The following is a 57,671-nucleotide window of genomic DNA, read 5'->3' on the forward strand; positions in this document are numbered from 1 at the left end:
CAGCTCGCTCGGCGCCATGGCGCAGTCGAATGTCGAACAGCCCCCCGAATGCGCACCACCTCCCGAAGACCGCTGCACCGCCGCGCATCTGGGCGAGCGAGTGGCGCGGCTGGCTGAACGCATGAGCCACTCACCGGTTTGATTCACCCCATCCCTCGCTAAGGAGACATCGCATGAGTACATTCACGACCCGAGACGGCACCGAGATTTATTACAAGGACTGGGGCACCGGTCAGCCTATTGTCTTCAGCCACGGCTGGCCGTTGAACGCCGACAGCTGGGAATCGCAAATGATCTTCCTGGCCTCCAAAGGCTACCGGGTGATCGCCCATGATCGCCGCGGTCATGGCCGCTCCAGCCAACCATGGACCGGCAACGACATGGACACCTACGCCGATGACCTGGCGCAGTTGATCGAGTTACTGGATCTGCAAAACGTCGTGCTGTTCGGCTTCTCCACCGGCGGCGGCGAAGTGGCGCGTTACATTGGTCGTCATGGCACCGGGCGCGTGGCCAAGGCCGGGCTGATTTCTTCGGTGCCGCCACTGATGCTCAAGACGGAAGCCAACCCCGGGGGCCTGCCGATCGAAGTGTTTGACGGCATTCGCGAGGCGTCCCTGGCCGACCGTTCGCAGCTTTACATCAACCTCGCAAGCGGTCCGTTCTTCGGCTTCAATAAACCGGACGCCCAGTCATCTCAGGGCATGATCGACTGGTTCTGGATGCAAGGCATGACCTCCGGCCACAAGAACGCTTATGACTGCATCAAGGCGTTCTCCGAAACCGACTTCACCGAAGACCTGAAGAAGTTCGATATACCGACGCTGGTGGTGCATGGCGATGCTGACCAGGTGGTGCCGATCGAAGCGGCGGGCATTGCCTCTGCAAAACTGGTGAAAGGATCTACGTTGAAGATCTACCCCGGCGCTCCCCATGGCTTGACGGATACCCACAAGGATCAGCTCAACGCTGATCTGTTGGCATTTTTGAAGAACTAGACCCCCCTCGATCCTTTGCCATGGAAACTCTGTAGCAGCTGTCGAGCCCCAGCGAGGCTGCGTTCGGCTGCGTAGCCGTCGTGAAACCTGATGACGCGGTTTACCTGAAACACTGCGTTGGCCGATTTTACGACTGCTGCGCAGCCGAACGCAGCCTCGCAGGTTCGACAGCTGCTACAGAGCCGAACGCAGAGCTGCTACGAAGCTTGCGGTGTCGCCTTTATTGCGGGTGAAGTTGAGCGGTGTAGGCGGGGCGTTGGGGCAGGGCGCGCACAATCTTGCAACGCCACGCAAACGGAGTGATGCCTTCATTGCGAGTGAAGATGTGGCAGAAATGCGCCTGATCGCAGAAACCGCATTCGAGGCTGATTTGCGTCAGCGTCAGGTCAGTGCTCTGGATCAATTGCTTGGCGCGGGCGATGCGCTGGTGGCGAATCCAGTCTTGCGGCGAGAGCCCTGTGCTGCACTTGAACGCGCGGGAGAAATGACTGCGCGAAAGGGCGCAGGCGCGGGCCAGTTCCGTCACTTCAACGGTTTCGCCGAGGCGTTCGAGGATCAGTTGCTTGGCCAGGCTTTCGCGCCAAGGCGTCAGGCCGCCGGTGGTTTTTTTGAGGGGGTCAGTGGTCGTCGCGCGAGCGACATTTTGCTGGGAATGGGCCATGACCAATATCCAAGTCGATGAGCTTCATTCTTGGACGCAGGGCTCTGGCCGGCGAGTTAAACGTTGTTAATTTCGTTGGTGCGCGGTGATGAACAACCACCGTGACTCAGCACATGGCTGCAATTTCCATGGGCGTGTCCCGTGCAGAATCGACGTCATACGGCGGTGTTGTGCGTGGCCGCTTTTCTGACTCGAACAAGGATGAAGGCATGAAACATTCTCTGGTTTGCGCGCTGGGGCTCGCGGTAGCGCTGGCGTCCGGCATTTCCTCGGCCGAGGCGCCGGTGCAAGTCGGCACACAAGCGCCGGGCTATTTCCGCCTGGCGGTGGGCGATTACGAGGTGACGGCGCTGTTCGATGGCTACAACGACTTGTCGCCGAAACTGCTCAAGGGCCTGACCCAAAATCAGATCCGAGCGCTGCTGGCCCGTCGCTCGATTGAAACACCGGGCGTGCAGACCGCGTTCAACGCCTTTTTGATCAACACTGGCAAGCAGTTGATCCTCGTCGATACCGGCGCCGGCCAGTGCATTGGTGCTACAGCCGGGATGCTGTCAGACAATATGAAAGCCGCCGGTTATGAGCCTGCGCAGGTCGATACGATTTTGTTGACCCACCTGCATTTGGACCATGTCTGCGGACTGGTCGATGGCCAACAGAAACCGATTTTCGCCAACGCCACGGTTTTTGCTGCGAAGGCAGAAGCCGACTACTGGCTTGATCCCCAGGCCCTCGCCAAGGCGCCCGAGGGTGCCAGGCCGTACTTCAAAATTGCCCAGGACTCAACCGCGCCCTACGTCGCAGCGGGTCGCTTCAAGACGTTCGATGCCGGTCAGTCGCCCATGCCAGGTGTGGTCAATGCGGAACTGGAAACCGGGCACACGCCGGGCAGCACCACTTACCGCTTCACCTCGCAGGGGCAGAGCATTCTGTTCATGGGCGACCTGGTGCATAACCTCGCGGTGCAGTTCGAACATCCTGAGGTGTCGATCGGTTTTGACGTCAACAGTCAGCAGGCGATCAAGAGTCGTGCCAAGGTGTTCAGCGATGCCGCGGCGAGCAAGACCTGGGTGACGGCGGCGCACTTGCCGTTCCCCGGCATCGGCCACATCGCCGCCGAGGGCAAGCATTTCCAGTGGGTGCCGGTTGAGTACGGTCCTTACAAACGTGCGGCCAACGTGCCGCTGATCGAGTAAAGTCCCCGGCTGAACACACAAGGAAACCGTGCCTATGAACCGTAACGATCTGCGCCGCGTCGACATGAACCTGTTAGTGATTTTCGAAGCGTTGATGTTCGAAAAGAACCTTACCCGTGTTGCTGAAAAACTGTTCATGGGGCAGCCGGCGGTGAGTGCGGCGCTGGGGCGGTTGCGGGATCTGTTCGACGATCCGCTGCTGTTGCGCAATGGCCGCGGGATGGAGCCGACGGCGCGGGCACTGGCGATCCTCAAGGAGCTGCAACCGGCGATGGATGTGATTTCCGGGGCGGTGAGCCGAGCTAAAGAATTCGATCCCGCTTCAAGCTGCGACGTGTTCCGCATTGGCCTGTCGGACGACGCCGAGTTCGGCTTGTTTCCGCCGTTGTTGAGCCAGCTTCGGGAAGAGGCACCGGGGATCATCGTGGTCGTGCGGCGGGCGAATTATTTGCTGATGCCTGCGTTGCTGGCGTCCGGGGAGATTTCGGTGGGGGTGAGTTACACCACGGATTTGCCGGCCAACGCCAAGCGCAAGACGTTGCGGGATATTCCATGCAAGGTGCTGCGCGGTGACAAACGGCCGGGGACGCTTTCGCTGGATGAATACTGTGAACGACCCCATGCGATGGTGTCGTTTTCGGGGGATTTGAGCGGCAACATTGATCTTGATCTGGCGAAGATCGGACGAAGTCGGCGGGTGGTGTTGGGCGTTCCGCAGTTCAGTGGGTTGCGGGCGTTGCTGGCCGGGACCGAGATGATCGCTACCGTGCCTGATTACGCCGCGTGCGCGTTGGTCGAGGGGTGTGCGTTGCGGGCCGAAGACCCGCCGTTTCCGATTGAAGCGGCGCAGCTTTCGATGGCCTGGAGCGGGGTGCATGACAACGATCCGGCGGAGCGATGGTTGCGGTTGCGGATCAGTGAGTTCATGTCGAGGCCTTTGCCGATTTCTGCTTGAACGTGGTGGCCTTCGGGCCGACCAGGTTCTTGTTGGCCGAGTACATATCCATTCCTGCGGTAACGGCGGCTGGCGGTTTCGCCCTTACGGCGACTCCCTTTGGCAAACGCCCCAAAGGAAGCAAAGGTCTCGCCCCGAGCGTCCGGCCCCTCGCTTAGGCTCGGCGTTCCTTCGCTCCGGTATCCATCCGGGGACACTGCCCTCCGGTCTGCTTCGCGACGACCTACATGCAGCGTGTTCGACTGCGTCGAACGGCGCTGCGCGCCACTCCCCGGATGAACACCTCCACTCAGCCTGCCGAAGGGGCGGGTGGATCAAGATCAGGAGCTGCAGGCGAGCTAACGCTCGGCCTGATGAGTGGTGAGAAGCGGGTGTACACCCATCCCCTGTAGGAGCTGTCGAGTGTAACGAGGCTGCGATCTTTTGATCTTGATCCAGGCTCATACGCAAAAAGAGCACACACATCCAATTTTTCCCGCCCCTGCACCGGCACTATCGAAGAACGTCCCGGCACATTGCTGCCGGTAGTTTTTCTTTTGTGCAGGTAGCCCATGAATGCTTCGCGGTGGGATCAACGCGCCCAGGATTTCGGGCTGTTTTTTTTGCGGGTCAGCGGTGGCTTGTTTCTGCTGTGGGTGCACGGTTTGCCGAAACTGCTTAACTACAGCACTCAACTGCAAACCATCGAAGACCCGTTTCACCTGGGTGCGAACGTCACGCTGATGCTGGCGATTTTCGCCGAGGTGCTGTGTCCGTTACTGATCGTCGCCGGGGTGTTTGTGCGTTTGGCGTGCCTGCCGATTTTGTGTGTGCTGCTGATCGCGCTGTTGATTGTGCATCCGCAATGGAGCCTCGATGAAGGGCAGTTCGGCTGGCTGCTGATGATGTTGTTCACCAGCCTACTTATCGCCGGGCCGGGACGGCTGGCGCTCAATGTCCGTTTCCCTGGAGTTTTGCGTTATGCCTGAATCCAATCGTTTCGAAGAAGTCGTGACACTGGTTATCAAGCACAGGGTCAAGGCGGGGTTTGAAGTGCCCTACGAAGCCTGGTTGCGCAACATTGTCAGCATTGCCGGGCAGCAGGAAGGGCACTTGGGCGTCGATGTGATTCGCGGCAAGAGTGCCGGTCTTGACCTGTACACCTGCGTGCTGCGCTTCTGCTCGACCGAATCGATGCAGCGCTGGCTCGATTCGCCGCAACGACTGGCGCTGGTCAACGAAGCCACGCCGATGCTCGCTGACGGCGACCAGACCGAGGTCAATCCGGTCAACGAATTCTGGTTCGCGCCACAAGCCGACGCCGCTTCGCCGCCACCGCCGCGCTGGAAGCAGGCCGTGGTGACGTTGCTGGTGATTTTGCCGCACACCTTGCTGGTGCCGCTGATCTGGGGGCCGCTGCTGCAGCTCAATACCTTCCTGTCCAATTACGTGGTCGCGACGTTCCTGATCACGCTGACCATCGTCCTTTCGGTGGTGTACCTGTTCATGCCGATGGCGACGCGGTTGTTCGCGCCCTGGCTGTCCTCTTCCACTCAGCCCAAGGAAACGCGATGAACGCCGATCTGATTTTATTCAATGGTCAATTTCATACCGTTGACCGTGAAAACCCACGCGCCAGCGCTGTAGCGATCAGCGATGGTCGCTTTGTCGCAGTCGGCACTGACGCTGATGCCATGGCCCTGCGCGGTTCGGGCACACAGGTCATCGATCTCAAGGGGCGCTGCGTCATTCCCGGCCTCAACGACTCGCACTTGCACCTGATCCGTGGTGGCCTCAACTACAACCTCGAACTGCGCTGGGAAGGCGTGCCGTCGTTGGCGGATGCGTTGCGCATGCTCAAGGATCAGGCTGACCGCACGCCGACGCCGCAATGGGTGCGTGTGGTCGGTGGCTGGAACGAATTCCAGTTCGCTGAAAAACGCATGCCGACCCTCGAAGAACTCAATCAGGCTGCGCCGGATACACCGGTATTTGTCCTGCATTTGTACGACCGCGCCTTGCTCAACCGTGCCGCGTTGCGTGTGGCCGGTTACACCCGCAACACGCCGAACCCGCCGGGTGGCGAGATTGTGCGCGATGCCAACGGAGAACCGACCGGCATGCTGGTTGCCCGGCCCAACGCGATGATCCTCTACTCGACCCTGGCGAAGGGGCCGAAGTTGCCGCTGGAGTATCAGGTCAACTCCACCCGCCAATTCATGCGCGAGCTCAACCGTCTCGGCCTGACCAGCGCCATCGATGCCGGCGGCGGTTTCCAGAATTATCCGGACGATTATCAGGTGATCGAGCAGTTGGCCAAGGACCAGCAACTGACCGTTCGCATCGCCTACAACCTGTTCACCCAGAAGCCCAAGGAAGAGCTGACCGATTTCAAAAACTGGACCAGCAGCGTGACCCTGCATCAGGGCGACGATTACCTGCGGCACAACGGCGCCGGGGAAATGCTGGTGTTTTCAGCGGCGGATTTCGAGGATTTCCTTGAGCCGCGTCCGGACTTGCCGCAAACCATGGAAGACGAGCTGGAGCCGGTGGTGCGCCACTTGGTCGAGCAGCGCTGGCCGTTCCGTTTGCACGCCACGTACAACGAATCCATCAGCCGCATGCTCGACGTGTTCGAGAAGGTCAATCGCGACATTCCGTTCAACGGATTGCCGTGGTTTTTCGACCATGCCGAAACCATTACACCGCAGAACATTGAGCGGGTGAGGGCGCTGGGTGGCGGTATCGCGATTCAGGATCGCATGGCATTCCAGGGCGAATATTTCGTTGAGCGTTACGGCGCCAAAGCCGCGGAAGCGACCCCGCCGATCAAACGCATGCTGGCCGAAGGGGTGCCGGTCGGCGCCGGCACCGATGCCACGCGAGTGTCCAGCTACAACCCCTGGACTTCGCTGTACTGGATGGTCAGCGGTCGCACGGTCGGTGGCCTGGAACTGCATGCCGAGGGCTTGTCTCGTCAAACCGCGCTGGAGTTGTTTACCCACGGCAGTGCCTGGTTCTCTTCCGAGCAGGGCAAGAAAGGCATGATCAAGGTCGGCCAACTGGCTGACGTCGCCGCCTTGAGCGCGGATTTTTTCAGCGTCGACGAAGAAGCGATCAAGTGGATCGAGTCGGTGTTGACCGTGGTCGGCGGCAAGGTGGTGTACGCCGCCGGTGATTTCGAAAAACTCGGGCCGGCCAGCGTACCGGTGCTGCCGGACTGGTCGCCGGTGGTGAAAGTGCCGGGGCACTGGCGTCCGACCTCACCGATGCAGGCGCAGGTTCACCATTGCAGCGGGCCGTGCGGCGTGCATTCCCATAGCCATGAAAAGGCGCGGTTGTCGAATGCGCCGGTCAGCGATTTCGCGGGTTTCTGGGGCGCATTTGGCTGCTCGTGCTTCGCGTTCTGACGATCAAAAAAGCGCCGACCCGTCACGTCGGCGCCGTATGTAACACCTACCCACCGAGGAGTTTCACATGAGCAACGTTCCGTACAAACGCCTGAACAAAGATGACGCCGTTGTCCTGTTGGTCGACCACCAGACAGGCCTGATCTCGCTGGTTCAGGATTTCTCGCCGAACGAATTCAAGAACAACGTGCTGGCCCTGGGCGATGTGGCCAAGTTCTTCAAGCTGCCGACCATCCTCACGACCAGCTTCGAAAACGGCCCGAACGGCCCGATGGTTCCTGAGTTGAAAGAGCAATTCCCAGACGCGCCGTATATCCCGCGTCCAGGCCAGATCAACGCCTGGGATAACGAAGATTTCGTCAAAGCCGTTAAAGCCACTGGCCGTAAGCAACTGATCATCGCCGGTGTCGTCACCGACGTTTGCGTGACGTTCCCGACGCTGTCGGCGCTGGCTGAAGGGTTTGAAGTGTTCGTGGTGACCGATGCCTCGGGTACTTTCAACGAAACCGTGCAACAAGCAGCCTGGGCGCGCATGGCGGCGGCCGGTGCTCAACTGGTGAATTGGTTCTCGGTGGCCTGCGAGCTGCAGGGCGACTGGCGCAACGACATGGAAGGCCTGGCGAACCTGCTGTCGCCGCGCATTCCGAACTACCGCAATTTGATGAACAGCTACTCGGTGCTGACGTCGAAGTAAGCCCGGCGATCCGTAAAAATGCCCGCGACTGCGCGGGCATTTTTGTGTCTGGCGAATAAGCTTTTTTTGTAGCAGCTGTCGAGCCCCAGCGAGGCTGCGCAGCCGAACGCAGCCTCGCTGGGGCTCGACAGCTGCTACAAGGGCAAGCGGCTTCGCCACGGTGTCTAAAAAAGCAAAAAGCGGCTATAAAATGCTTGGCTGTCAACCAAGGCGTGACAATGAACCCGTTCGAAGATATGCGTATTTTTTGCCAGGTCATGGATTCCGGCAGCTTCACCGCGGCGGCCGATCAATTGGGCCTGTCCAAGCAGTTCGTCAGCCGGCGGTTGATGCAACTCGAAGAGCGTCTGGGGGTGCGGCTGCTCAATCGCTCCACGCGGCGACTGGACGTCACGCCACTGGGGCAGAGTTATTACGAGTCAGCCTTGCGCCTGCTGGGCGAAGTCGAGCAAGTGGAGCAGGGCATCGCCGGCCAGACCACCGAGCCCCGCGGCACTATTCGTATCAGCGCGCCATTGTCGTTTGCGGTGGCGCATTTGGGCTGTTTGCTGCCGGTGTTTTTGCAACGTTATCGCGACGTCACGGTGGAGGTCGACCTCAGTGACCGGCCGGTGGATTTACTCAGTGAGGGGTATGACCTGGCGCTGCGCATCGGCATTCTGGAGGACTCGACGCTGATCGCTCGACGCATCGCTTCCATCCAGCGGGTGTACTGCGCCAGCCCGGCTTACCTGGCCGCGCGCGGCACGCCGCTCAAACCCGAAGACTTGCACACGCATGACTGCCTGCCTTACGGCCATGGTCGTCAGGTGCAATGGCGATTCGAAGGGCAGGGCAAGCCGATGGTGGTCAATGTCACCGGGCGGATGCGGGTCAACAATGGTGAACTGCTCAGGGATGCGGCGATTGCCGGTATGGGGATTACTTACTTGCCGACCTTCATAGTCGGTTCGGCGTTGAAGGACGGCAGGCTGGTGCCGGTGTTGGACGGGTTTCGTCCGCAGCCGCTGACGTTGTCGGCGGTCTATCCGCAGCACCGTCAAGCATCGCGACCGGTGCAGGCGTTGATCGAGTTTTTGCGTGAGCGGCTGGATCAGGCTGAGGACGTGTTGTAGAGCATGAGCACGTGCGAGCCTGCTCGCGATGGCGGAGTGTCAGTCGACATCATGTTGAATGACAGATTGCTATCGCGAGCAGGCTCGCTCCCACAGGGGGGGTGTGTTGTTTGGGCATCAGTGGATGTCAGGACCTTTTGTCATCGCCTGGCTCGCCACCCACATGCACACCATGGTCGTCACCCGGTTCACCGCCGACATGTACGCCGTGGTCGTCACCGATTTCACCCGCGCGATGCACGCCGTGATCGTCGCCGATTTCACCAGCGCGATGCACGCCGCGATTGTGGCCAACTTCACCGGCGCGATGCACGCCGTGATCGTCGCCGATTTCACCAGCGCGATGAACCCCGCGATTGTGGCCGACTTCGCCCGCTTGATGAACGCCATGATCGTCACCCGGTTCGGCATGAGTGCCGCTACGCCCGGAGGAGGCTGTATTCCCGGAGTGTCCCGAGCCATGGTCGCTGCCGGCGTGACCGCTGCCACTGTTGCCACCACTGCCGCTTCCACCGTGACTGCCGCCATTGCCACCGCCACCGCTTCCACCACTGCCGCCGCCACCGCCAGAGCCGCCCCCGCCACCACCAGAGCCTCCACCGCCAGAGCCACCACCGCCCCCGCCACCAGAGCCGCCACCACCTCCGCCACTCCCGCCGTCCTTGGCCTGTGCGCTCGATACACCGGACAGGCTGTCCGGAATCAATACGGTAGACGCCGACAGAACTGCGCCAATCGCTACTGCCAGTAAAAGCTTGTTGATGTGCATGTCGTTCTCCGTCTTCTTGATTCGGGTTGGAACGTTGATGAACAGTGCAACGTGCTGCTCGATTCAATGGGTGAACACCGCAGCGAGCGGATTAATTCGGTTGCAACGTGGATGAACGATGAACGGTACAACTCGACCCCGCTCCAGAGGGTCAGTGAATACTCGAAGCCAGCTCGAAAATCGGGATGTACATCAGGATCACGATCACCCCGATCAGCAGGCCGATGAAGGTCATGAGCAAGGGCTCGAACAGCCGCACGAACCATTCGATCCAGCGGCTGATTTCTTCGTCGTAGAAGTCGGCGCTGCGCTCCATCATTTGCCCCAGGTTGCCGGACTGCTCACCGGCGCGCAGCAAGCGCAGGGACACGGGGGTCACCAGATGATTGAGTTCCAGGGCGGTCGACAGTGACTGGCCCTCGCGCACCCGTTCACTGGCCTGGTCCAGGCGCGCGCGGGAGGCGACGGTGAGCAGGCCGCGAACCATGCCCATGGCGGTGACGAGGGGAATGCCGCCTTGCAGCAGAATCCCCAGCGAGCGATAGAAGCGCGCCAGTTCGTACATGAAAATGCGTTGATGGACCGCCGGGAGTTTTTCAATCACACGGTCCAGGCCTCGACGAAAGGCCGGTTGGCGCTGGAGCAAGGTGAGGGCGACGATGATCGCCAGCAATGCGCCGAAGAATTCGCCCTGATGGGCGTGCAGAAACATCCCGCTGCTCATCAGGATCTGCGACAGCCACGGCAGGTTCGAGCCCAGCCCTTCGAACACCAGGCTGAAGCGTGGCACCACGTAGCCCATCAGAAACAACACCACGCCACCGCCCACCACCAGCAACAGCAGGGGGTAGATCGAAGCACTGACGACTTTTTGCCGAACCTCGTCCATGCGCTGGCGATAGCTGACATAGCGACCCAGGGCATCGCCCACGGCGCCGGTCTTCTCGCTGGATTGAACCAGCGCTACGTAGAGCGGAGGGAAAACCGCCGACAACTGGGCCAGTGCCTGGGAGAACGATTTGCCTTCATAAAGCAGGCGCACCAGTTCGCTCAAGGTCTTGCGGGCCTGGGGCGCGTTCTCTTTTTCCGTCAGGCTTTCCAGCGCATCGATCAGCGGCAGGCCCGCATTGAGCAACGTCGTCAGTTCCTGGCTGAACAGCACCAGGTTGAAGGACTCGCGCTGTCGAACCCGCAGCGCACGCCAGTGACGTTCGGCGTACAGGCTGATCACCCGATAGCCCTGGTCTTCGACGATGCGCCGGGCTTCGCTGTGGCCCAGCGCCTCGACAGTCATCGAGACGACGCCGGCCTTGCCAACGGCTTTGAGATGAAAACGCATGATCGCCTCCCGTCATTGCCAGCTGGTGACTTCGGCGTTTTCGCCTTCGCCGCCGGGTTGGCCGTCCTTGCCCATGGACAACAAGTCGTATTCGCCGTTTTCGCCGGGGCAGCGATAGGTGTAGTTACGGCCCCACGGGTCCTGCGGGAGTTTTTTCTGCAAGTAAGGACCGGTCCATTTGGTTTCATCGCTGGGCGCGGTGACCAGCGCCTGCAAACCCTGTTCGGTCGACGGGTAATGACCGACCTCCAGACGGTACAAGTCCAGTGCTTTGCCCAGGCCTTCTATTTGCGCCTTGGCCACCTTCACTTCGGAGCGGCCCAGTTGGGCGAAATACTTCGGCGCGACGATGCCAGCCAACAGCCCCAGCACCACCAACACCACCAACAGTTCGAGCAGGGTGAACCCGCGTTGAACACGCGGGGCGGATCGCAAACGCTGATTCATGATGACCTCACACAGTCGGCAGAAGGGTCGCCGTGAAGGCTTATGCAATTGCCATGCACATGCCCGGACATTCTTCTGCAACCCCTGTATTACCGGCCTTTGCGCATCCGGCGCAGGGCTTGCATATGGCTGGTTTACTACCGGCCATTGGGGCATTAGCCCCGTTTTTCGGGGCCGGGCAGGGGAGGTAGAAAAATGAAAACACTCACCACAGGACTGCTCGGTCTGCTGGTGCTGACCGGCGTCGTACAGGCCGATGTGTTCGTTTCCGTGGACGCCAAGGGCAGCTACGTTCTGTCCAATGTCCACCGTCCCGGCCGCACCTATGAACGGGTGATTCACGAGCCAGAACCCACCCGGGTCAGCATGGATCAACAACCCCAGATGATTGCCCGGCAGCCCTATGCCGAGCTGGTTTCGGCGGCTGCCACGGCCAATGAATTGCCGGCAGCGCTGTTGCATGCGGTGATCCAGGCCGAGTCCGCGTATGACTCCCGTGCGCGGTCACCCAAAGGCGCGGGCGGGTTGATGCAATTGATGCCTGGCACCGCCCGGGATTTGGGGGTGAAGAATGTCTACGACCCGAAAGCCAACATTCAGGGTGGCGCCAAGTACCTGAAGCACCTGATGACCCTGTTCGATAACGACATCAGCCTCGCCGTGGCGGCCTACAACGCCGGGCCGCAAGCGGTGCTCAGCCGTGGCGGGGTGATCCCGCCGTTCGCCGAAACCCAGCGTTACGTGCCCAGTGTCTTGCGCCAATACCGACGCTTGCAGGGCCTGGCCGCGGATGCGCCGTTGTGATTGGCGACAGTGGGGCACGTTCCCCAATAGTGGGGAATGATGGCCCCGACCGGAAAGTGGGGGGAAATGGGTGGGGAATATCCCCCTAGTTGTTAAGTCGTTTATCTAATAGATTGAAAAATAACAAAAATATTTGTGGCATGCGGATTGCTCAAGGGGATTTGTCGAGACTTATTCCTAATGAGTACCCCAGCGAGGCCCGTGATCATGACCGGCATACCCTACGCTCCGTCCTTGTTAAATCTGCTGTTGTTGGTGGCATCGATGCTGGGCATCGAGTTGGCTGAGGCAGCCGTGCGCTGCGAGCGCAATCTGGTGGCCAACGTCGTGGCGCTGGATCAGCCGCTGATGTTCAACCGCCTCGGTGCGCAGAACGCCAACGGCATGATGTTCGCCCTGCGCCGCGATGTGGTCGATGACCACCAGATGTCCCTGGCCCAGGGCGGTGCGGCGGTGCCGGGCAAAGTCTCGCTGCGGCCCGACAAGCGTCCGCGTCCACTGGTACTGCGCGTCGCTGCCGGTGACTGCCTGACCATCAACCTGCAGAACCTGCTCGCCTACCAGGCCAACCCCGGCAGTCATGAAAACGGGGAGGAGGGTGAGATTGAGGGCGAAGTCGCCATCGGCAACGAAGAAAACTTCAAAGTCGATGAGCAAGTCACCGACCGTCACGTCGGCTTCCAGGTCAATGGCATGCAAGCGGTCAACAGCATCGACGACATTGCGTCCTATACCGGGCGCAACGCCAATACCCTGATTGCCCCCGGCGCCACCCGTTCCTACACCTTGTACGCCGAGCGCGAAGGGGCGTTTGCCGCCAGCAGCCGTGGCGCGACCTTCGGCGGAGAAGGGGATGCGGGCAACGTGGCCAACGGACTGTTCGGCCAAGTGGTAGTGGTGCCCAAGGGCGGCCGCACCTATCGCAACACCGTGACCGAAGAAGAGATGCGCCTGGCCAGCGTCGGCCGCACCCCGGCCGGTCAACCGATTGTCGATTACCAGGCGCGCTACCCGCAGCGCGAGCCGTGGATACGTGAAGGCAAGGCCGGCACACCGATCATCAACATGGTCGACGGCAATGAAATCATTTCCAGCGAGAGCGACGCGATCGTGATGGGCAGCAACGCCGACGGCAGCTTCCCTCCGTTGACCTATCCGCTGGAAGCCATCGGCAAACGCAACCCGGCGATCCCGAATCGTCTGGAACCGTTCCGCGATTTCGCCTCGCAGTTCCAGGATGAAACCGCCGCGACCCAGGCGTTCCCCGCTTTCTGGGCGGACCCGGTGATGGCCCATGTGCTGGAGCCGACCCGCGATTCGTTCATGATCAACTATGGCTCCGGCGGCATGGGCGCCGAAGTGGTTGCCAACCGTTTGGGCGTCGGGCCGATGCACGATTGCCTGTCCTGCGCCTATGAAGAATTCTTCCTCAGCTCGCACACCGTCGGCGACGTGGCGATGCTGGTGGACGTGCCGGCCAACGCCGGCCTGGAAAGCATTCGTCCCGGTGAAACGCCGAGCGCCGATCAGATCGGGGTCAAGGCGACCATGGCGCTGTACCCGTCCGAACCGTCCAACGTCAATCACAGCTACATCGGCGACTTCATCAAATTCCGCAACACCCACAACGGTCACGAGCAACACATTTTCCATCTGCACGGGCACCAGTGGTTGTTCAACCCCAACGACGACAACTCAGATTATATGGACGCCCAAGGCATCGGTCCGGGCGCCGGTTACACCTATGAAATCGCCAACGGTGGTTCGGGCAACCGCAACCGGGTCGCGGGCGATGCGATCTATCACTGCCATTTCTATCCGCACTTTGCCCAAGGCATGTGGAGCATGTGGCGGGTGCATGACGTATTCGAAGAGGGCACCAAACTCGAGGTGTCCCAACAGGGCGCCGACGGTTATCACAGCGAACCTTATGCACTGCGCAGCGGTAAACCGGCCGCTGGCGCCCGGGCCTTGCCCGATGGCGAGATCGTTGCCGGTACACCGATTCCAGCCGTTGTGCCGCTGCCAGGCAAAGCCATGCCGCCGATGCCGGGCAAAGTCGCGGTCGTGCCGAAAATCGGCGAAACCCTGGTGGCCGGTGGCGATGACGACGATGACGAGGAGGATGGCGACGACGAAGAACAACTCAGCGGCAACGGCGGCGCTCAGGCCATCGGTTCCCTGGCCTTGGTGGATCGCAGTGCAGCCAACCGCAATGCCGACGGCAGCCTGAAAAACCCAGGCTATCCGTTCTGGATCGGCGGCATGGAAAGCTCGGTTGGCCAACGCCCACCGACCCCACCGCTGGACATGCTCGACGCTGCCAAGGCACAGGCCTTGAAAACCAGCGGCAACGCTTTGTGGGCCAATCTCGACCCGGCTCAGTCCGGTGGCTGGGACGGCGGCCTGGGGCGCCATTCTCTGGACGGTTTCTCCTCCGGTGGCCAGGCGCACACCATTACCACGTCCCTGGATTTCTCCAAGGAAGTGACGCGCGCCAAACCGATTTACATGCCGGAAGAGGGCACCGAAGTCGAACAGGCGGCCATGGCGTTCCACGCCAAAAAAGACCACCCAAGCTTCGCCGTGCTGCCCGGTAATCAAATCGTGGCGCGCAACTTCCGCACCAACGGCGCCTTGCCGATCGCGGGCGCACCGTATTACGAACCGTGCATGGATGACCGGCAAAAACGCCTGACCAGCAGCGCCGGCACCGGTGAGTTCAACAGCGGTGAACGGATTGACGGCCTGTCCTTCAGCGGTTCCTCGACGTTCACCGCCGACCGTCCACGGGTCTATAAAGCTGCGAATATTCAGTTCGATGCGGTCTACAACAAGGTCGGTTATCACTTCCCGCAAGCGCGCATTCTCGCGCTGTGGGAAGACGCCTGGCCGGTGATTACCAAGCAGCGTCCGCCAGAGCCTTTGGTGATGCGCATGAACACTTTCGATTGCGTGCAGTACCAGCAAACCAACCTGGTGCCGGCCACTTATGAAATGGACGACTATCAGGTGCGCACGCCGACCGACGTCATCGGCCAGCACATTCACCTGCCGAAATGGGACCTGACGGCCGCCGACGGCTCGGCCAATGGCTGGAACTACGAAGACGGCGTGCTTTCCCCCGGTGCCGTGCAAGAACGCATCCACGCCATTCGCGAGTTCAACCAGTGCCAAGGCACCGATCCGCGTGACGGCACGCCGGCCTGCCCGAAAGCCAAGGCTCACCCGTTCTTCGGCCAATACGGCCGGGCCGACTGGGTCGGCGCGCGCACCGCGATGCAGCGCTGGTTTGCCGATCCGGTGGTGAACGCCAAAGGCGTCGACCGTGGCCTGGGAACCATTTTCACCCACGACCACCTCGGCCCATCGACTCACCAACAGATCGGTCTGTACGCCACCGTGTTGGCAGAACCGGCCGGTTCGACCTGGTTCCACGCCGAAACCGGCGAGCCGTTGTACAGCGGCGCGCGGCAGGACGGCGGGCCAACCTCGTGGCAAGCGGTGGTGTCCACCGGTGACCTGGACGGCGACGGCAAGAACGACAGCTTCCGTGAGTTCTTCCTCGAATACAGCGACTTCCAGCACGCCTATGAAGCCGGTGTGTACGTCGGCGCTGGCCCTAACGGCGTGCCGAATGCTCAAGCCTTCCCGGCCACCGCTGACAGCTTCCGCTACGCAATCAACCCGCCGGTGCGCAAAGAAGCCGAGACCTTGCTTGAACAGGTGGTCGAAGCCCGCGGTGGACTGATGCCCGGTTGCCCAAGCCGGCCATGCCCACAAGCCATCTCGGTCGATGACCCTGGCATGTTCGTGGTCAATTACCGCAACGAACCGCTGGCCCTGCGGGTGTACGACCCGAACAAGGTCGGCCCGGACGGCAAGCGCGGCATGCAGGCCGACGGCCTCGGTGGCGACCTGGCGTACGCCATGCAAAGCCGTACCGACCGCGCCATCCCGGCGATGAACCTGGCGCCGAACCTGGTGACTGCAGCCACCGGACCAACCGGCGGCACCACGCTGTTTCCGCCACACATCAACCGTGGCGGCGCCGAACCGGGTGACCCGTTTACGCCGATGCTGCGTACCTACACCGGTGACAACGTGCGGCTGCGGGTGCATGCCGGTGGTCATGAAGAAGAGCACAACGTAACCCTGCACGGCGTGAAGTGGCTGCAAAGCGGTTCCGGTTTCGGCAACAGCTCCAACTCCGGCTGGCGCTCGTCGCAGATGATCGGGATCTCCGAGCAGATGGGCTTCAATGCGCCGGTGTCGATGATCTCCAGCGCCGCCGCGACCACCGGGGATTACCTGTACTCGATGGACGCCTCCCTGGAAGGTTACTGGAGCGGGATCTGGGGCGTGATGCGCAACTACACGGCCCAACGCAGCGACCTGTTCGCGCTGCCGAACAACGCGAAACCGGCCGGTATGCGCAACACCGTGGCGTTCGATGGCATCTGCCCACGGATCGGCGCCAACCCCAATGGCATCGGCACCCGGCCGACACCGCAACGTAATTATGAAGTGGTCGCGGCACTGGCCAACGACATCCTTCGCAATCCGTTGAATCTGTCGATGGCTGATCCAGCCGGCATCGGGCAACACGTCGGCGGGGCGTTGAATCCGGCGGGCGGAACCCTGGTGTACAACTCGCGGGCAGTGAACATTCCTCAGGTGACGGTGAACGATCCTGAGGACGGGACGACCTTCACCATCGGCGGGCAAAGTGGCCCGTTGCATGACCCGACGGCGATCCTTTATGTGCGCAAGGGCGATCTCGATCCGATCACCGGCAAGCTTAAACCCGGTGTGCCAGTCGAACCGCTGGTGCTGCGTGCGGCCGCCGGCGATTGCATCAACATCACGCTGGAAAACCGTCTGCCCATGGTGATGCCGGATCTGACTCAGACGGCTACGGTGATGGGTATGGTCAAGCGTGACCGCAATGATGGCGAGGGCTCGACCACCTTCAGTAACAACCTGATGCGGCCATCCAGCACAGTGGGCCTGCACGCACAACTGCTGGCGTACGACATCACCAAATCCGACGGGACTAACGTCGGCACCAACCCGATCCAGACCGTGCCGCCGCGTGTCGGCACTGTCGGCGCGTACCCGACGCGTACCTATCAGTACTACGCCGGGCACCTGGAGCGTGAAGGCAAACCGGTCACGCAATTGGGCCGCAGTGTCGACAACATCAACGCCACGGCAGTGGAGTTTGGCGGGTTGAATTTCACCCCGGCGGACGTCATCAAACAGCCGCAGAAAGGCCTGGGCGGGGCGATGAGCATCCTGCCGGTCGGCGCGACCTGGGTTGACGATGCACGCAAAGTCTCGGCGACGGTCACCGCACCGGGGCAGACCACCTACCGCGATTTTGCGATGGTCTGGCAGAAAGCGTTGAACATGCGCTGGGCCAATGGTCGTCCGGTGGAAGGTATTGCCTCGGAGGCCGGTGTACCGACCGATCCGCAGGACAACTCGAGCATGGCCATCAACTACAAGACCGAACCCATGTGGTTCCGCTTCGGCCTGCCACCGGATGCGCCGTTCGGGCACGCCGACGGTCATGGTTACGGCGACGTGCCTAACGCACACATGGCCTTCAGCAATGCGCTGGTGGGGGGCGATCCGCAGACGCCGGTGCTCTATGTGAAACCGGGGCAACCGTTCCGCACCCACATCATGATGCCCACCGGTGGCAGCCGTGGCACGACCTTCCAACTGGATGGTCACGTCTGGTCGCTCAACCCGTTCCAGTCGGAGAAGAGCGATACCGGTGGCTATCCATTGGCTACCCCAGGGGTGGGTTCGGTGCGGTTCGGTTTCAACCCGATGTCGATGTACATCGGCGCCCACGAAAGCATCTTGCCGGCGGCGCACTTCAGCTTCATGCACCCGAGCGCCGGGGGCAGCAACGCGATACCGGGCGACTACCTGTTCCGTGACTACGGCGCCTACGGCAACACTGCCGGGCTTTGGGGATTGCTGCGGGTGACCAACGAACCTGAACCGGCTCCGGCACCGTAGGTGTAGGAGCGAAGCTTGCTCGCGAAGGGTTCACCTCGGTTTTGGTGGGGTAGCGGATGACGCCTTCGCGGGCAAGCCTCGCTCCTACAAGGGAAAGGCAGACACAGATCTGAAGGGGAGAAGCAGTATGAACAGGACCATCAAAATCGCCGGATGTGCGCTCGTTTTAGGGATGGTGCTGATCTGGCTGGGCGTGTGGCGCACGGCGCACCCGGTCATGCTGAGCGAGGTCGCGCTGCCGGACACCTGGAGCGGCAAGACGCTTGAGCGCGACGGGGTGTCGGTGGCGCTCGAGGTGCGGCCGCTGGCGCAGGACGGCGTGCTGCGCGAAGGTGGATTCGCCGACGTGCGCTTTCGGGTCGCTGACAGCGCTTCGGGCCAGCCACTGTCGGGTGTTGCACCCGGTGCCTGGCTCGATCCGGAAACCGTCGCCGCCGACCAGGCCCAGGGCCGCGAACACAGCTGCAAATCCCGGGTCGGGGTGTTTCTGAAATCGAGCATCGGCGCACGGCCGATGCTCGATCTGAACAGCTACTTCCTGCTGGTGATGAACCGCGATGCCAGTGTCTCGGTGGTCGATCCGTCGGTGTCGGTGGGCGGGATCACCAGCACGATGGCGCGGATCGACATCAAGCAACCGCCGATGGATTGGGTCACGCCCAGAGACAACAAGCGGGCGTTCGTCTCGATGCCAACCGCCGATGAGATTGCGGTGATCGACAGCGAGCAATTCAAGTTGATCGACTCGGTGGCTGCCGGCAGCCACCCGGTACGGTTGGCATTACAACCGGATGAGCGTCTGCTGTGGGTCGGCAACAATGCGAAGTCGGCGGAAGAGTCCGGGGTGACGGTGATCGACACGCGCAGCCTCAAGACGCTCAAACACCTGGCCACCGGTGCCGGGCATCACGAAATCGCCTTCAGCAAGGACAGTCGTTTTGCCTTCGTCACCAACCGCGATGACGGGACGGTGAGCCTCATCGACATCGCCAGCCTGACCATCAGCAAGCAGCTCAAGACCGGCTCGCACCCGTTGTCCGTGGCGTACTCGCCGCTGTCCCAGGCGGTGTATGTCGCCGATGGCAAGGACGGCACGGTGACCGTGGTCGACACCGCCAGCCTCACGGTACGGCGGGTGATCAAGATGAAACAGGGCCTGGGCCCGATGGGTTTCAGCGCGGACGGTCGTTTCGGCATCGTGCTCAACACCCTGGAGAACCAGGCCTCGGTAATCGACGCGGCCACCGACTCGTTGATCCATGAACTGGACGTGTCCGCCGAACCTTATCAAGTGGTGTTCACCAAGGCCTACGCCTACATTCGCGGACTGGCCTCGGCCAAGGTCACGATGATCAATCTGTCGTCCTTGGGTGAAGGCCGCACGCCCATCAGCCAGGGCTTCGAAGCCGGGCCTCAGGCGCCACGGCTGGCCGGTGACCTGCCGCTGGCATCGAGCCTGGCGGTGTCGCGGGATGACAACGCGGTGTTTGTGGTCAACCCGGTGGACAACACCACCTATTTCTACGCCGAAGGCATGAACGCGCCGATGTCCGGCTACCCCAATCGCGGGCAAGTGGCGCGGGCGGCGATGGTCATCGACCGCAGCCTGCGCGAAGTGGAGCCGGGGCTGTACAGCGCCCGGATCAAACTGCCCGCCGCCGGCCGCTACGACGTGGCCTTCCTGCTGAACCAGCCGAACATCATCCATTGCTTCACGGCTTTGGTTGAGCCGGATAAAAACCTCGCCCGGCACCCGGGGGTGCCGAAGGTGGAATTCATGCTCGGCACGTCCACGGCCGCCCTCGGCAGTCCTTACGTGGTGCGTTTTCGCATCGTTCAGGGCCAGCAGAAGGCACAGCGCAGCGGGGTCAAGGACGTTCAGGTGCGCTACTTCCGGGCCCCGACGTCCCGGGTCCAGCAAGTCGCCGCGCAGGAAGTGGGCGACGGTGTTTATGAAGCCCCGGTGACCCTCGATCAGAACGGCGCCTGGTACCTGCACGTACGCGCGGCGTCGCTGGGCGCGAGTTTCGATGACAAGACGTTTGCCAGCGTTCGGGTCCTGCCCGGCGATGCCCACTAGAAAGGAGTTTCGACATGAACCGATTCGCACACCGTGGACTGCTGACGTTCTGTCTGCTGGCCGCCGGTATCGGCCAGGCCCTGGCCCACTCGGCGGATGAACACGCCGGTCACGAAATGCCAGCCCAAAGCACCCGTTCGGAAAGCGCCCAGGTCAAGTTCGCCGACGTGATGCTGGTGGACCAGAACGGCAAACCGGTGCGCCTGGAAAAGGACCTGGTGACCAACAAGATTGTGGTCATGAGCTTCATCTACACCAGCTGCACCACGGTGTGCCCGGTGGTGTCGTCGATCATGGGCAAGGTGCAAAAACAGCTGGGTGCCCGGGTCGGCGGCGAAGTGCAACTGGTGTCGATCAGCATCGACCCGCAGCGCGATGACGCCAAACGCCTGAACGACTACGCCCGCAGCTTTCAGAAAGGCCCGGGCTGGAGCTGGCTGACCGGCAGCTCGCAGTCGATCGACGAAACCCTCAAGGGACTGGGCACCTTCAGCGGCGACTTCAAAAGTCATCAGCCATTGATTCTGGTGGGGGATGGCAACAGCCGCCACTGGACCCGCTACTACGGCTTCACCGACCCGACGGTGCTGGCCCGTGAAGTGGAGAAACTCAGCGGCCAGCGCAACATCCACGCCAAGCACACGGTCATCGCGATGGAGCAGCAGCCATGAGAGCCGTCGACTGGATCTCCCTGACGGTTTGCTTTTGCCTGTTCAGTTCGCTGGCGTCCGCGCATGAAGGGCACGAAGAGCCGGCATCGGCGGTGGCCGCTGTTGCCGCACCGCCAGCTAGTGGCACCCGCGATGCAAAAACCTGGTTCACCGACACGCCGTTGCAGGACCAGAACGGCGAGACCCTGCGGTTCTACAGTGACGCGCTGCAGAACCGCGTGGTGCTGCTCAATGTGATTTTCACGCGTTGCAACGATGCCTGCCCGCTGATCACCCGCAAGCTCAAGGAAGTGCGTGAGTTGCTGGGCGACAAGGCGGACGGCATCACGTTTATCTCCCTTACCAGTGATCCGCTGCGCGACACGCCAGCGGTACTCAAGGCTTACACCTTGAAGCAGGGCGTCGATGGCCCCCACTGGCTTTTTCTTACTGGCGACAAGGCACAGATGGACCTTGTATTGGGGCGCATCGGCCAGATCGTACCGACCCCCGAACAGCATTCGACACAGCTGATCGTGGGTGACGTGGCCAACAAACGCTGGAGCAAAATCCGTCCCGATGCCCCGGCCGCCGCCATTGCCCAGCGCTTGCAGTTGCTGACAATGCCCGTGGCCGGTCGTTGAGCCCGCGCGATGAGAACTTCACTCGCTCTCGGCCTGCTACTGCTCGGCGGCCTGCATTTTGCCGCTGATGCGTTGCCGCTGAGCCCTGACGAAAGCGCCGGCAAACGGCTGTATCGCGAGGGTGTGTCGGCGAGTGGCGAGCCGATCATGGCGCGGGTCGGGGCGGCGGACATAGTGTTGCCCGCCACCAGCCTGCCGTGTGCCAACTGCCACGGCGCCGATGGCCTCGGGCGGCCCGAAGGCGGGGTGCGACCGCCGGATCTGCGCTGGTCGCGGCTCACCAGCACCTACGGCCAGCAGCACATCAATGGCCGTGCGTACCCGGCGTATACCGAAGGCACGTTGGCGAGGGCCATCCAGGAAGGACGTGATCCGGGCAACAATCGGCTCGACCCGGCGATGCCGCGCTTCGTCCTGTCGATGAATGATCAGCGCAACCTCACGGCCTACCTCAAGCGCGTGACCGATGACCGCGACCCCGGCCTGACCCCCGACAGTCTGCACCTGGGCACCTTGTTGCCTAGCCAGGGACCGTTGAGCGAGGAGGGCGCCACGGTGGCGGCGGTGCTCCAGGGCAGCGTGGCGCGAATCAACGAAGCGGGCGGGATTCATGGCCGGAAGTTGCGCCTGACCATCCTCGATCCGGGCCCGGACCGCGCCAGTGCCGAGCAGGCGCTGGATCAATTGATCGATCAGGAACAAGTGTTCGCCCTGATCGCGCCGCTGGCACCGGCACTGGACTCGGACCTGGCCGCGCGCCTGGAACGGGCCGGCGTTCCACTGATCGGACCGTTGTCATTGCTGGGCACGGCGCAGGCCAGTCGGCAGATTTTCGAACCGCTGCCGGGGTTGCGCGAGCAACTGATCGCCCTGGCCGATTACGCCATCGCTAATTTACGGGTGCTCCAGGGACCGACGCTGATCACTTACCCGGACGAGCCCAGTCAACGGCTGGCGGCGCAGAGCCTCGGCCAGTACTTGCAGGACCACGACTGGCAAAAGGTCAGTCTGAAAGTCTACGACTCGGCGCAAGACGAATTGCCACTGGGCTCGCGGTCGGTGTTTTACCTGGGCAGCGGCGGCGGTTTCAGTCGCCTCGCCGAGCGTTTGCAGGCGGCGGGACAAGTGCCTTATCTGTTCGCTGCGTCGAACCAGGTGGCGGGTGATCTGTTGCAGGTGCCCAGTGAATTTTCCCGGCGGGTGTTTCTGGCTTATCCGTTCGTGCCCAGTGACTGGACGCTGGCCGGACGCCTGGCGCTGACCCAACTGCGCCAACGCCAAGGGCTCGGCGGTCAGCATGCGATGCTGCAAGTCGGCGCGTTCAGTTCGATGTTGCTGCTCAGCGAAGGCATGAAACAGGCCGGGCGCGACGCCAGCCGCGAGAAACTCATCAGTGCGCTGGAAGGCCTGCATGACTTCGATACCGGGCTGACCCCGCTGATCAGCTTCGGTCCGGGCCGCCGCCTCGGCTTGCGGGGCGCGCATATCGTCACCGTGGACCTGCCCGACCAGCGCTTTTATCTGGTCGCGCCCTATAAACCCGTTGCCGCTACTCCCTGACTGGAGGTCTCGATCATGGCGCTCAAGACTCTGTTGCTCCTGCTCACGCTGTGGGTTCCCGTGGCGTTCTGCAGCAATGGCCCGGCCGCCGCGCGGGTCAATGGCGAGGTAATTTCCGCGTTTCGCCTGGAGCGTTATTTCGCCGAATACCTGGAGGATCAGGGCCGGGCGGTGGGCAACATCCGCAACCCCAAGGCCTACAAACAATTACGTCAGGCGGCACTGACAGCCTTGATTGACAAAGAACTGCTGTGGCAGGAAGCCGTCAAGCGCGGGGTGGTGGTCAGTGACGCGGTGGTGCAGCGCCAGGTCGATCAGACCCGGCAGGCTATGGGCGGTGCCGACGTGTTCGCCCGGCGCCTGGAAGACGCCGGTTTCGACGAAGTCGGCTACACCGAATACACCCGCCGTGAGCTCGCGGCCCAGCAAGTGTTTGCCAACCTCACGCAGGTCGCCGGGCCTGACGAAAAACAGGTCCGTGCGTTCTATGAAGAGCATCGCGCCGAGATGAGCCGGCCGGAACACATCCAGGCACGGCATATCCTGATCAAAGTGCCTCAAGGCGCGGATGCCGCCGCAGTTGAAACTGCCCGGCTACGCTTAGAGGAGATGCGTGTGAAAATCAGTGCGGGTGAGGATTTTGCCAGCGTGGCCCGGGCCGGTTCCGAAGACGCTTCCGCCAGCGAGGGCGGTGATCTGGGCTATTTTCCTCGTGGGCGGATGATGCCTGAATTCGAAGCAGCGGCTTTTGCCCTGGCACCGGGGGCTGTCAGTACACCGGTGCGAACACCGCTGGGCTGGCATTTGATCTACGTGCAGAACCACTTGGAGGCGACCGATGTCTCAGAGGTTCAAGGGCTTGAAATGGTCCGGGCTTACCTCGCCCGACAGCAACAGGCTCAGGCTCGCCTACAGGTGCTCGCGCAACTGCGATCAAACAATCGAATCGAACGGGTTGATGATGATTGAAGGTTCCCCCCCAATAGTGGGGAAATGCTTCAAGGTACATCCGAGTGCTTCCCCGCCTTTGGGGGATGGAGTTTCTGGACGAAATGGTTTTTTCATGAAAATCAAAGACGTGCAACGGTAAAAAACCGACGCTCAGCCTGGCATGAAGTGTGCGTTAGCCTCAGTGAAGGCGCGTACTCCCAGGGCTGGAACATCGGACCTGCGGCTTCAAGGAGTCGACCTTGTTAAACAAAATACTGGTTGTCGAAGACGAACAGCTACTTGCCGAAAACCTCAAGGATTACCTTCAGGCGCAAGCGCTGGACGTCCGGATAGCTCACGACGGTGCGATGGCAATCGGCGAGGCCGAGCGTTTTTCACCCGATGTGATGGTGTTCGATTACCGCTTGCCTGACATGGAAGGCTTTGAGGTGCTCGATGCTGTCCGCCAGAACAGGAAGTGTCATTTTGTGCTGATTACCGGGCACCCAACCGCTGAAGTCTGTGAGCGGGCCCGGCAACTGGGAGTCAGCCATATCCTGTTCAAACCGTTTCCAATGGCGGAATTGGCCCGAGCAGTCTGCGACCTTCTGGGGATGGAGCGCGAACCCAAAGCAGGCATGAGCCATTCGCAAGGTTTTGTCGAACGACGCCAGAGCAGGTCCGAGAGTTTCCCGCTGCAGTTGTACGACGGCAGTTGGGTGCTGGCAGATCGTCGACGGAACACATCGACCTCCAAGGCACCAGACGACGAACAATTGCTCACCGGGGAGTAGTGGCGCGACAAGACGTTCCGGCATCTGCCGCAATGGCCTGCCGCGTCGACAGGGCTCAAAGCCCCCGGCGTTGGAGAGCATGCCATGGACCGTCTATTCCTTGCCGTCGAACCGGCGCTGTTGGACTGTGTACCGTCTCGCTTTTCCAGTGAACAACTGGCCCAGGCACGCTCCCTGGCCGCCAGTTCCGGCGAACGGGTACTGGAAGCCCTCGGGGGGTTGTGTGAACTGGCCCCCATGCCCTTCATCCAGTGCCTCGGCGCGACCCTGCATTATCCGGTGCTCGACACCGACAGCCTGTTCAAAGCCACCCCGGTGTTCGACCGGGTCACCCTGGCCCAATGCCTCAAACGCGAATTCATCCTGCTGCGTCACGACGATGCGGTCATTGGCGTGTTTGCCGACCCCTTCGATACCTCACGCCTGGCCTGGATCGACGACTGCCTGCACGGCGCGCCGCTGTACCTGGTGCATACCGACGACCTGAAAGCCTACCTGGCGCGTCATGAAGAGAGCTTCCACGCGGTGGAATCGCTCAACGCCCAGGCCGACGCCAATGTCGAAACCGATACCCTGCAAAGCCTGTCCCTGACCAGCATCAGCGAGGACGCCAGCGTCGTCGTCAAACTGGTCAACTCGACCCTCTACGACGCGCTGAAAATGCACGCCAGCGATATCCATCTGGGCACTACCGGCAGCGGCCTGGTGATCAAGTACCGGATCGATGGCGTGCTGAACAACATCAGCAAAATCCAGGGCAGCGAATTCGCCGAGCAAGTGATTTCCCGGGTCAAGGTCATGGCCGAACTGGACATCGGCGAAAAACGCGTGCCCCAGGACGGTCGCTTCAAGATCGGCATCAGCGGCCGGCAGATCGACTTTCGGGTGTCGATCATGCCGAGCATTTTCGGCGAAGACGCGGTGTTGCGGGTCCTCGACAAACAGGACCTGGCCGACAAGGTCTGCGGCGTGCAGTTGCAAGCCCTGGGCTTCGAAGAAGAAACCCTGCGTCATCTGCGTCGGCTGGCGGCCGAACCTTACGGCATGGTGCTGGTGACCGGCCCCACCGGTAGCGGCAAAACCACCACGCTGTACGCGATGATCACCGAGATCAACCACGGCGTGGAAAAGATCATCACCATTGAAGACCCGGTGGAATACCAACTGCCGGGCGTGCTGCAAATCCCGGTCAACGAAAAGAAAGGCCTGACCTTCGCCCGTGGTTTGCGCTCGATCCTGCGCCATGACCCGGACAAGATCATGGTCGGTGAAATCCGCGACCCCGACACCGCGCAGATCGCTGTGCAATCGGCGCTCACCGGGCACCTGGTGTTCACCACCATTCACGCCAACAACGTGTTCGACGTGATCGGCCGGTTCACCCAGATGGAAATCGACCCTTACAGCCTCGTGTCGGCACTCAATGCGGTGCTCGCCCAGCGTTTGATTCGCCTGGTCTGCTCCAGTTGCAGCGCGCCGGCTTACCCGACCGATGAAGAATTGCGCCTCTCCGGTCTCGATCCGCAGCAGGTCGATCACTACCACTTCGTCCACGGCAAGGGCTGCGGTCATTGCCGGGGCACCGGTTACCGCGGGCGTACGGCGATTGCCGAATTGCTGCACCTCGACGACGAGCTGCGGCAAATGATCGTCGAGCGCCAACCCATTTCGAAAATCAAGGCCCTGGCGTGCAGCCGTGGCTTGCGCCTGTTGCGCGAGTCGGCACTGGAACTGGTTGCAGAAGGGCGGACCACGCTTGAGGAGATCAATCGTGTCACTTTTATCTCGTGATCGTTTTGTCGCCGTGCTCGGCGCCAGTGGTGTCGGTCTGGGCCAGCGCCGTGGCAGTGAAACCCTGTGGCTGGGCAGCGTCGGTTTTATCGACGAAGGCTTTCATGCCTGGTCCGTGGCGCTGGAAACCCTCGACCGTCTGCTGGGCGAACACACCCGTCCCGGTGCCGAATTGAGTGTGGTGATCTCCGGCCACTTCAGCCGCTTCTGCCTGGTGCCCTGGAGTGAACAAATCAACAGCCCTGCCGAATTGCTCGGGTTTGCCCAACTGTGTTTCGAAGACCTTTACGGCGTACCGACGCAACCCTGGAGCATGGTGCTGTCCGCTGAGCCGGCGGGTTATGACCGGGTCGCCACCGCGCTGCCGCAAAACTTGCTGACGCATCTGCGCACGCTGGTCACGGGGCGTGGCCTGCGCCTGCGCTCGGTGCAGCCGTACCTGATGGCGGCGTTCAATCACTTTGATAAAAGCTTCGACGCCGGCGACTTCCTGTTCGTCGTCGCCGAACCGGTACGCAGTGTGTTGTTGCTGGCGCGGGAAGGGCGCTGGGCATCGGTGCGTTCGGTCGGCAGCGGCGACAGCGACGTCGCGCTGACCGCGTTGATCGGGCGTGAAAGCCAATTGCAGGCGTCCACCAGCGAGCGGCCTCTGAACGTTTACCTGCACGCGCCGGCACGCATTGACTCGCACCCTGACGTGCCCGGCGTGCACCTGCGCACCCTCGAAGAAGGCCGGGCATCCGTACGCGATTGTTTGTACGTCATGTCCCGGGCGGTGGCCTGACATGCGCGCCCTGATGCTCGACTTCCAGCCGCGCCGTCGCTCGGGCCCTTTGGGCTGGAGCCTGCTGGTCGGTGGCGTGGTGCTGACGCTGACTTGCGTGCTGGTTCAGCAGCACCTCAGCGACCAGGCCGCGCAACAGCAAGGCCACTTGCAAACCACTCAGCGCGTACTCACCGGCGACACGGGCGGCAAGGTCAGCCTGACCCCGGCCGAAACCCGCGAACAGGCGCACAACCTGGCCGAGATGCGCAAGGTGTCCCAGCAATTGCGCCGGCCTTGGGAGCGTCTGTTCGCCATGCTCGAAGCCATGCCCCGGGACGACATTGCGTTATTGACCCTGACCCCGGATGCCCGCAAAGGCCAGGTGCGGATCAGCGCCGAAGCACGGGATCTGGAAGCCATGCTCGACTTCCACCGCAGCCTCGAAGCCAGCGACGAGCTGTCCGATGTGTCGCTGCTCAGCCACGAAATCGTCGCGAACGTGCCGGAGCACCCGGTGCAATTCAACCTGTCGGCTAGCTGGGAGATTGGCGATGCAAATCCCTAGATTGATCGTCCACGAATACCTGCAAGGCTTGGGCATTCCCGGTCTGGTGGGGCTGGCGATGTTGCTGCTGGCGCTGGTGTATGGCCTGGCGGGCCTGATGCCGGACTGGCAGTCGTTGCAAACGCTCAGCCAGCAGACGCGCGAAGCCGGTGAATACCTGGCCAAAGTCGAAGACGGCAGTATCGCCGCGCCGGTGGTGCCGCAACGTCAGCTCGACGATTTCCGCAGCAAGTTGCCGTCCCAGCCGCAGGCCACCGTGGCCATCGACAAGATTTACGCGCTGGCGGCTCAGGAGCACATCACCCTGGCCCGTGGCGAATACTCCCTGGGCATCGACCCCAAGACGCACCTGGCCCGTTATCAGATTCTGCTGCCGGTGCGCGGCAGCTACCCGCAACTGCGGCGCTTCCTGCATGCCTTGCTCGGCCAGTTGCCGGCTGTGGTGGTGGAGGACGTGGAGTTCCAGCGTAAAAAAATCGCCGACACCGACCTGACCGGGCGGATCCGCATGACCCTTTACCTGTCGAGGTCATGATGAATACCAAACGCGTAGGGGGTTGGGTGGCGTTCTTCGGCGTGGCGGCGGCGCTGACCTGGTTGCCTGAATACTTCACGTCGTCGTCCGAGGAGGGCGATGTTTCGGTGGCCGCGGTGGCCACCCCGACCAACAGCAAAACCCGTGGTGTGCTGCCGGCCGCATCCGCCGGTAAAACACCGGCAGTGATCAAGGACCTGAGCCCGGTGGGCGACCTGTTCGCCGCCCGTAGCTGGAAGGTTGAGCCGCAGCTTGCCAGCGTCACCGAACAACCCCTCAACCTGACCCCGGTGGTGCAAGTCCCCACGGCACCACCGATGCCTTTCCAGTTCATTGGCAAGCTGAATGACCGTTCCGACCTGCAAGTGTTTTTGCAGAACGGCGAAAAAATATACGTCGTACGCAAGGGGGATGTGATCGACGACACCTGGCGGATCGAGGGGATTTCCGACGTGGAACTCAGCTTTGTCTACCTGCCTCTGCATTTGTCTCAGACTTTGTCTGTGGGGAGCACGCAATGAACAGAACCCGTTTGCTGATGAACCTTTGCCTTTGTGCAGGACTGGCCGCGTGCAGTTCGGCGCAGGTTGCCAAGCAAGAGGCGACCGACCTGATGGAGTCGGGGCAATACGAAGCCGGCCTGGCTCGCATCGAGGAAGGGCTGAAGGAAAACCCTCGCGACACCGAGCTGCACCTGGCCTTGAATAGCGGTCGTGCCCGTGCAGTGACGGCGCTGTTGACCCAGGGCGACATGGATCGCGCCCAGCGTGATTTTGCGTCTGCCCGCCAGGCTTTCAGCCGGGTATTGACCATCGAACCGAACAACCGCCGTGCCCAGGACTCGCTGCGCCAGCTCGATCACATGCGCAGCCTGGATGAAAAACTCGAACTGGCCCGTGGCGACCTGCGTCGCGGTGACATCTACGGTGCCGACCGCCAGGTGAAACAGATCCTCGAACTGGACCCGACGAATGAAGGGGCGCTGGAGCTGCAAAGCGACATCCGCTTGGTGCAAAGCCGCAACGTGATTCCGTATCCACAACTGCGGACCCGTCTTGATCGGCCGGTGACCCTGGAGTTTCGTGAAGCCAACCTGAAGACCATCTTCGAAGTGCTGTCGCAGGTCGCCGGTTTGAATTTCATCTTCGACAAGGACCTGCGCCCGGACATGAAAGCCACCATCTTCGTGCGTGACGTGCGCATCGAAGACGCGGTGGAATTGCTGCTGCAACAGAACCAGCTGCACCAGAAAGTGGTGAACGAAAACACCTTGCTGATCTACCCGGACTCACCACAGAAACTCAAGGATTACCAAGAGCTGGTGATGCGCACCTTCTACCTGACCAGCATCGATGCCAACACCGCGCTGAACATGATCAAGACCATGCTCAAGACCCGCGATGTGTTCGTCGACGAACGCCTCAATACCCTGACCATGCGCGACTCTGAAGACGCTGTGCGCATGGCTGAAAAACTCCTGCAATCGCAGGACCAGTCCAACCCTGAAGTGGTGCTGGAAGTGGAGGTGATGGAAGTCGCCACCCAGCGGATTCTCGACCTTGGCCTGCAATGGCCGAATACCTTCGGCGTGGTCAACAGCGACGGCTCGGCCGTGACCCTGCTCGATCAACTCAAAGGCATCAACTCCAGCCGTATCTCCATCTCGCCGTCGCCGCAGGCCAAGATCAACGCCCAGGATAACGACATCAACACCCTGGCCAGTCCGGTGATTCGCGTCAGCAACCGCGAACAGGCGCGCATCCACATTGGTCAGCGCGTACCGATCATCAGCGCCACCTCGGTGCCTTCGACTCAAGGCCCGGTGATCACCGAAAGCGTCACCTACCTCGATGTCGGTCTTAAACTTGAAGTACAGCCGACCGTGCACCTGAACAACGAAGTGGCGATCAAAATCGCCCTGGAAGTGAGTAACGCCACGCCGCTGGAACCGACCCGCCAGGGCACGATTCCGGTTCAGGTCGACACCCGCAACGCCCAGACCACCCTGCGTCTGCATGACGGCGAAACCCAGATCCTCGCCGGCCTGATGCGCAACGACCATGGCGCCACCGGCAACAAAATCCCCGGCCTTGGCGACATTCCAGGTCTTGGCCGCTTGTTCGGCAGCAACAAGGACACCGTCGGCAAGTCGGAGCTGGTGCTGTCGATCACGCCGCGGATCGTGCGCAACCTGCCGTACCAGAGCCCGTCGGACATGGAGTTCACCACCGGTACCGAAACCAGCATGCACATTCAGGCGCCGGACCGCCGCATGGAAACGCCGATCCAGAACGAACACATCGATCGGCCGGTTGCTTCCACTTCCACCACTGTTGTCGTCAAGAAGCCTTGATCATGAACGCCTCGCAGCGTGGTTTTACCTTGATCGAAGTCGTGGTGACGCTGGCCCTGATCGGCCTGCTGGCCGGCATGGCCGCGCCGCTGACCGAGACCGTGGTACGCCGGGGCAAAGAGCAGGAACTGCGCACGGCGCTGTATCAGATTCGCGATGCCATCGACGCCTACAAACGTGCGTTCGACGCCGGCTATATCGAGAAATCCCTGAACAGCAGCGGCTACCCGCCGAACCTGCAAGTGCTGGTGGACGGTGTGCGCGATGTGCGCAGCGCCAAGGGCGCCAAGTTCTTCTTTTTACGGCGCGTACCCCATGACCCGCTGGCGCCGGTCAAGCGTGACGACGAAGGTGGTTGGGGCATGCGCTCCTACGACAGTACGGCTCAAAACCCGCGCGAAGGCGAAGACGTTTTTGACGTCTACTCCAAGGCGCGCGGCAAGGGGCTCAATGGCATCGCTTACCGGGAGTGGTGAGATTATGCGTCGGGAAAAGGGTTTCACCCTGCTGGAACTGATGGTGGTCATGGCAATCATCGCCACCCTGATGACCATCGCCTTGCCACGCTATTTCACCAGCCTCGAGGTCTCGAAAGAGACCACGCTGCGCCAGAGCCTGTCGGCCATGCGCGAAGCACTGGATCACTACTACGGCGACACCGGGCGTTATCCCGACTCCATCGAACAACTGGTCGAGCAGCGTTACCTGCGCAACCCGCCGATGGACCCGATTGCCGAACGCAAAGACCTCTGGGTGCTGGTGGCGCCGCCTGACGGTGTCCCGGGCGGCGTCGCCGATATCAAAAGCGGGGCCACAGGGAGGGCGCGTGATGGCAGCCTTTATTCCGAGTGGTAAGCCCTCGAACGAGGCCGGGTTCACTTACCTGGGCGTGTTGTTTCTGATCATGCTGATGGGCCTGGGTCTGGCCAGCGCCGGCGAGTTGTGGTCCACCGCGTCGCGCCGTGATCGTGAACGCCAGTTGCTCTGGGTCGGTACTCAATACGCTCAGGCACTGCGCAGCTATTACCGCAGTTCACCTGGCCTGGCCCAGTACCCGAAAGAGCTGGCGGACCTGTTGCAGGACGAGCGTTTTCCATCGCCCAAACACCACTTGCGCAACCTCTACCCGGACCCGATTGGGGGCGGCGAATGGACATTGATGCGCGGGTTCGACGGGCGCATCACCGGCCTCAACAGCCCCTCCACGGACACGCCGCTCAAGCAGGCGGATTTCCCCAGTCAATGGTCGGACTTCACCGGCATGGCGAGCTACAAGGACTGGCAGTTCGTGGCCGAGAAAGCCTTCCTCGATGGCGCGTCCGCGCCCAAAGGCCAATCCAATACGCCTCAGGCACTGGGCCAGTGATGCCATGAACCGACACTGGCTGCCGGCCCTGGTCCTGATGCTGATGACGTCCTTCGTCTCGGCCGCCGAAGAAGACGAAATGCTGGGTTTTATCGTCGACGACACGATCTCGCACATCGGCCACGACTTTTACTACTCGTTCAGTGAGCGCCTGCGCGCCACCAGTCCGATGGACTTCAACCTGGTGGTGCGTGAACGACCTTCGGCACGCTGGGGCAGCCTGGTGACCGTGGAATATCAGCAACGCCTGGTTTATCGGCGCTTCCTGCCGCCGAACACCGTGGAGTTGAAGGACGAGGCTTATGAGGCTGCCGATCTGGTCCGCGTGCAGATCGTCCAGCGCAGGCTGGAAGCCTTGTTGCAGGACACCACCGACCTTGAGAGGGACGAACTATGAGTACTGGAACTTTCTCGAAACGCACGGGCATGTGGTTATTGGGGCTCTGGTTTACAGGGGCAGGCAGCTGTGGGCTGGTCCAGGCCACGGAGCTGGTCTACACGCCGATCAACCCGTCGTTTGGCGGCAACCCGTTGAACGGGACCTGGTTGCTCAACAACGCCCAGGCGCAGAACGATTTCGACGACCCTGACTTGAAGAACCGTACCAGCGCGGCCGGCACGTCGGCCCTGGAGCGCTTCACCAGTCAGCTGCAATCACGGCTGCTAGGGCAGTTGATGGACAACATCTCCGCGGGCAATGCCGGGAGCCTGACCACTGACGCTTTTGTTGTGAACGTCATCGACGACTCCGGTGCACTGACTATTGAAGTGACCGACCGAGCGACCGGTGAAGTTTCCGAAATCCAGGTGAATGGCCTGGCCCCTTGACGGGGACATGGATCGATTGGGGAGTTAAGGACATGAAAAAAATAATAGCGCTGGGGCTGATGTTGGCGGCATTGCAAGGGTGCAGTTTGCGCGAGCCGGTGGGGGCTGAGCAGGACACCGAATCACCGACCCTGACACCTCGCGCGTCGACCTATTACGACTTGCTGAACATGCCACGACCCAAGGGGCGGTTGATGGCGGTGGTGTATGGCTTCCGGGATCAGACCGGACAGTACAAACCGACCCCGGCCAGTTCGTTTTCCACCAGCGTGACTCAGGGCGCGGCGAGCATGTTGATGGATGCGTTGCAGGCCAGTGGCTGGTTTGTGGTGCTGGAACGTGAGGGGCTGCAGAACCTGTTGACCGAGCGCAAGATCATTCGCGCCTCGCAGAAAAAGCCGAATACGCCGGTGAATATCCAAGGTGAGTTGCCACCGTTGCAGGCGGCCAATTTGATGCTTGAGGGCGGGATTATTGCTTATGACACCAACGTGCGCAGCGGCGGGGAAGGGGCGCGGTATCTGGGGATCGATATTTCCCGGGAGTATCGGGTGGATCAGGTGTCGGTGAATCTTCGTGCGGTGGATGTGCGCAGTGGGCAGGTGTTGGCCAATGTGATGACCAGCAAGACGATTTACTCTGTCGGGCGCAGTGCGGGGGTGTTCAAGTTTATCGAGTTCAAGAAGTTGCTGGAGGCTGAGGTCGGGTACACCACGAATGAGCCGGCGCAGTTGTGTGTGTTGTCGGCGATCGAGGCGGCCGTTGGGCATTTGCTGGCGCAGGGGATTGAGCGGCGGTTGTGGCAGGTGGCCGGGGACAGTGCTTCGCCTGATAACAATGCGACGCTTGACCGCTATTTGACTCAGAACAAGGTTGTGCCTGAGGGTGAGGAGGAGTGAGCCGAGGCGGCCTTCGGGCCGACCTGGCTGTTTCAGATGTCCCCGGATCAACTGTAGGAGCCGAGCTTGCTCGCGATGGCGGCCTGACAGCCGACCAGCCTCCCCAGATGTACCCAGTCCAACTGTAGGAGCGAGCCTGCTCGCGAAGGCGACCTGATAGCCGACCTGTTTCTTTCAGGTGTACATATCCATTCCTGCGGTAACGGCCACTTACGGTTTCGCTCTTACAGCGAGTCACTTTTTCAAACGACAAAAAGTAACCAAAAGTCTTCGCCCCAAGCGTCCGGCCCCTCGCTGAGGCTCGGCGTTCCTTCGTTCCGGTATCCATCCGGGGACACTGCCCTCCGGTCTGCTGCGCGACGACCTACATGCAGCGTGTTCGACTGCGTCGAACGGCGCTGCGCGCCACTCCCCGGATGAACACCTCCACTCAGCCTCCCGACGGGGCGGGCAGATCAAAATCAAAAGCCAGATCAAGAGCTGCAGGCGAGCTAACGCTCGGCCTGTTGAGTGGTGAAGGGCGGAGTGTGCGCCGATTCGTTGTGGGAGCTGGCTTGTCGGGTCTCCGCATCGCTGCGAAGGCGGCGTGACAGCCGACCTATTTCTTTGAGGTGTACATATCCATTCCTGCGGCAACAGCCACTTAGGTTTTCGCCCTTGCGGCTAGTCCTTTCAAGGACTTCGCGTTTTAGCGGTCTTTAGTATCTGGATGAAAAAATCTAGATATGCGTCTAAGCGTTGCGTGTTAGCCCAGTAGTCCAGTGACCTTCCCCAGACCCCAAAGTGCTACCAAACCGAAGAATGAACAGGCAGTAAATTTCTGCGAGATTTCGATCCAACGTCGAAGATGGCCAGGAAACGTCTTAACGGCTTTTATCACCTGCGCATCACTGCCAAAAACAAAATCGCTATCTGGTGCCAGCATCAAAGAAATGTGAGTCAAGCGGCGGAGGCGACCGAGTACCCCATCACCCAACACTCGGCGGTTGCGGCCGATGAAGTATGAACTCTCAAGATAGGATTCGAATTCCTCAAGCTTGAAAAAAGAGAGTCCGGCGCGCAATGACATAGCCATTAAAAAGACGATCGCGGAAGCAGCCCAAGCTGCAGTGAAGGCTAACGCCATTTCACCCATAGGATTGGAGATGGTCCAAATTAAGTTCAAATATCCGTCGCATACCCACCAAAACAAGATGATTCCAAATGCGATAAATATTAAGGTTCTCGGGATGACGACCCATCGCTTCAGCTGCGTTGGCAAAAGCTCCGCCTCTCGAAAGGACTCATGATCAAACATGCAAAAACGATTGGGTGTGCCCATTAATTCACCAATTTCCCTAAGTCGCCTCATTCGATCAATCGGGCCATTTCGAACATTTGATCGGGCGCGCCTCCAACCATAAGAACTGAAGTGTTTTTCAATGTGATCGAGCTTGAAATAGGCGGCGTACAAAAGAATCCCTTGGCTGATAAAAATTAATAAAAACATACCCATACCTAAGATAAGAGAAATGTCTTTGGCTTCATTCATGACTGTAGGGACTCGTATTGGGGCGTAGAATTAGCTGCTGGTTCTTCATTTGAGTAGGCCGGTGTATTTCCCATATAACCAAAGAACCACCACCGCACCTGTAACGAAATAGGCAATATGAAATGGATACGCTGCCCAGCGCTTAAGCCTTTTAGGTAACCGTTTCACTTCTTCAACTGATAAGGGTTCCTGGCGCTGAATTTTTTTAGACGAGATTAAAGCGCTGATTGCGGCCAGACGAAAAATTCTTCCATGATGCCCCTTGCCCCACGTGATGCGGTTGACGCATATGGAATCCAGTTGTTTGAAATGCTTTTCCAGCGCTTCGAGTTTTGTGTGAGCAGCATAAAAAATGATAGCTACGTCGAAGAGGCTCAGCAGGATAAGTGCTCCCCAGACCCAGGCGAGAGTTGTTCTAGTGAGTTCCATTATTCAGAGTGCTCATAGAGTTCTTGCCCAATCAGTTCGCTGCCGTCGGTCATCAGCGTTCCGGTTCCGGTGGCGCCTACCGCGCCGGCAACGAGTACACAAACGAGTTTTCCGAGTCCTTTTACTTTTGCACACACAGCGGTGCCTATTTTCGAGCCTGCTGCACCCCCGGCAACAGCTCCGGCTGTACCGCCCACCATTTTTGCGCCCTCAACAAATTTCATTTGCTTGCATTCATCCTCGCGACCAGTAGTGCATACCTCGTGAATTTTTAAACTGGATGCGCCTAACTGCAGACCAATCCCGACATAACCACCAGCTTTGATATATTTTGCCGCTCGTGAGACACCCTCAATGTTCGTTGCGTACCCAGGCAACTGTGTTGGTGCCCCAGCCTTGTCCCAACGATGAATGGTTCTGCGAGTTGATAACCCCAAGGCTCGCTTGAGTTTCGGGTGATCCGCAATGCCGGTGCCTTTGCGTACGAGTGACCCAAGGCTGGCATCAAGCTTCGCCATAAGTCGTTTACGTTTGGAAAAAAACTCTGGCGAATGCAGATTGCGGTACTGGCGATATTGTTGCTGATGCAGCTCCTCCAGTTCTCTGAGGGCATTTTTCAAGCCCTCCAGATGCTGCCCAATCATGAACGACGCCACACCCAACGATCCCGCCGACACCTCCAGAAACGGCTCAATCACTTCATGGTGTTCAACCATAAACGAAGCCTCTTCATCACTCAGATCCTTGAGCGCCTCGTTGACCTTCTCGGCAGCGATCATCATCTGTGCCTCTTCACGCCGGCACATGTAATGCCGTGAATCGCTGAATATCACCATTTGCCCCGGTTTCACCCGCTCGCCGAGATGGCGATTGAGCGAACGAAATTCGCGACGCAGTGCATCACTTGGCGAGCTCTCGTACAGCGAGCGTTCCAGCGCCTCAAGACTCATGGGCTTTTCAATTATGTGAAATCCGGACTCCGCCGGTTTGGGCTGCGTGAAGGCGTGATCTTCGACCAGATGTTGCGCTGGTGGTGGTTCGGGTTTGGACTTGAAACCATTCCATGAACCGCCACTGTTATCCAGATTGACGCGAGGCGTGACCATTACCCAATCGCCGTTGCTCACGGCCTGAATCAGTTTTTGCTGGTGGGCGGCTTGCATGTAGTTGGAGCTGTTGGCGCCCACTGCATTCAGTAGGTCGTCGAAGCCTTGCAAGTCGTATGGGTAGTTCAGGGCCTGACGAAGAGCATCGGCAGCTTGATGGCTGTCGAGTACTTGGCCGCTCTGGCCGGCGAGTTGGAGTTGGGGGATAAGTTTGGTCACGCTTTGTGCCCGGTCCTTGGAAACGGGGCACTTTGGCGATAGGGCTCAGGAGTGGATGCCGGGGGATTCTGTTTGGCTTGTAGGGGAAGTCCGAATTTTTCTCGGTGTTTGGGGGAGGGTGGTTTGTCAGTAGGTTATTGGCTGAATGACAGGGCCAATCGCGGGCAAGCCACGCTCCCACAGGGAATGTGTGCTGTTTCGAGGGGTGTGTTTAATGGCGTTTAGCGTTACTTCCTGAAAGCTACGGATCCTTGCGCCGTTGCCTACGACTACGCCAGAATCCGCCGGCTTGTGCGCTTTGTACCTGGTCTTTATCGTTTTCGGGCCGCTGAATTCAACGGCCGGGTTTAGCGACCCGGACTATCCAAAGTGCATCAGTGCTCCAGACTTTCTTGCAGACTTTTGATGTCTGCAATTACGTTATGGTGGCTGTATGCGGGAGATCTTCGGGTCTACCGGGTGCCTTTGGCCGGTTCGCTAACCTGCATACAGTCGCCACCCTTACTTGTTTAGCGACAGGTTCTGGTGGCGCTATTTTCCAAAGGAGCTTCACCATGTTCAAACCCACACCCAATCCCCCCGAATCAGAAACCGAAAGCACTACCGCCGCCCCCCACCTCAACCCCGCCATTATCAAAAACTCCGCCCCCCACAACCCAAGCAGAATGTTCGCTATCGCCCCGGACATCGACACCGAAAGCCTGTTGGCCCACGCCTGTGAATCGTTGGCTTCGGCGAGTGTCATGGCCAGTGATTTTGCGGTGTTTGTGGAGGGGCCACAGCGCAGCATGTTATTGGGCATCCAGCAGGTCATCATGTTGGCCGACCTGGCGGTGAATCGGGCGATGGATAATATCGATCCGCAAAACTCACCCATGTAGCTGATCGGCACAGACAAAAAAACCGCGACCCTCCAAAGGCCGCGGTTTTTTATGCAGCGCGATTATTGCTGCAGCACAGTCGCCTTGTTGTCAGTACCCATCTGCTGCACGGTGGCAGTCTGGGTCATGCCACTCTGAGTGACAGTGGCAATGTTGCCGGTGCCGCCCTGAGTGACGTAGGCCACGTTCATGCTGCCGGACTGGTCGAAGTTGGTGGTGTTGCCGATACCGTTGCTGCTGCCCTGGGCCAGGTTGGCGGTGCCGCGCTGGTCGGCGATGAGGATGTTGTCGCTGCCGTTCTGGTCGAAGTACAGCTCGTTGTAGTTTTCGGCCTGGGTGACGGTGGTTTTGTTGCCGTAGCCGGTCTGGTGGGTCGTCATCACGTGGCCGATGCCGTCCTGTTTGAAGCTGGCGGTGTTGTTGGTGCCGTTCTGGTAGACGTTTGCACGTTGGTTGCTGCCGAACTGGCCGCCCTTTTGCGGGCCTTTCCAGTCGCTGGCGTAGACCTTGTTTTCAGTACCCACGGAGGTAGCGTTCAGCACATGGCTGTCGCCCTTTTGATAGGTGAAGTGCACGTTGCCGGTGCCTTGCTGGTACAGCGCCAGGACCGAGCCGACGGATTCGAACTGGTCTGCGTAGATCGCGTTGAGGTCGCCGACTTGCAGCACCTGGGCGACGTTGTTTTCGCCGAAGCTCTGGTCGACCACGGTTTCGTTGGTTTGCCCGTACTGGTTGACGGTGGCCTCGCTGGCGGTTTGCCCGCCTTGCCAGACTTCGGCGCCGTTGAAGTCGCCGAACTGGTTGATGTTCACGGTGCCGCCGTTGCCGTCGCGCTGGTCGCCATAGGCGTAGTTGCCTTCGCCCGACTGGTTGAGGTTGATCTGGCCACCCATGTGGGCGATTTGTTCGGCGGTGGCGTAGTTGGCGGTGCCGTACTGGATGATCACGGCGTTGTTGGCAGTGCCCAGTTGGATCTGTTCGATATTGGCCTCGTTGCTGTCACCAAACTGGAAGGTTTGAGCTTGGGTGCCTTCCTGAGTGTCCTGATAAATGAACGAGAAGTTGCCGGTGCCGTGCTGTTGTTGCAGCGCTTCGTTGCCGCCCACGCCTATCGACTGGCTGGCGTGGCTGGTGTTGGTGCTGCCGACTTGTTGCTGGGTGATGGTGTCGCCGTTTTCGAACAGTTGCTCGGCGTAACCGGCGTTGTAGTCGCCGTGTTGATCCTGGGTGATGGTGCCGGTGGCGTTGTCTTGCACCGCGGCGGCATCGTTGCCCTCGCCGAGTTGTTGTTGGGTGGCGGTACTGTACGGGGCTGCGGTCTGTTTCACGTCGGCGATGTTGGCGGTACCGACCTGGTCCTGGGTGGAAACGCTGTCGTCGGCCATCGCCTGGGCACTGATCAGGACCAGGATGGTGGCGGTGAGGGGCGTCAGTTTGAACATGATGAAACCTCCATGTGGTGCAGTGCTTTAGCGGGATTGTTTGACCGAAACGCTCATGCCGTTTCCGGACTGGGTCACGGCGCTTGAAAGCCCCGTGCCGGCCTGATCGATGCTGGCGTCGTTGTTGTTGCCGTTCTGGGAAATCTGCGCGCGGTTGTGGCTGCCGGTCTGGGTGATCGAGGCGGCGTTGCCGGAACCTTGTTGAGTGATCATTGCCATCAGGTCGCTGCCTTGTTGCAGGATGTAGGCTTCCTGATTACTGCCCGACTGGACGATGCGACCGAGCAGCGACTGGCCGTTCTGTTGCAGCAACGCAACGTTGGCCTGGCCGTTCTGATCGATCAGCGCTTGCTGGCCAATCGGTGGTGGTAGCTCGCCGAGGTCGCCACCGGGACCCATGTCATCGTTTTCCATCAAGTCATCGGCGCGCGTGCCCGCACTGCTGCAAAGCAGAAGCAGGCAGAGCAGGGCGGCGGTCGAGGTTTTCATGGCTGCGTCCTTTGCAAGAGGCCGGCCCCACCCACCGAATCGGCGGGTGGGGCAGGGGCTCAGTTCGAGATCACCGAGACTGTGCGCACGGTGCCTTGGGACGAGGTGATGGTGGCTGTCGGGTTCGCCGATGGAATCACCGTAGTGGTGTTGTTCACCGTCAGCCTCCAGCGACCGGTCGCCGGTACCGTGGTGGTGCCCAGGGTTGCCAGCCCGGTCGGGGTGGAGACCTTGATGGTGATGGTGTTGCCGGTGACCACCGATGAAGTCCCTGCAAAGTCCCAGGTGAAGCGATTGTTGGAGCGAGCCGAGACCGTAGCCGTGGTCACCGTGAAGGTTTCCGCAGCAGGCCTTGGCGAGACTTGCACGGTGACCGTAGCCGGTGTCGACAGGGCGCCGAAGCTGTCCCGGGCGATGTAGGTGAAGGTCGTGGTGAAGGCCGTCGTGACCGTGGCCGGTGGGGTGTAGGTGATCACCGTGCCGTTGCTGCTGACGGTGCCACGACCGGCCGCAGGTTGGGTCAGGCTGGCGACCGCCAAAGGCACGTTGCCTTCTGGATCGGTGTCGTTGGCCAACACGTTGATCGGTATCGCCACACCCAGTGTCGCGACGGCGTCGGCGACTGCCACCGGTGGCCGGTTAGGCGCCACGGTGATGGTCACGGTCGCTGGGGTAGTCGAAGCCAGGCCTTTGATGTCTTGAGCCTTGTAGGTGAAGGTCGTGGTTAACGGCACAGTGACCACGGCGGGCGGGGTGTAGACCACCGCAGTGGTGCCACTCATCGCCACGGTGCCTTGGCCTGCGGCCGGTTGGGTCAGCGCGGTGATGCTCAGCGGCGTGTTGCCGTCCGGGTCGCTGTCGTTGGACAGCAGGTTGAGGGTGAGGGGCACGCCGAAGCTGGTATTGCCGGTGTCGGCAACGTTTACCGGCGCCTGATTCTCGCCGCTATCCGGTGCGGTACCGACGACCACGACAGGCTCGGTATCGCTGCCACCGGCGGCGGATTTGACCGTCACAGTGGCGGGTGGTTGAGACAGATCGGCGACGGTGATTTTTTGCAGGGTGCCGGTTTTCGACAGCCGTCCGTAACCCTGCGCGACCATGTCTGGCACCGCCACTTCGTCAGTGGACGTGGCCTCGATCAGCAAGCTGTGATTGCTCCAGTTGTAACGAGCGGTCTGGATTTTCACCAGGTCAACGAGTTTGCTCGAGACCGCCGTAGGGCGGGTGGTGCCGGCCGGGTTGGTGGCGGTGAGCACCACGACCGGAGGCACGGGGCCGTTGAGCAGGCGTTGGCCGAAGTACAACCCGGTGCCGTCACCCACCATGTTGGTCAGGCAGGGTGAAGGCGGTGGGCCTGACACAAGGGCGAGGGTTTCGCGGAAGCACAATGTAGAGCTGTTGTCCGCTTTGCCGAAGACTTCGACCCGGGTGCTGGTACCGGTGCCCGAGGCGGTGCGACGGTAGGTTGCACGGCTAAGGTCGACATGGGTTTGCGCACGATTGTCGAGGACTTTACCGGACAGCGTGAACAGGTTGCTCTGGATCGTCCCGGCCGGGCCCTGGATGCGCACAAAGTTGGTGTTGTTGGGGCTGCCGGTGACTTGTTCGGTGAGGTTCGGGTCGCCGACGAAGGTTTCGATTGCGCCGGTGTCCGGGTTCACTTCGGTGTAGGGGCCGTTGACGCTGCGCAGGAATGGCCCGATAGCACCGTTAAGTGCCCCGCTGAAATTCCCCGGCGCACCTACGCCGATGTCTCTGGTGATGTTGATTGCACGACGACCGGGTGTGGTGACATTGACCGTTTCCACACCATAAGGGTGAGTAATGGTGTAGGTCCCGGCGACGGGCACGTTGATCCGCATACGAATCCGCGCAAAGCTGATTTGATCGCCATCGAGCGGATTTCCGCCGGCAAAAGCGGCTTCTATCCCGGCCACGTAGGCGTCCATTCCATAGCCAGCGGCGTTGTTGGGAATGTTGGTCTCGGCGAGGAACCAGAAGGCTTCGTCTGGCCAGTTATCCGGGAACACCATCGGCAGGGTGTCGTCGAAAATGCCCGGTGCTGGCAGCAGGGTACACATGTAGGCCGGTGGCGTGGCAGCCGGCACCCGCGAGCTGGTGGCCCGGGACTGGCACAGTTCCATCGACAGCAGATTTTTGTCCTGATACCAGATCGGGAATTTCCCCGAGGCAAAGGTATAAGGACCGGGGTCGACAGCAGCGAGTTGCGCGAATGCACTGCCGGACAGCGACAGAGTCAGTCCCAGTGCGTTGAGCGCCAGGCGTGGCCAATTGTTCATGATGCCTCCTGATGAGGATCTGGGCATGTGAGCGTTCATTGCACGATGACCACTTCTTCGGTGTCGCTGCCGCCGTTGGATGACGTCACTCGAACCTTGGCGGGTGGTATCGGCGAGATGCCGGTGGCCAGGGATTTCACTGCGCCATCGCCACTGAGGGCGCCAATGGCGACACCTGTGCCAGAGGTGGCAGTGAGCACCGGTGGCGAAGTTTCGTCGCTGGTCGAGGCCTCGACCGTTATTTGCCCGGTGCTGAGGCTGTATTCGGCACGTGAAATCACCACCAGGTCTGTCAGGGGCATGGGTAAGGTGGTCGGTGTGCTGCTAGCGATGGCCAGGTGGTTGTCGGCGGTCACTTGCAATGTGCTCGGCAAACTCGGGTTGGTCGAAGACTGCGCATACCAGCTGCCGGTGGTGTTGGCCTCGGTAAGGTTCAATACCGGGTTGTTGCTGTCCAGAGTCACTTTGGCCGGTGGCGGCGGGGCCAGGACGAACACGTCTTGCTGGGCCACCGGAGCGCTGGCGCCGGGTTTACGCGAGTAGGTGCTGCGCTGGGTGATCATTGGCGTCGGCCGTGCCATTGTCGCCAACTTGCCGGAGATGGCCATCACCGTAGTGCGCAAATCCAGCCCGTTGGGGCCTTCAATGCGGATGTAGTTGGTATTGAAAGGGCTGCCGGTGAAGGCTTCCACCAGGTTCGGGTCGCCGACGAATTGCTCGGCTGAACCGGTGAGCGGATTGGTCTCGGTGTAGGGGCCATTGACGCTGCGCAGGAACGGCCCGACATCGCCCTTGAGGGCGCCGTCGTAGGTTTTCGGCACGCCGATGCCGATGTCCCGGGTCATGTTGATCGCCCGGCGCCCGGGAGTGTCGACGTTGAAGACATCGATGCCGTAGGGGTGGGTAATGACGTAGGTGCCCGCGGTCGGTACATCGACACGTATGCGGATGCGGGCGAAGCTGATCTGGTCACCTTCGATGGGGTCGCCACCGCTGAAGGCGGCTTCAACGGCGCTGACATAGGTCAGGTCGATACCTCGGGCTGCGTCGACGATGGTGCCGTCGCCGGTGAACCAGAACGCCTCGTCGGGAAAGTTGGTCGGGAAGACGAGCGGTTGCGTGTCGTCGAAGATCCCGGGAGCCGGCAGCAAATTGCACATGTACGTCGGTGCGCCCGGTGCGCTGGGCACTCGCGAGCTGACAGCCTTGGACAGGCAAAGCTCAAGGGTTCGTCCATGAGTGTCCTGATACCAGGCGGCGAACGAGCCGTTGGCTGGCACGTAGGGGCCAGGGTCGACGGCAAACAGCGCCGCCTGGGCGACGCCTTGGGCCAGTGCGCTAACGACCAGGGCGGCCGCGGTTTTGGACAGTAAAGGGTGCATGAGTTAAGCCCTCTATATCGGAATGCCTGCCCCATGGGGACGGGTCAGTTGCGAGGGTTCGGCAACTTCCATACCAACCGGCGAAAATGGCCGGCAGAGGCCCGAGTCATGGGCGTGTCACTCACAAGCGGCATCGGAGCGCAGTTTTTGGGCGCGGGCCACTGTCCCCAGGATTGGGGGTAGATGGGGATGAGGAAGAAGGGGGGGGACGAGACCCAAGGTCGGGCAAACGACCCTGAGTGGGCTATAACCCTATAGGGGATTCGTCGGGGACACGTCCATGGACATGCCTACTCAAACACTCCAGGCCGAGGGGGGTGATATTCGCCTGAGCTCGCGCAAGCAGCCGTTCAATTTACTGCGCTGGTTTTCGCTCATCAGCATGGCGGTGATTGGCACGGTTGCGTTGGCGTTGGGGGCGGTGTCCACCCGGTTCGTGATTACCGAAAGCGTGCAACGCGATGCGTTGTTGACGTCCCAGTTCATTCAGGCGATTGCCTTGGTCGAGGTGCGCCACGTATCGATTCCCAACGTGCGGACCATGGGCGAGCTGCTCGATCCGCGTAACGACAAAAACGTTTCCGACGTCGACCCGCTGGCTCGCGCCATTGCCCGGGGTGAATTTCTCGACCATATCGAGCATTTGCCGGATGTGATTCTGGCCAACATCTATGCCCCCGACCGCAGGGTGATCTGGTCGACCAACCCGGCGTTAATGGGCACCACGATCCACGCCGACGAAGACCTGGAGAAAGCCTTTGCTTCCAGGGTTCCTGTGTCGGCCAGTTATCACGATGTGGACAAGACCCGCCTGGAACAGAAGTTCGTGACGCCTCCGGAATACATCTTCATCGAGAACTACATTCCGTTGTTCGATGCCGACGGCGACAAAGTCACGGCGATGGTCGAGATCTACAAGGAGCCCAAGGACCTGATCACCCGCATGGAGCGCGGCCTGGTGCTGATCTGGCTGGCCACTGCATTGGGCGGCGGGCTCATTTACCTGGGGCTGTACTGGATCGTGCGCCGGGCGGCCATTTTGCTGGCGACGCAGCAAAAGCAGCTGATCACCAACGAAACCTTTGTCGTCCTGGGCGAGATGTCGTCGGCGGTCGCCCACAGTTTGCGTAATCCGCTGGCGACCATCCGTTCCAGCGCCGAACTGGCGCTGGAGTTCGACAGCGGCCCGGCCCACAAGAACATCAACGACATCATCGGCCAAGTGGATCGCATGTCGAAGTGGGTGAGGGAGCTGCTGCAATCCTTGCGTCCGCTCAACGATGACGCCGAGCCTGTCAATCTGGTGGCGGCGCTGCATGACAGCCTGATGGCCTTCGAGCATCAAATCGCCAAAGCCTCGGTCCACGTGGTGTTCGACCCGAAACTGACGCCCATGGTCCTGAGCCAGCAAGTGCAGTTGACGCAGATCCTCAACAGTTTGCTGGCCAATGCACTGGAAGCCATGGACAAAAGCGGCACGTTAACCATCACATTGGAGCCAACCGATTGCCGTGGCCTCAGCGTGGTGGTGAGCGACACCGGCAAAGGCATGAACGAAGAACAGCGCAGCATGGCCTTCCGGCCGTTTTTCACCACCAAACAAGGTGGGCTGGGTGTCGGGCTGGTGCTGGTCAAACGGATCATGGAGCGGTTTGGCGGTGCGGTGAGCCTGGAAAGCCGTGAAGGCGAGGGCACGAGTGTCCGTCTGTCATTCAAATTGGTCCCCTGAAAACGGGTGTGAACTTTCCCCGTTAGCGGGTGTCATTCCCCAGTCGCTCCCCCAGTAATGGCATATTGATGTTGATAAGCCATTGTTTTGACAAGTATTAATACTTTCGTAAAAACCGGTTACAACTCTGGCGAGGTCCTTGCACCACCCCCATCACCCCCTTCATGACTCATGACTACGAGGCGGCTGGTGATGGACAGAAAAGCGCGGTACCCCTTCAAATGGTTCGGCCTCCTGACGCCTCTGAGCGTTCTTCTGACAATGACGCTGGGCACAACGACTCTGCGCGCCAGCCCCATCGACGACGAGCGACAGCCAGAACCTTCTGACCCTTCGGCTTACCAAGATGAACCGGCTGACAAAGCGGCGGCGTTGAACGCCATCTTGACCATGCCCGAGGCCAACAGAGATTCCTTCGATTTACCCGGTGGCGTCAAAGGCAGCAAAGACACCACGCGGGTGGAAAACATCCTGCCGCCGACGGTGCAGACCAGTTTCAACTACCCCACCAACGGCAAGCCGAGCCCGCTGTATGGCGCTCAGCCGTTTACTCAGCAGTTGGTGCTGTTCGAAGAATTCGGCCCGGAAAAACTCGACCCCACCACGCCGGCGGCGCCATTGCCGTTTCCACCGGCCGCCATTGGCCCGCTGCCGCAACAAGATCCCACCAGCGCCGCTCGTAGCGCCCCGCCGAGTGCGGCGCTCGACGCTTTCATGCGTCAACCGGGACTGACACCGTTCCCGAGTCTGTACTCCAACGTGGTCGACCGTAACCCGTGGCAGAAGCAGATCGAATTTTTCCTCAACCGCCGTATTGGCTCCTCGGCTGAAGGCCGTCCGCCAGGAAAAGGCTGGTCGCACCAGCGCTGGAACGAGTTTTACCCACAAATGGCCTACAAGACCGTGCAAACCGGCGCACGGTTGAATTCCGGTTGGCGTGACAGTCATCAGATGCACCGCTATGCCGTGGGCGAGTTTGGCCCAGGCGGCCTCTATCACAACGTGGCTGGCATACCGGCGACCGATGGCACCGCCAAGGGCGTCGATGCGCGTTTCCACCCGAAAATGCCGGTGCAGAACCACAACTCGGTCTGGACCTTTGACGGCACTTTGCCGCCAAAATTGCTGATGGTGCGTTACGGGCAACCCACGTTGATGCGTCATTACAACGGCTTGCCGATCGACCCGTCGGCGAACATGGGGTTCGGTTTGCACACCATCAGCACCCACGAACATAACGGCCACACACCGGCGGAAAGCGACGGTTATGCCAATGCGTTTTTCTTTCCGGGGCAATTTTACGACTATCGCTGGCCGATCCAGTTGGCCGGCTACGACAGCATCAACACCAAGGCTGAAGACCCGCGTGCAGCGTTTCCGTGCGCACCGGGCGAAACCCTGTGGACCAATGACCTCATCCCCAGCCGCAAGACCTGCAACAACGGCACGATCAAGATCCGCGGCGACTGGCGCGAAACCATGAGCACCCACTGGTTCCACGACCACATGCTCGATTTCACCGCGCAGAACGTCTACAAGGGCAACGCGGCAATGATGAACTACTACAGCGCCCTGGACCGCGGCAATGAATCGGTGAATGACGGCGTCAACCTGCGTTTTCCCAGTGGCAGCGCCTTGCCTTGGGGTAACCGCGACTACGATGTCAACCTGCTGTTTGCCGACAAGGCGTGGGATAAAAACGGCCAACTGTGGTTCAACCCGTTCAATACCAACGGCTTCCTCGGTGATCAGGTGCTGGTCAACTGGCAGTGGAAACCGTCCCTGGATGTGCGCGCCCGTAGCTATCGGTTCCGCATGCTCAATGGCTCTGTGTCGCGCTTCTTCAAAATGGCGCTCGTTCGCGAGATCAACGGCACCAGCGGGGAGTTCCAAGGGCCGGCCGGGTCGGGAGTGTCATATGCCCGCGTGCCGTTCCACATGATTGCCAACGACGGCAACATCATGGAACACAGCGTGCCGTTCGACGGCAGCATGGACCTGGATGCCGACGGCGATAAACAGAACCACAACGCGATCCTGCCAACCCTGGGCATCGCCGAACGATTCGACATCATCGTCAACTTCTCGAAATACGGGATCAAACCGGGCGACAAGCTGTTCTTCGTCAACCTGCTGGTGCACGAAGATGGCAAGGGCCCGAAAGAACCCGTCTCCCTGGCTGACGTGCTGTCCGAGAAATACAAAGCCGTGATCAAGCAAACCAGCAAGGGGCCAAAGTGGGAGGACGGTGATCCGGCGGTCGGCAAGGTGTTGCAACTCAACGTCAAGGCGTACACCGGCCAGGACCTGGCCATGGACCCGGCCGCTTATGAACCGGCCAAACCGGGCAAGGCTGAAGGCCTGGTGATGATCCCGTTGAAGATCCATCGCGACAACGCCGCCGACAAGGAGCTGCTGGCCAAAGCCCGTCACCGCACCTTCATCTTCGGCCGTTCCGACGGCACCGATGAAGCACCGTGGACGGTCAAGACGGATGGCGGTTTCGGCTTCCACATGGACCCACGGCGTTTGAACGCTTCGACCCAACTGGCCAGTGGCCCCACCGATGCCGGTGCCACCGGTTTCGGCACCCTGGAAGTGTGGAACATCAAGCTCGGCGGCCAGGGCTGGAGCCACCCGGTGCATGTGCACTTCGAGGAGGGGATCATCCTCAGTCGCGGCGGCAAGGCGCCACCGGAATGGGAAAAATGGGCACGCAAGGACGTGTACCGCATCGGCTCGGAAAAGGATGGCCTGGACAGTGTCGAGATGGCGATCAGCTTCCGCGAATTCGCCGGGACGTACATGGAGCACTGTCACAACACTCAGCATGAGGACAACTCCATGCTGCTGCGCTGGGACATTGAAAAACCCGGGCAATTCCAGCTGATGCCGACACCGCTGCCGAGCTGGGATGGTGTGCGCTACGTGAACTCCGCCGCGCTGCCAACCTTCCGTACTGGCGACGGCTTCGGCCCTAAAGTGGTGGTCAAACCATGAACCGCGAGGGAGCCGACATGAAACTGAATACGCCGCGCTCCCGCGCCCTGGGCATGCACCTGGTTTTGATGCTGGTCACCTGCCTGCTGGCCAGTCGGGTGCTGGTGGCTCATGAAGCTGCTCCGTCGGTGTCGTCACCGACGGAGTCGGCGACACCCTGGGGTGGCGATTACTTTCCCAACACTTTGCTGACCGATCAGAACGGTCGGCAGGTGCGTTTCTTTGATGACTTGATCAAGGACAAAGTGGTGGTGATCAATTTCATCTTCACGTCATGCAGCGACTCTTGCCCGCTGGAGACCGCGCGCCTGCGTCAGGTGCAGAAGTTGCTGGGGGACCGGGTCGGCCAGGACATTTTTTTCTACTCAATCAGCATTGACCCCTTGAGTGATACACCCGACGTGCTCAAGGCCTACGCACAACGCTTCAAGGTCGGGCCGGGCTGGAGGTTTCTCACCGGGGAATTTGCCGACGTCACCGAACTGCGGAAAAAACTCGGGCTGTTCATCGAAGGCGTCGACAACGGTCGCAGCAAGGACCACAACCTGAGCCTGATTGTCGGCAACCAGACCACGGGCCGCTGGATGAAAGCTTCACCTTTCGAAAATCCGTGGATTCTGGCCGATCAGTTGGCCAACACGCTGCACAACTGGAAACAGCCCAGTATTGAAGAAAACTACGCGAATGCGCCCGATATTCGTCCGCCGAGCAACGGCGAAGAACTGTTTCGCACCCGTTGCGCATCGTGTCACAGCCTGGGCCCGATGGACGGGCAGGGCCTCGGCATGCGCAGCATCGGCCCGGACCTGATCGGCGTCACTCGCCTGCGTGATCCGGCCTGGCTGAGTCGCTGGATTCGCGAGCCGGACCGCATGCTGGCGGAAAAAGACCCGATCGCGCTGGAGCTGTTTGAGCGTTTCGACAAAATCCCCATGCCCAACCTGCGCCTGGATGAGAACGCGGCGCAGTCCATCGTGGGTTTTTTGCAGGAAGAAACCGATCGTCAGCAACCGCTACAGGCGGCGCAAACGCAATAGCGGCTTAATCCTGTCATTGGGGCCGTCAGTTTCGATCAATGCCACCTACACTGATCCGAACCGCGGCTGAAAAGGCTTGAGGTAAGGCATCCGGGAAGGTCCTATGCAGATACCAGGACAACAAAAAATACCTGCGTCGGCTATGTCCGCAGCAGAAAGCAAGGGCTGGCGGGGACAGTTCAATTTGCTGCGCTGGTTTTCCCTGGGCAGCTTTTTCATCATCGCCGTCGTGGCGCTGGGGTTGGGCTACGTGTCCACGCGTTTCGTCGTCGATGAGAGCATCGAGCGTGATTCCTTGCTGACTGCGCAGTTCATTCAGGCCATTGGTGATGCAGAAATTCGCCATGCCGGCATCTCCCTGCAAAGAACCATGGGTGAAATGCTCGATCCGCGCGATGACATTGCCTATCCCGACGTCGATCCGGCGGCCCGTGCCGCTGCCCGCATAGAGTTTCTCGATCATGTCGAACACCTGCCGGACACGCTGTTGGCGGTGGTGTACGCCCTGGATCGCACCGTGGTCTGGTCGACCAATGCGCAAATGATTGGCATGCGCGTCGAAGGTGATGAGGAACTGGACGAGTCTTTCGAAATGAAGGAACCCGTGTCCACCAGCTACCACCAAATTGATGAGGAACGTCCCGAGCAGCAACTGCTGCGTGAGCCTGAGTTTCTGTTTATCGAGAACTACATCCCGATGTTCAATGCCGACAAAAGCAAAGTGATCGCCATGGTGGAGATCTACAAGGAACCCGCGGACCTGGTGGAACGCATCCAGCGTGGCTTCAAGTCAATCTGGCTGGCAACCCTGCTCGGCGGCCTGGCCATCTACCTCGGACTGTTCTGGATTGTGCGGCATGCGGCCACGCTGCTGCAGAGCCAGCAGAAACAACTGATCAGCAACGAGACCTTCGTCGCGCTGGGGGAAATGTCCTCGGCGGTGGCCCACAGCTTGCGCAATCCGTTGGCCAACATTCGTTCCAGCGCCGAACTGGCTCAGGAAATCGCCAGCCAGAATGCGCAGAAGAACATCGGCGACATCATCAATCAGGTCGACCGCATGTCGCGCTGGGTCCGGGAGTTGCTGGTGTCATTGCGACCCGTGAACGACGACTACGAAACGGTAGACCTGGTGCTGGTCATCGACGACACGTTGAGCGCGTTTGACGCGCTGATCAAACGCTCCGGCATCGACGTGCGTTTCACCCCGCAGAGCTGTCCGCCGGTCATCAGCCAACAGGTGTTGCTCACGCAAATTCTTAATAGCCTGTTTGCCAATGCCCTGGAAGCCATGCCCAAGGGCGGCGTGCTGAGTATCGATATCGAAACGCCGCAGCCGGGACTTGTGCGCATGACCCTGAGCGATACCGGCAAGGGCATGACCACACAGCAGCAACAAATGGCCTTCAAGCCGTTTTTCACCACCAAACAAGGAGGGTTGGGCGTGGGCCTGGCCCTGGTCAAAAGAATAATGGAGCGTTTCGAAGGCTCGGTCGAACTGACCAGCCAAGAGCAGGAAGGAACCCGCGTTTGTCTCAATTTTAAAGTGGCAACGGGAGGGGTATATGGAGCACAGCATTCTGCTGGTCGAGGATGATGAACTGCTCGCCGAGAATATTCAGACCTACCTGGAGCGTAAGGACTTCGAGGTGACGGTCTGCCACTCGGCTGAGGACGCGCTGGACCAGTTGGGCACTTTCGTCCCAGACGTGGTGCTGACCGATAACTCGCTGCCGGGCATGAGCGGTCACGACCTGATCCAGAAGCTGCGCATCAGCGCGCCGGATCTGAAAGTGATCATGATGACCGGCTACGGCAACGTCGAAGACGCCGTGGTGGCGATGAAAGAGGGCGCTTTCCATTACGTCACCAAACCGGTGGCGCTGCCGGAGCTCAAGCTGCTGCTGGACAAGGCCATGGCCACCGACCGGATGGAACGCACACTGTCGTTCTATCAGGAACGCGAAGCGCAGAAGTCAGGGGTGCAGGCATTGATCGGCGAATCGGCACCGATGCAGTACCTGAAAAGCACCATTGGCCAGTTGATCGACGCCGAGCGGCGCATGGCCAATACCGATCTGCCTCCGGTGTTGGTGGAAGGCGAGACTGGCACCGGCAAGGAACTGGTGGCCCGTGCGTTGCACTTCGACGGTCCACGCAGCAAAGGTCCGTTCATTGAATTCAACTGTGCCTCGATTCCTTCCAACCTGGTGGAGTCGGAGCTGTTCGGTCACGAGAAGGGCGCCTTCACCGACGCCAAGGACCGCCGCGTCGGGCTGGTGGAAGCGGCCGATGGCGGGACGCTGTTTCTCGATGAGGTCGGCGAGATGGACCTGTTGCTGCAAGCCAAACTGCTGAAGCTGCTGGAGGACCGGACGATCCGCCGGGTCGGCTCGGTAAAGGAGCGCAAGGTCGATTTGCGGGTGATCAGTGCGACCAACTGCAACCTCGAACAAATGGTCCAGCAGGGCAAGTTCCGCCGCGATCTGTTCTTCCGTTTGCGGATCATCTCGATCAAGGTGCCGCGCCTGTATGCCCGCGGCGCAGACATCCTGCTGCTGGCCCGGCACTTCCTGGCGGTCCACGGCAAACGCTATGGCAAACCGAACCTGCATTTCTGCGATCAGGCCGAGGAATTGATGCTCAGCTACAGCTGGCCGGGCAACGTGCGCGAGTTGCGCAACATGCTTGAGCAAACCGTGCTGCTGGCCCAGAGCGACACCATCGCCGCGCATCAATTGAACGTGTGCCTGAGCCTGGTGGATGAGCCGCTGTTGTTCCAGCAAGAGCCGCAACACTACGAGCCGCGTCCGGCCTACAACGGCACTGAGTCCATGAACCTGCCGGAAGTGGAACGCGACATGGTGCGCAAGATGCTCGACAAGACCGACTGGAACGTCACCAAGTCCGCACGGCTACTTGGCCTGAGCCGCGACATGCTGCGCTACCGAATCGAAAAGCTCGGCCTCGCACGCCCGGAAAAACGCCAGTGGTAGGCCTTATTGCATCACTGGCCCCTGACGGCTGAGGCACGCGAGCAGGCATGTGGGGTCGAAGACTTCTTCGTTCACGTAGACACCGCGTTGCTGATCGTAGGAGCGGATGAACACTCGAACCGTGGCATCCGCTACCGTCGGCAATCTTGAGTCGTAGAACTGATGCTGACTCGAAATGGGGATGAAGTCCTGAGGCGCTGTCGGAATGTACGAGCCGGGCGGCACGGTGCTCAGTGACGGTGGCACGGGGTGAGCGAAGGGTTGGTCGGCCCCGTAATAGTTGAACCCACTGCTGTAATCGGTAGTGGGTGTCAGGCTGTCGTCCGCGTGAGCACCGGTTGTGGTGATCAGGCAGAGGGCGAGCAGTAGCCTCGGATCGGTGGTTTTCATGGCTGCACCTGCGAAATCGGTTTTCCCCGCAATTCCCCAAGGTCATTAACTATAGCTGCCGTACGTTGGCGTTGCCGGCTTACAACATTCCGACAAACGCCACATGGGTTCTTCAAAATCGTTGATCTAGACTCGGGCCGGTCAATCAAGACCCGAATTCTGGAGCGAGCAATGGAAATGCCATCAACCGAAACAGTCATCGCCAGCAACCGCGATGCCTGGAATGACTCTGCTAGACACCATAAAGACAATCCCGAATGGCCGTCACTCTTGCAGGACGTGGCACAGCGTGATTTCTGCTGCATCGACGACACCTTGCGCGGCTTGCTGGCGCAGGTCAGTGTCGACGGCAAGGACGTGGTGCAACTGGGCTGCAACAACGGCCGCGAAAGCCTTTCGTTGTTTGCGCTGGGTGCCCGCAGCGTCGTAGGCGTCGACCAGTCCGAGGCGTTCCTTGATCAGGCGCGGGAGCTGGCGTCACGCTCGCCCCATGCGCCGGAGTTCATCGAGGCAGACATCCATCACTTGCCGCCAGAGCTTCATGGCCGCTTCGACGTGGCCCTGATCACCATCGGTGTGTTGAACTGGATGCCGGACATCGGCGAATTCTTCCGCCACGTCGCGCAAACCCTCAAGCCCGGTGGCAGCCTGGTGGTGTACGAAACCCATCCCTTCCTCGAAATGTTCGACCCCGAGTCCGCCGATCCGTATCGGCCGGACAGCTCGTACTTTCGCAGCGAACCTTTCGTGCAGAACCAACCGATCGTCTACGAAGGCAAAGTCGACCAGCAGGCGGCGCCGTCCTACTGGTTCGTCCACACCTTGGGCGCCATCTTCACCGGCGCCATCGACGCCGGATTGCAGATCAGCCACTTCAAGGAATACCCGCATTCCAACCGCGAGGAGCTCTATGATCGGTATGAGCAGCAAATGGCGCAGTTGCCGTTGTGTTTTACGTGGGTGGCGCGCAAGCGAGCAGTCTAATCAGAAGAGTCTCTTAGAGCGTCGAGTGATTGACTGAATGACCTGGCTGCGCGCAGAGATCAATGCCAAGGGCGTGAATGACCTTTAAAACCGTATCGAAACGTGGTTTTGCACCAGGAGCGAAGGCCTTGTACAGGCTTTCGCGGCCCATACCCGAATCCTTGGCTATCTGTGTCATTCCACGCGCTTTCACCACATAGCCGATGGCACGAAGAAATTCTTCGTTGTCGCCGTCTGCGAGCACTTGCGAAAGGTACTCGCTGATGGCTTCGTCACTGTCCAGCAGAGCCGCCATATCGAAAGCAGTCAAAGTCTGGCTCATGTTTAAACCTCCTTCCAAAATTCATTACTCAAATGTATCCATATGGATACGAGTGAGCTGTCAGGCAATTCCTTGGTTGTGTATGTTTTTTCCCTGAAGTGTGTGGGCTATGGGCTGTCTGAGCGGACCTATTCGCGGTGCAGCTGTCGTCCGCTATCCTTGCTCCACGCACATCGAACGGTTTTCCCCATGCTTTCCGTCCAAGGCGTCTTCAAAAGCTACGCCACTCCCCAGGGCCCACTGCCGGTTCTGCAAGGTGTCGACCTCACCTTGAAACCCGGCAGCAGCCTGGCGTTGATGGGGGAGTCGGGCAGTGGCAAGAGCACCTTGCTGCACCTGATTGCCGGACTGGACAAGCTCGATCGCGGCAGCATCCGCAGCGGCGAATATCGGCTGGAGCAGATGAACGAAGGGCAACTGGCGAACTGGCGGCGGACCGAAATCGGCCTGGTGTTTCAGCAGTTCAACCTGATCGGCAGTCTGCGCGTGGAGGACAATCTGGCGTTCCAGGCGCGACTGGCCGGGCGCCATGATCCGCGCTGGCAGGCGCATCTGGTGCAACGTCTGGGCTTGGCTGAGTTGCTGCAGCGTTATCCGGAACAGCTGTCCGGCGGCCAGCAGCAACGGGTCGCGCTGGGTCGGGCCCTGGCGTCACAGCCAAAACTGCTGCTGGCGGACGAACCCACCGGCAGCCTCGATGAAGCCACCAGCGATGAGGTCTTGAAGTTATTGCTGGAGTTGCTCGACGACAGTCCCACCACCTTGTTGATGGTCACCCACAGCTCGCGGGTTGCCGCGCGGTTGGCAGAGAAGGTGGTGCTCCAAGGTGGCCGTCTGGCTGGCGCGGACGAGCGCTGAAGTGCGGATCTTTCGCGAGACGCTGCGGGCGCTGCTCAGTCATTGGCGACAGCATCCGGTGCAGTTTTTCAGTGTGCTGACCGGGCTTTGGCTCGCCACCAGTCTGCTGACCGGCGTGCAGGCGCTGAACAGCCAGGCGCGCGAAAGCTATGCCCGGGCCAGTCAGTTGATCGGCGGCGAACCCCAGGCCAGCCTCAGTTCACCCAGTGGCGCAACCTTTTCCCAGCAGGTGTTTGTCGACCTGCGCCGTTTGGGTTGGCCGGTGTCGCCGGTCCTGCAAGGCCGGGTGACGCTCAAGGGGCATGACGACCAGCGTTTGCAGCTGATGGGGATCGAGCCGGTGTCGCTGCCCGCCGGTTCCTCTGTGGCCGGGCAGGCGTTGGCGATTGAGCAGGTTGTCGAGTTTTTCAGCCCGCCGGGCAGTACCTGGATTTCGCCGCAGACGTTGCAGACACTGGGTCTGCACGAGGACGAACGTCCGCTGACTTTGAGTGGTCAGGCCTTGCCGCCGCTGCATGCCCAACCCGATATGGCCCCCGGTGTGTTGTTGGTGGACATCGGCTTCGCCCAGCAGATCCTCGGCCTGCCGGATCAGCTGTCGCGCCTGCTGTTGCCGAAGGATTTCACCGCGCCGCTGCCTGAGCAATTCAAGGGACAACTGCAGCTCAAAACCAGCGGCGAAGAGAACAATTTGTCGCGCCTGACCGAGAGCTTTCACCTGAACCTCGATGCGCTGGGGTTTCTGTCATTCGTGGTCGGCCTGTTCATCGTCCACGCCGCGATCGGCCTGGCGCTGGAACAACGCCGTGGCTTGCTCAGAACCCTGCGCGCCTGCGGTGTCAGTGCACGGATGCTGATTGCCTGTCTGGCGGTTGAACTGGGTGGTCTGGCGTTGATCGGCGGACTGGTCGGCGTCGCCAGCGGCTACCTGCTGGCCAGCGTGCTGCTGCCGGATGTCGCCGCGAGTCTGCGCGGGTTGTACGGCGCCGAAGTGGCGGGGCAGTTGAGCCTCAGTCCGTGGTGGTGGCTCAGCGGCGTCGGCCTGAGTCTGTTGGGGGCGTCGTTGGCGGGGGCCAACAGTTTGTTGCGGGCCGCGCGCCTGCCTTTGCTGGCCCTGGCCGACCCGCAAGCCTGGCATCAGGCTCACGCGCACTGGTTGCGGCGCCAGGGTTGGGTTGCCGCGATTGCCGCGGTGATCGCAACGCTGGCGTTGATCTTTGGCGACAGCCTGGGCAGTGGCTTCGTGCTGATGGCGGCACTGTTGATCGGCGCTGCGCTGGCGTTGCCGGTGGTGCTCAACTGGGTGCTGAACCGAGTGCTGCATCGCAGTCGCTCGGTGCTCGGCCAATGGTTTCTCGCCGACTGCCGTCAGCAACTGCCGGCCCTGAGCCTGGCGCTGATGGCGCTGTTGTTGGCACTGGCGGCGAACATTGGCGCGGGCAGCATGACGGCCGGTTTTCGTCAGACCTTCAGCGATTGGCTGGAACAACGCCTGACCGCCGAACTCTACGTTAATCCGCAAAATCCGGCCCAGGCCAGAGAGCTGCAAACCTGGCTCAAGCAGCAACCCGGACTCACGGCGGTGCTGCCCAACTGGCAAGTGTCGATCCAGTTGCAAGGCTGGCCGGCGGATGTCTTCGGCGTGATCGATCACCCGACGTATCGCCAGCATTGGCCGCTGCTGGAAGCCTTGGGCGACAACCCGTGGGACCGACTGGCCAAGGACGATGCGCTGATGCTCAGCGAACAACTGGCCCGTCGGCTGAAGGTGCGCCTTGGCGATCACCTGACGATCCCCACACCCAATGGCACCTGGTCGCCACGGATCGTCGGCATCTACGCCGACTACGGCAATCCCAAAGGCCACATGCTGGTCAACGTCAACCATCTGCTGCGCGGCTGGCCGCAGCTGACACCCAGCCGTTTCAACCTGCGCATCGACCCGACGTTGATCCCTGATTTCCTGACCGCGCTGCAAACACGCTTCACGCTGGAGGACAGCCGCATCGTCGACCAGGCCCGGCTCAAGGGTTGGTCCACGCAAGTGTTCGAACGCACCTTTGCCGCGACCGCCGCGCTCAATAGCCTGACCCTCTGCGTGGCGGGCGTGGCGCTGTTCATCAGCCTGTTGACGCAAAGTCAGAGCCGGCTCGGGCAACTCGCTCCCCTGTGGGCGCTGGGTGTGACTCGCCGGCAACTGATGCTGCTCAATCTCGGACAGACCTGGTTGCTGGCGGTGCTGACCCTGGTGCTGGCGTTGCCGTTGGGGATCGCGTTAGCGTGGTGCCTGGACACGGTGATCAACGTCCAGGCCTTCGGCTGGCGCTTGCCGCTGCGGGTGTTTCCGATGCAGCTGTTGCAGTTGATGGGGCTGGCGCTGCTGGCGACTTTACTGGCGTCGGCGTGGCC

The 57,671-nt window shown here is 60.6% G+C and carries 51 protein-coding genes (2 of these 51 cut by a window edge); 38 read left to right on the plus strand and 13 right to left on the minus strand.

The window, feature by feature from the left end:
• Positions 1-142, plus strand: partial view of a flavodoxin family protein gene (locus ABH912_RS00265; RefSeq protein ID WP_429509245.1) — the end only. The gene continues 434 nt to the left of window position 1, outside the view; 142 of the gene's 576 nt are visible here — the last part of the coding sequence; the start codon falls outside the window, past its left edge; its stop codon occupies positions 140-142.
• 31 nt (positions 143-173) lie between these two features.
• Positions 174-998, plus strand: coding sequence for an alpha/beta fold hydrolase (locus ABH912_RS00270; RefSeq protein ID WP_033058885.1), 825 nt, complete (start codon positions 174-176; stop codon positions 996-998).
• A gap of 220 nt (positions 999-1,218) precedes the next feature.
• Here ABH912_RS00270 and ABH912_RS00275 read toward each other — a convergent pair whose 3' ends face one another.
• Positions 1,219-1,659, minus strand: coding sequence for a helix-turn-helix domain-containing protein (locus ABH912_RS00275; RefSeq protein WP_033058882.1), 441 nt, complete (start codon positions 1,657-1,659; stop codon positions 1,219-1,221).
• Positions 1,660-1,868: 209 nt separating this feature from the next.
• Here ABH912_RS00275 and ABH912_RS00280 point away from each other — a divergent pair, with 209 nt between their 5' ends.
• The 7 genes from ABH912_RS00280 to ABH912_RS00310 all read left to right on the plus strand — a co-directional run bounded on the left by ABH912_RS00280 (position 1,869) and on the right by ABH912_RS00310 (position 9,008).
• On the plus strand, positions 1,869-2,855 hold the full coding sequence (locus ABH912_RS00280) for an MBL fold metallo-hydrolase (protein ID WP_429509246.1): 987 nt from the start codon (positions 1,869-1,871) through the stop codon (positions 2,853-2,855).
• Between the two features lie 34 nt (positions 2,856-2,889).
• On the plus strand, positions 2,890-3,810 hold the full coding sequence (locus ABH912_RS00285) for a LysR substrate-binding domain-containing protein (protein WP_033058879.1): 921 nt from the start codon (positions 2,890-2,892) through the stop codon (positions 3,808-3,810).
• 551 nt (positions 3,811-4,361) lie between these two features.
• Positions 4,362-4,778: a DoxX family protein gene (locus ABH912_RS00290; RefSeq protein ID WP_033058877.1), complete on the plus strand. Its 417-nt coding sequence runs from the start codon at positions 4,362-4,364 to the stop codon at positions 4,776-4,778.
• Entirely contained in the window at positions 4,771-5,364 is a 594-nt protein-coding gene (locus tag ABH912_RS00295; protein WP_033058875.1) for an antibiotic biosynthesis monooxygenase, read from the plus strand. The genes ABH912_RS00290 and ABH912_RS00295 overlap by 8 nt, the downstream gene beginning before the upstream one ends.
• Complete coding sequence (locus tag ABH912_RS00300) at positions 5,361-7,199, plus strand: amidohydrolase (protein ID WP_429509247.1); 1,839 nt, start codon at positions 5,361-5,363, stop codon at positions 7,197-7,199. The genes ABH912_RS00295 and ABH912_RS00300 overlap by 4 nt, the downstream gene beginning before the upstream one ends.
• Positions 7,200-7,266: 67 nt before the next feature.
• Entirely contained in the window at positions 7,267-7,893 is a 627-nt protein-coding gene (ycaC, locus tag ABH912_RS00305) for an isochorismate family cysteine hydrolase YcaC (RefSeq protein ID WP_008032694.1), read from the plus strand.
• Between the two features lie 218 nt (positions 7,894-8,111).
• Positions 8,112-9,008, plus strand: a complete 897-nt coding sequence (locus ABH912_RS00310) for a LysR family transcriptional regulator (protein ID WP_429509248.1) — start codon at positions 8,112-8,114, stop codon at positions 9,006-9,008.
• 127 nt (positions 9,009-9,135) lie between these two features.
• On the opposite strand, the gene ABH912_RS00315 is transcribed toward ABH912_RS00310, so the two are convergent.
• The 3 genes from ABH912_RS00315 to gspG all read right to left on the minus strand — a co-directional run bounded on the left by ABH912_RS00315 (position 9,136) and on the right by gspG (position 11,563).
• Positions 9,136-9,777 (minus strand): hypothetical protein, encoded by a 642-nt coding sequence (locus ABH912_RS00315; RefSeq protein ID WP_429509249.1) that lies wholly within the window; start codon positions 9,775-9,777, stop codon positions 9,136-9,138.
• Positions 9,778-9,928: 151 nt separating this feature from the next.
• Positions 9,929-11,116 (minus strand): type II secretion system F family protein, encoded by a 1,188-nt coding sequence (locus ABH912_RS00320; protein WP_429509250.1) that lies wholly within the window; start codon positions 11,114-11,116, stop codon positions 9,929-9,931.
• 12 nt (positions 11,117-11,128) lie between these two features.
• The gene (gspG, locus tag ABH912_RS00325; RefSeq protein WP_033058866.1) at positions 11,129-11,563 is read right to left on the minus strand and encodes a type II secretion system major pseudopilin GspG; all 435 of its coding nucleotides are present in this window, start codon (positions 11,561-11,563) and stop codon (positions 11,129-11,131) included.
• Between the two features lie 195 nt (positions 11,564-11,758).
• On the opposite strand from gspG, the gene ABH912_RS00330 reads away from it, so the two are divergent.
• The 20 genes from ABH912_RS00330 to ABH912_RS00425 all read left to right on the plus strand — a co-directional run bounded on the left by ABH912_RS00330 (position 11,759) and on the right by ABH912_RS00425 (position 34,164).
• Positions 11,759-12,367: a lytic transglycosylase domain-containing protein gene (locus ABH912_RS00330; RefSeq protein ID WP_033058864.1), complete on the plus strand. Its 609-nt coding sequence runs from the start codon at positions 11,759-11,761 to the stop codon at positions 12,365-12,367.
• A 207-nt stretch (positions 12,368-12,574) separates the two neighbouring features.
• The gene (gene mnxG / locus ABH912_RS00335) at positions 12,575-18,403 is read left to right on the plus strand and encodes a manganese-oxidizing multicopper oxidase MnxG (protein ID WP_429509251.1); all 5,829 of its coding nucleotides are present in this window, start codon (positions 12,575-12,577) and stop codon (positions 18,401-18,403) included.
• Positions 18,404-18,530: 127 nt separating this feature from the next.
• Entirely contained in the window at positions 18,531-20,483 is a 1,953-nt protein-coding gene (locus ABH912_RS00340) for a YncE family protein (RefSeq protein WP_429509252.1), read from the plus strand.
• A gap of 14 nt (positions 20,484-20,497) precedes the next feature.
• Positions 20,498-21,154, plus strand: coding sequence for an SCO family protein (locus tag ABH912_RS00345; protein ID WP_429509253.1), 657 nt, complete (start codon positions 20,498-20,500; stop codon positions 21,152-21,154).
• On the plus strand, positions 21,151-21,777 hold the full coding sequence (locus tag ABH912_RS00350; RefSeq protein WP_429509254.1) for an SCO family protein: 627 nt from the start codon (positions 21,151-21,153) through the stop codon (positions 21,775-21,777). The genes ABH912_RS00345 and ABH912_RS00350 overlap by 4 nt, the downstream gene beginning before the upstream one ends.
• Before the next feature lie 9 nt (positions 21,778-21,786).
• Positions 21,787-23,337 carry a cytochrome c/ABC transporter substrate-binding protein gene (locus ABH912_RS00355; RefSeq protein ID WP_033058854.1) on the plus strand — a complete coding sequence of 517 codons (1,551 nt, stop codon included), beginning with the start codon at positions 21,787-21,789 and terminating at the stop codon, positions 23,335-23,337.
• Positions 23,338-23,352: 15 nt separating this feature from the next.
• Positions 23,353-24,306, plus strand: a complete 954-nt coding sequence (locus ABH912_RS00360; protein ID WP_033058852.1) for a peptidylprolyl isomerase — start codon at positions 23,353-23,355, stop codon at positions 24,304-24,306.
• A gap of 221 nt (positions 24,307-24,527) precedes the next feature.
• Positions 24,528-25,061 (plus strand): response regulator, encoded by a 534-nt coding sequence (locus tag ABH912_RS00365; protein WP_033058851.1) that lies wholly within the window; start codon positions 24,528-24,530, stop codon positions 25,059-25,061.
• Positions 25,062-25,145: 84 nt separating this feature from the next.
• Complete coding sequence (locus tag ABH912_RS00370) at positions 25,146-26,852, plus strand: GspE/PulE family protein (RefSeq protein WP_429509255.1); 1,707 nt, start codon at positions 25,146-25,148, stop codon at positions 26,850-26,852.
• Complete coding sequence (locus ABH912_RS00375) at positions 26,833-27,636, plus strand: hypothetical protein (RefSeq protein WP_429509256.1); 804 nt, start codon at positions 26,833-26,835, stop codon at positions 27,634-27,636. The genes ABH912_RS00370 and ABH912_RS00375 overlap by 20 nt, the downstream gene beginning before the upstream one ends.
• Position 27,637: 1 nt before the next feature.
• Complete coding sequence (locus ABH912_RS00380; RefSeq protein ID WP_429509257.1) at positions 27,638-28,183, plus strand: PilN domain-containing protein; 546 nt, start codon at positions 27,638-27,640, stop codon at positions 28,181-28,183.
• Positions 28,170-28,718: a GspMb/PilO family protein gene (locus tag ABH912_RS00385; protein ID WP_429509258.1), complete on the plus strand. Its 549-nt coding sequence runs from the start codon at positions 28,170-28,172 to the stop codon at positions 28,716-28,718. The genes ABH912_RS00380 and ABH912_RS00385 overlap by 14 nt, the downstream gene beginning before the upstream one ends.
• The gene (locus tag ABH912_RS00390) at positions 28,718-29,239 is read left to right on the plus strand and encodes a hypothetical protein (RefSeq protein WP_429509259.1); all 522 of its coding nucleotides are present in this window, start codon (positions 28,718-28,720) and stop codon (positions 29,237-29,239) included. The genes ABH912_RS00385 and ABH912_RS00390 overlap by 1 nt, the downstream gene beginning before the upstream one ends.
• Positions 29,236-31,071, plus strand: a complete 1,836-nt coding sequence (locus ABH912_RS00395; RefSeq protein ID WP_429509260.1) for a secretin N-terminal domain-containing protein — start codon at positions 29,236-29,238, stop codon at positions 31,069-31,071. Before ABH912_RS00390 ends, ABH912_RS00395 begins: the two co-directional genes overlap by 4 nt.
• 2 nt (positions 31,072-31,073) lie before the next feature.
• Entirely contained in the window at positions 31,074-31,547 is a 474-nt protein-coding gene (locus ABH912_RS00400; protein ID WP_046055438.1) for a type II secretion system protein, read from the plus strand.
• A 4-nt stretch (positions 31,548-31,551) separates the two neighbouring features.
• Positions 31,552-31,926, plus strand: coding sequence for a type II secretion system protein (locus tag ABH912_RS00405; RefSeq protein ID WP_415760096.1), 375 nt, complete (start codon positions 31,552-31,554; stop codon positions 31,924-31,926).
• On the plus strand, positions 31,901-32,437 hold the full coding sequence (locus ABH912_RS00410) for a type II secretion system protein (RefSeq protein WP_033058836.1): 537 nt from the start codon (positions 31,901-31,903) through the stop codon (positions 32,435-32,437). Before ABH912_RS00405 ends, ABH912_RS00410 begins: the two co-directional genes overlap by 26 nt.
• A gap of 4 nt (positions 32,438-32,441) precedes the next feature.
• Positions 32,442-32,834, plus strand: coding sequence for a curli production assembly/transport protein CsgE (csgE, locus tag ABH912_RS00415; protein WP_429509261.1), 393 nt, complete (start codon positions 32,442-32,444; stop codon positions 32,832-32,834).
• A complete protein-coding gene (locus ABH912_RS00420) occupies positions 32,831-33,265 on the plus strand; it encodes a curli assembly protein CsgF (RefSeq protein WP_429509262.1) in 435 nt (144 codons plus the stop codon). The genes csgE and ABH912_RS00420 overlap by 4 nt, the downstream gene beginning before the upstream one ends.
• 32 nt (positions 33,266-33,297) lie before the next feature.
• Entirely contained in the window at positions 33,298-34,164 is an 867-nt protein-coding gene (locus ABH912_RS00425; protein ID WP_033058831.1) for a CsgG/HfaB family protein, read from the plus strand.
• A gap of 745 nt (positions 34,165-34,909) precedes the next feature.
• Here the strand turns inward: ABH912_RS00425 and ABH912_RS00430 are convergent.
• Genes ABH912_RS00430 through ABH912_RS00440 form a run of 3 tightly spaced genes read right to left on the minus strand, consistent with a single transcriptional unit; the run spans position 34,910 to position 37,449 of the window.
• A complete protein-coding gene (locus tag ABH912_RS00430; protein WP_033058829.1) occupies positions 34,910-35,695 on the minus strand; it encodes a hypothetical protein in 786 nt (261 codons plus the stop codon).
• Positions 35,696-35,740: 45 nt separating this feature from the next.
• Complete coding sequence (locus ABH912_RS00435; protein WP_429509263.1) at positions 35,741-36,124, minus strand: hypothetical protein; 384 nt, start codon at positions 36,122-36,124, stop codon at positions 35,741-35,743.
• A complete protein-coding gene (locus ABH912_RS00440) occupies positions 36,124-37,449 on the minus strand; it encodes a hypothetical protein (protein ID WP_429509264.1) in 1,326 nt (441 codons plus the stop codon). Before ABH912_RS00440 ends, ABH912_RS00435 begins: the two co-directional genes overlap by 1 nt.
• Positions 37,450-38,003: 554 nt before the next feature.
• Here ABH912_RS00440 and ABH912_RS00445 point away from each other — a divergent pair.
• Positions 38,004-38,330: a DUF6124 family protein gene (locus ABH912_RS00445; RefSeq protein WP_429509265.1), complete on the plus strand. Its 327-nt coding sequence runs from the start codon at positions 38,004-38,006 to the stop codon at positions 38,328-38,330.
• A 62-nt stretch (positions 38,331-38,392) separates the two neighbouring features.
• On the opposite strand, the gene ABH912_RS00450 is transcribed toward ABH912_RS00445, so the two are convergent.
• Genes ABH912_RS00450 through ABH912_RS00465 form a run of 4 tightly spaced genes read right to left on the minus strand, consistent with a single transcriptional unit; the run spans position 38,393 to position 43,946 of the window.
• The gene (locus tag ABH912_RS00450; protein WP_429509266.1) at positions 38,393-39,772 is read right to left on the minus strand and encodes a curlin; all 1,380 of its coding nucleotides are present in this window, start codon (positions 39,770-39,772) and stop codon (positions 38,393-38,395) included.
• Between the two features lie 27 nt (positions 39,773-39,799).
• Positions 39,800-40,261, minus strand: coding sequence for a curlin (locus ABH912_RS00455; protein WP_429509267.1), 462 nt, complete (start codon positions 40,259-40,261; stop codon positions 39,800-39,802).
• Between the two features lie 59 nt (positions 40,262-40,320).
• Positions 40,321-42,564, minus strand: a complete 2,244-nt coding sequence (locus ABH912_RS00460) for an Ig-like domain-containing protein (protein WP_429509268.1) — start codon at positions 42,562-42,564, stop codon at positions 40,321-40,323.
• Positions 42,565-42,599: 35 nt separating this feature from the next.
• On the minus strand, positions 42,600-43,946 hold the full coding sequence (locus ABH912_RS00465; protein ID WP_429509269.1) for a hypothetical protein: 1,347 nt from the start codon (positions 43,944-43,946) through the stop codon (positions 42,600-42,602).
• 280 nt (positions 43,947-44,226) lie between these two features.
• Between ABH912_RS00465 and ABH912_RS00470 the strand changes: the two genes are divergently transcribed.
• From ABH912_RS00470 to ABH912_RS00490, 5 genes are all read left to right on the plus strand, one after another.
• Positions 44,227-45,675: a sensor histidine kinase gene (locus ABH912_RS00470; RefSeq protein ID WP_429509270.1), complete on the plus strand. Its 1,449-nt coding sequence runs from the start codon at positions 44,227-44,229 to the stop codon at positions 45,673-45,675.
• 192 nt (positions 45,676-45,867) lie between these two features.
• Positions 45,868-48,675 (plus strand): multicopper oxidase domain-containing protein, encoded by a 2,808-nt coding sequence (locus tag ABH912_RS00475; protein ID WP_429509271.1) that lies wholly within the window; start codon positions 45,868-45,870, stop codon positions 48,673-48,675.
• Positions 48,676-48,692: 17 nt separating this feature from the next.
• Positions 48,693-49,712 (plus strand): SCO family protein, encoded by a 1,020-nt coding sequence (locus tag ABH912_RS00480; protein WP_429509272.1) that lies wholly within the window; start codon positions 48,693-48,695, stop codon positions 49,710-49,712.
• Positions 49,713-49,815: 103 nt separating this feature from the next.
• Complete coding sequence (locus tag ABH912_RS00485) at positions 49,816-51,309, plus strand: ATP-binding protein (RefSeq protein WP_429509273.1); 1,494 nt, start codon at positions 49,816-49,818, stop codon at positions 51,307-51,309.
• Complete coding sequence (locus tag ABH912_RS00490) at positions 51,278-52,708, plus strand: sigma-54-dependent transcriptional regulator (RefSeq protein ID WP_429509274.1); 1,431 nt, start codon at positions 51,278-51,280, stop codon at positions 52,706-52,708. Before ABH912_RS00485 ends, ABH912_RS00490 begins: the two co-directional genes overlap by 32 nt.
• 3 nt (positions 52,709-52,711) lie before the next feature.
• Here ABH912_RS00490 and ABH912_RS00495 read toward each other — a convergent pair whose 3' ends face one another.
• Entirely contained in the window at positions 52,712-53,098 is a 387-nt protein-coding gene (locus ABH912_RS00495; protein WP_429509275.1) for a hypothetical protein, read from the minus strand.
• A 171-nt stretch (positions 53,099-53,269) separates the two neighbouring features.
• Here ABH912_RS00495 and ABH912_RS00500 point away from each other — a divergent pair, with 171 nt between their 5' ends.
• Positions 53,270-54,082 carry a class I SAM-dependent methyltransferase gene (locus ABH912_RS00500; RefSeq protein ID WP_429509276.1) on the plus strand — a complete coding sequence of 271 codons (813 nt, stop codon included), beginning with the start codon at positions 53,270-53,272 and terminating at the stop codon, positions 54,080-54,082.
• Between the two features lie 13 nt (positions 54,083-54,095).
• On the opposite strand, the gene ABH912_RS00505 is transcribed toward ABH912_RS00500, so the two are convergent.
• Positions 54,096-54,404, minus strand: a complete 309-nt coding sequence (locus tag ABH912_RS00505) for an addiction module antidote protein (RefSeq protein WP_429509277.1) — start codon at positions 54,402-54,404, stop codon at positions 54,096-54,098.
• Between the two features lie 189 nt (positions 54,405-54,593).
• Here ABH912_RS00505 and ABH912_RS00510 point away from each other — a divergent pair, with 189 nt between their 5' ends.
• Positions 54,594-55,262, plus strand: a complete 669-nt coding sequence (locus ABH912_RS00510; RefSeq protein ID WP_429509278.1) for an ABC transporter ATP-binding protein — start codon at positions 54,594-54,596, stop codon at positions 55,260-55,262.
• 1 nt (position 55,263) lies between these two features.
• Positions 55,264-57,671 carry the 5' portion of an FtsX-like permease family protein gene (locus ABH912_RS00515; protein WP_429512980.1) on the plus strand. Its footprint extends 64 nt past the window's final position, so 2,408 of the gene's 2,472 nt are visible here — the first part of the coding sequence; its start codon is at positions 55,264-55,266; its stop codon lies off the right edge, out of view.

The sequence above is a fragment of the Pseudomonas sp. BT76 TE3572 genome, assembly GCF_050435365.1.
Taxonomy (GTDB): Bacteria; Pseudomonadota; Gammaproteobacteria; order Pseudomonadales; family Pseudomonadaceae; genus Aquipseudomonas; species Aquipseudomonas fluorescens_W.

What these genes read in the sequence shown, in the direction of transcription:
- ABH912_RS00270 (WP_033058885.1), top strand. Translation starts at nt 174, where the DNA reads ATGAGTACATTCACGACCCGAGACGGCACCGAGATTTATTACAAGGAC.
- ABH912_RS00275 (WP_033058882.1), bottom strand. Translation starts at nt 1,659, where the DNA reads ATGGCCCATTCCCAGCAAAATGTCGCTCGCGCGACGACCACTGACCCC.
- ABH912_RS00280 (WP_429509246.1), top strand. Translation starts at nt 1,869, where the DNA reads ATGAAACATTCTCTGGTTTGCGCGCTGGGGCTCGCGGTAGCGCTGGCG.
- ABH912_RS00285 (WP_033058879.1), top strand. Translation starts at nt 2,890, where the DNA reads ATGAACCGTAACGATCTGCGCCGCGTCGACATGAACCTGTTAGTGATT.
- ABH912_RS00290 (WP_033058877.1), top strand. Translation starts at nt 4,362, where the DNA reads ATGAATGCTTCGCGGTGGGATCAACGCGCCCAGGATTTCGGGCTGTTT.
- ABH912_RS00295 (WP_033058875.1), top strand. Translation starts at nt 4,771, where the DNA reads ATGCCTGAATCCAATCGTTTCGAAGAAGTCGTGACACTGGTTATCAAG.
- ABH912_RS00300 (WP_429509247.1), top strand. Translation starts at nt 5,361, where the DNA reads ATGAACGCCGATCTGATTTTATTCAATGGTCAATTTCATACCGTTGAC.
- ycaC (WP_008032694.1), top strand. Translation starts at nt 7,267, where the DNA reads ATGAGCAACGTTCCGTACAAACGCCTGAACAAAGATGACGCCGTTGTC.
- ABH912_RS00310 (WP_429509248.1), top strand. Translation starts at nt 8,112, where the DNA reads ATGAACCCGTTCGAAGATATGCGTATTTTTTGCCAGGTCATGGATTCC.
- ABH912_RS00315 (WP_429509249.1), bottom strand. Translation starts at nt 9,777, where the DNA reads ATGCACATCAACAAGCTTTTACTGGCAGTAGCGATTGGCGCAGTTCTG.
- ABH912_RS00320 (WP_429509250.1), bottom strand. Translation starts at nt 11,116, where the DNA reads ATGCGTTTTCATCTCAAAGCCGTTGGCAAGGCCGGCGTCGTCTCGATG.
- gspG (WP_033058866.1), bottom strand. Translation starts at nt 11,563, where the DNA reads ATGAATCAGCGTTTGCGATCCGCCCCGCGTGTTCAACGCGGGTTCACC.
- ABH912_RS00330 (WP_033058864.1), top strand. Translation starts at nt 11,759, where the DNA reads ATGAAAACACTCACCACAGGACTGCTCGGTCTGCTGGTGCTGACCGGC.
- mnxG (WP_429509251.1), top strand. Translation starts at nt 12,575, where the DNA reads ATGACCGGCATACCCTACGCTCCGTCCTTGTTAAATCTGCTGTTGTTG.
- ABH912_RS00340 (WP_429509252.1), top strand. Translation starts at nt 18,531, where the DNA reads ATGAACAGGACCATCAAAATCGCCGGATGTGCGCTCGTTTTAGGGATG.
- ABH912_RS00345 (WP_429509253.1), top strand. Translation starts at nt 20,498, where the DNA reads ATGAACCGATTCGCACACCGTGGACTGCTGACGTTCTGTCTGCTGGCC.
- ABH912_RS00350 (WP_429509254.1), top strand. Translation starts at nt 21,151, where the DNA reads ATGAGAGCCGTCGACTGGATCTCCCTGACGGTTTGCTTTTGCCTGTTC.
- ABH912_RS00355 (WP_033058854.1), top strand. Translation starts at nt 21,787, where the DNA reads ATGAGAACTTCACTCGCTCTCGGCCTGCTACTGCTCGGCGGCCTGCAT.
- ABH912_RS00360 (WP_033058852.1), top strand. Translation starts at nt 23,353, where the DNA reads ATGGCGCTCAAGACTCTGTTGCTCCTGCTCACGCTGTGGGTTCCCGTG.
- ABH912_RS00370 (WP_429509255.1), top strand. Translation starts at nt 25,146, where the DNA reads ATGGACCGTCTATTCCTTGCCGTCGAACCGGCGCTGTTGGACTGTGTA.
- ABH912_RS00380 (WP_429509257.1), top strand. Translation starts at nt 27,638, where the DNA reads ATGCGCGCCCTGATGCTCGACTTCCAGCCGCGCCGTCGCTCGGGCCCT.
- ABH912_RS00385 (WP_429509258.1), top strand. Translation starts at nt 28,170, where the DNA reads ATGCAAATCCCTAGATTGATCGTCCACGAATACCTGCAAGGCTTGGGC.
- ABH912_RS00390 (WP_429509259.1), top strand. Translation starts at nt 28,718, where the DNA reads ATGAATACCAAACGCGTAGGGGGTTGGGTGGCGTTCTTCGGCGTGGCG.
- ABH912_RS00395 (WP_429509260.1), top strand. Translation starts at nt 29,236, where the DNA reads ATGAACAGAACCCGTTTGCTGATGAACCTTTGCCTTTGTGCAGGACTG.
- ABH912_RS00400 (WP_046055438.1), top strand. Translation starts at nt 31,074, where the DNA reads ATGAACGCCTCGCAGCGTGGTTTTACCTTGATCGAAGTCGTGGTGACG.
- ABH912_RS00405 (WP_415760096.1), top strand. Translation starts at nt 31,552, where the DNA reads ATGCGTCGGGAAAAGGGTTTCACCCTGCTGGAACTGATGGTGGTCATG.
- ABH912_RS00410 (WP_033058836.1), top strand. Translation starts at nt 31,901, where the DNA reads ATGGCAGCCTTTATTCCGAGTGGTAAGCCCTCGAACGAGGCCGGGTTC.
- csgE (WP_429509261.1), top strand. Translation starts at nt 32,442, where the DNA reads ATGAACCGACACTGGCTGCCGGCCCTGGTCCTGATGCTGATGACGTCC.
- ABH912_RS00420 (WP_429509262.1), top strand. Translation starts at nt 32,831, where the DNA reads ATGAGTACTGGAACTTTCTCGAAACGCACGGGCATGTGGTTATTGGGG.
- ABH912_RS00425 (WP_033058831.1), top strand. Translation starts at nt 33,298, where the DNA reads ATGAAAAAAATAATAGCGCTGGGGCTGATGTTGGCGGCATTGCAAGGG.
- ABH912_RS00430 (WP_033058829.1), bottom strand. Translation starts at nt 35,695, where the DNA reads ATGAATGAAGCCAAAGACATTTCTCTTATCTTAGGTATGGGTATGTTT.
- ABH912_RS00435 (WP_429509263.1), bottom strand. Translation starts at nt 36,124, where the DNA reads ATGGAACTCACTAGAACAACTCTCGCCTGGGTCTGGGGAGCACTTATC.
- ABH912_RS00445 (WP_429509265.1), top strand. Translation starts at nt 38,004, where the DNA reads ATGTTCAAACCCACACCCAATCCCCCCGAATCAGAAACCGAAAGCACT.
- ABH912_RS00450 (WP_429509266.1), bottom strand. Translation starts at nt 39,772, where the DNA reads ATGTTCAAACTGACGCCCCTCACCGCCACCATCCTGGTCCTGATCAGT.
- ABH912_RS00455 (WP_429509267.1), bottom strand. Translation starts at nt 40,261, where the DNA reads ATGAAAACCTCGACCGCCGCCCTGCTCTGCCTGCTTCTGCTTTGCAGC.
- ABH912_RS00460 (WP_429509268.1), bottom strand. Translation starts at nt 42,564, where the DNA reads ATGAACAATTGGCCACGCCTGGCGCTCAACGCACTGGGACTGACTCTG.
- ABH912_RS00465 (WP_429509269.1), bottom strand. Translation starts at nt 43,946, where the DNA reads ATGCACCCTTTACTGTCCAAAACCGCGGCCGCCCTGGTCGTTAGCGCA.
- ABH912_RS00470 (WP_429509270.1), top strand. Translation starts at nt 44,227, where the DNA reads ATGGACATGCCTACTCAAACACTCCAGGCCGAGGGGGGTGATATTCGC.
- ABH912_RS00475 (WP_429509271.1), top strand. Translation starts at nt 45,868, where the DNA reads ATGGACAGAAAAGCGCGGTACCCCTTCAAATGGTTCGGCCTCCTGACG.
- ABH912_RS00480 (WP_429509272.1), top strand. Translation starts at nt 48,693, where the DNA reads ATGAAACTGAATACGCCGCGCTCCCGCGCCCTGGGCATGCACCTGGTT.
- ABH912_RS00485 (WP_429509273.1), top strand. Translation starts at nt 49,816, where the DNA reads ATGCAGATACCAGGACAACAAAAAATACCTGCGTCGGCTATGTCCGCA.
- ABH912_RS00490 (WP_429509274.1), top strand. Translation starts at nt 51,278, where the DNA reads ATGGAGCACAGCATTCTGCTGGTCGAGGATGATGAACTGCTCGCCGAG.
- ABH912_RS00495 (WP_429509275.1), bottom strand. Translation starts at nt 53,098, where the DNA reads ATGAAAACCACCGATCCGAGGCTACTGCTCGCCCTCTGCCTGATCACC.
- ABH912_RS00500 (WP_429509276.1), top strand. Translation starts at nt 53,270, where the DNA reads ATGGAAATGCCATCAACCGAAACAGTCATCGCCAGCAACCGCGATGCC.
- ABH912_RS00505 (WP_429509277.1), bottom strand. Translation starts at nt 54,404, where the DNA reads ATGAGCCAGACTTTGACTGCTTTCGATATGGCGGCTCTGCTGGACAGT.
- ABH912_RS00510 (WP_429509278.1), top strand. Translation starts at nt 54,594, where the DNA reads ATGCTTTCCGTCCAAGGCGTCTTCAAAAGCTACGCCACTCCCCAGGGC.